Here is a 40,411-nt window from a genome sequence, read left to right on the forward strand (position 1 = left end):
TCGAGGACGGGCGCGAGATCTCGCTCGATGTGCAGACCGCCTACCCGGCGGCGGGCACCGTGCGCGTCGCCGTGAACGAGGATGCCGCGAGCCCGTGGACGCTGTCGCTGCGAATTCCCGAGTGGGCCGCCGGCGCGCGGCTGCGGGTGCTGGACGGCGCCGGCGCTCCGGTCTCCGACGAGGCTGCGGAGCCGGGCACCGCGTCCGTGCGTCGCGCGTTCCGCGCCGGAGACGTCGTGGAGCTCGACCTGCCGATCGCGCCGCGCGTCGTGGTTCCCGACGGGCGCATCGACGCGGTGCGCGGCTGCGTCGCGATCGAGCGCGGCCCCGAGGTGCTGGCGCTGGAGTCGGTCGACCTGCCCGGCGGCGCCGATGTGGGCCGTGCGGCGCTGACGGCCGACGCGACCGAGCTGACTCCGGAGGAGCACGACGGCCGGGTCTGGCTGCGGGTGGGTGTGCGCGGTGAGGATGCGCCGGGCTGGCCCTACGGCTCGACCGGCGCGGCTGCGGGTACGGCGGCGGGCGTCGAGGCGGAGGCGGGCGCCCTCGTGCCGCTCGTGGCCTACCACGACTGGGGCAACCGCGGTCCGTCGACCATGCGGGTCTGGCTGCCCCTGAGCTGACCCCCGGGGCTGGCCCCGCTGTGCCGGCCCCGCTGCGCCGGCCCCGCTGTGCTGGCCCCGCTGTGCTGGCTCACCTGCCGGCCCTGCCGCACGCCCCGCTGTGATGGCTCACCTGCCGGCCCTGCCGCACGCCCGATGGCGCCGCACCCTCACCCGGGTGCGGCGCCATCCGCGGTCTCATCCAGCTGTCCCCGCCCGCACGCAGCCGTGCCCGATCTCAGGAAAGGCCCCGGCCCATGGCGCCCGCCGCCCCCCGCGCTCGACCTTTCTCCTGAGAACCGCACCAGACCCCGCGCCGCACCTCGACGCCCCCAGCACCCGGCACCCGGCACCCGGCACCCGGCACCCGGCACCCGGCACCCGGCACCCGGCACCCGGCACCCGGCACCTGGCACCTGGCACCCGGCGACAGCACGCAGCCGTGCCCGATCTCAGGAAAGACCCCGACCCACGGCACCCGCCGCCGCACGCACACGCCCTTTCTCCTGAGAACCGGACCCCATCCCACGCCGCAGCTCCCCGGCCCCCGGCCCCTCTCCCCGGCGCCGCCCCTCCCCGGCCCCGCACCCGGCGACCGCACGCGGCCGTGCCGATCTCAGGAAAGACCCCGACCCACGGCACCACCGCCACGCGCATGCGCACTTCTTCCTGAGAACGGGACCACACCCCGCGCCGCGACTCCGAGGAGCTACCGCCTAGGCGGAGCCGTGCTCGCGCGCACGACGAGGGTCGCCGGCACGATGCTGGGCGCCGCAACGGGCTCAGCCGACTCAGCCGGCTCCGTCGCTCTCGTCGACCGGATGCCGCCCGCCGCCTCCCCCACCAGGCTCGCGACCACGCGCTCCCCCAGCTCGTCGAAGTGCTGGCGCACGGTGGTGAGCGGGGGCAGGTAGTTCGCGGCATCCGCGACATCGTCGAAGCCGACGACCGACACGTCCTCGGGCACGCCGAGTCCGCGCTCGGCGAGCGCCCGCAGCGCTCCGAGCGCCATCTGGTCGTTCGCGACGACGACCGCCGTCGCGCCCGACGCCGCCCCGTGCCCGATCTTCCCGCGCTCGATCAGCTCGCCGAGGGCGCGGCGCCCCGACTCGGACGACCATTCGCCGCGCACGACGGGCGGCGCGTCGAGACCCGCCGCGGCGAGGGCCGACCGCCAGCCGCGCTCGCGCTCGGCGGCCGCGTAGGACGCCGCTGGTCCGCCGATGTGCGCGATCGCCCGGTGCCCGAGCTCGATCAGGTGCCGGGTCGCCGCGGCGGCGCCGCCGGCGTGGTCGGTCTCGACGCGCAGGTAGCGGTCGTCGGCCGGCGAGTCGACGACGGCGAAGCGAAGGTCGCTCGGCAGATCGGCGGCGTGCGCGAGGGTCGACGCCTCGTTGACGACGACGACGCCGTCGACCCCCTGATCGCGGAGCCGCGCGAACGCCGCGGGCAGCGAGTCGCCGATCGTCACGAGTGCGACGTCGTAGCCGCGCTTCGCCGCAGCCTCGGTGACGGCTTCGAGCATGAGCGAGTTGCCGACCGTCGCGAGGGTCGACACGACCGCGCCGATCGTGCCGGTGCGGCCGGTGCGGAGAGCACGGGCCGCGCGGTGCACGCGGTATCCGCTGTCGCGCATCGCCTGCTCGACGCGGGCGCGGGTGGCGGGATCGACGCGAGGACTGCCGTTGACGACGCGCGACACGGTCTGCCCCGAGACGCCGGCGCGCGCGGCGACGTCGGCCATCGAGGGTCGCTTCCCGTCCATGCCGCCTCCCATGTTGACGATAACACGCACCATCGCCTACCGTGTTGACGTGACCACGCCCGATCTCCCCGCGCCCGACGACCAGCACGTCACCCAGCACGTCACCCAGCACGTCACCGAGCTGGGCTCCGGCATCGTGAAGCGCTCGACGCGTCTCGCCGACGGCCGCGAGCTCATCTACTACGACGACCCCGACACGACGCTGCCGCCCGAGCGGTCGATCGACGCGCGCGAGACCGCCGGCCGTCCCGCCACCGCGACCATGCGCCGCGACGTGCTCACCGGCGACTGGATCTCGGTCGCCGCCTCCCGGCAGAACCGCGCCTTCCTGCCCCCGGCCCACCTCGACCCGCTCGCACCGCAGACGCCCGAGAACCCGTCGGAGGTGCCGAGCCGCTACGACGTCGCCGTCTTCGAGAACAAGTCGCCCTCGTTCGGTCCCGCGCTTGCAGAGGCCACCGCCGACGCGCCCGCCGCCGACGACCCGCCCCGCGGACTCGACGATCTCGCCGCGCCCGGCCTCGGTCGCACGCGCAGCTCGGTCGGACGCTGCGAGGTCGTCTGCTTCTCCCCCGAGCACGAGGGCTCGTTCGGAACCCTCACCCGGGTCCGCGCCCGCACCGTCATCGAGGCGTGGGCCGACCGCACCGCCGCGCTGTCGGCGCTGCCGGGCATCGAGCAGGTGTTCCCGTTCGAGAACCGGGGCGAGGCGATCGGGGTGACGCTGCAGCATCCGCACGGGCAGATCTACTCGTACCCCTACATCACGCCGCGTACGCAGCAGCTGCTCGCCGCGGTCGAGCGCGAGGGCGCCGACCTGTTCGAGCGGATCGTCGAGTTCGAGTCGGCCGGTCCCCGCGTCGTGCTCTCGGCCGAGCACTGGATCGCGTACGTGCCGTTCGCCGCGCGCTGGCCCATCGAGGTGCACCTCGCGCCGCGACGCCACGTGCCCGATTTCGCCGAGACCACCACCGCCGAGCGCGACGAGCTCGCGGATGTGTACCTGCGGCTGCTGCGCGGCGTCGACGCGCTCTACGGCGATCAGACCCCGTACATCGCCGCGTGGCACCAGGCGCCGGTGAACGTCGGCCGCGACGCGCTGCGTCTGCACCTGCAGCTCACGTCGCCGCGGCGCGCCGCCGACAAGCTCAAGTTCCTCGCCGGATCCGAGGCGGCCATGGGCGCCTGGATCGGCGACGTTCCGCCCGAGACTTCTGCAGACCGACTCCGAGAGGCGATCGCCCGATGACCGACACGACCCACGATGCCACCGCCCGGGCCCACGCCCTGCTGAGCGAACTGACCGGCACCGCCCCGATCGGCACCTGGTCGGCTCCCGGCCGCGTGAACCTGATCGGCGAGCACACCGACTACAACGACGGCTTCGTGCTGCCGTTCGCGATCGACCGCCGTACGGTCGTGGCGGTCGCGCCGCGCACCGACGGCCGCATCCGGGTCGCGTCGACCTTCGCCGACGAGCCCGTCGAGGTCGAGCTGTCGGCCGTGCCGACGCTGTTCCCGAGCGACGAGATCCCGGAGTGGGCGGCGTACCCGCTCGGTGTCGCCTGGGCGGCGCTCGCGACGAGCGGGACGGATGCCGCGGGCCTCACCGGCCTCGATCTGGCGATCGCCTCGGATGTTCCCGTCGGCGCCGGCCTGTCGTCGTCGGCGGCGATCGAGGGCGCGACCGCCGCGGCGGTCAACGAGGTCTGGGACCTCGGACTGGATGCCGTCGCGCTCGCCCGCGTCGGACGCCGCGCCGAGAACGAGGCGGTCGGCGCCCCGACCGGCATCATGGACCAGATGGCCGCGATGCTCGGCCGAGACGACGCGGGGATCTTCCTCGACTGCCGTTCGCTCGAGGTCGAGGTCGTCGACCTGGGGCTCGCCGCGGCCGACCTCACGATCGTCGTGATCGACACGCGCGTCTCGCACGCGCACTCCACCGGTGGCTACGGCGAGCGCCGCGCTGCCTGCGAGCGGGGAGCTGCGGCGATGGGCGTTCCGGCGCTCCGCGATGTCGCGGTCGCCGACCTCGACCGGGCCGAGGGGCTCGTGCGCGACGGCGTCATCGACGAGGTGGCCTTCCGCCGCATGCGGCACGTCGTGACCGAGGACCAGCGCGTGCTCGACGCGGTCGCCGTGCTGCGCGAGCAGGGTCCGACCGCGATCGGCGACCTGCTGCTCGCTTCGCACGCGTCAATGCGCGACGACTTCGAGATCTCGACGCCCGAGCTCGACGCCGCGGTCGAGGCCGCGATGGGTGCGGGAGCGCTCGGCGCGCGCATGACCGGCGGCGGATTCGGCGGCGCGGCGATCGCGCTGACCCCGCGTGACCGGGTCGAGGCGGTGACGGATGCCGCGGCATCCGCCTTCGCCGCCGCCGGCTTCACGGCCCCGTCGGTCTTCACCGTCGCGCCCTCGCAGGGCGCCCGCCGCGACTCCTGAGCCCACCGCGACTCCTGAACCGCCCGCGGCTTCGAGTCGCGGGCGGTTCGGAGGTCAGAGCCGGTCGCGCACGACGGACCACATGTAGTACGCCGTCGTCGGCGAATCGTCGCTCGAGGTCCACTGCCTCGCCTCGTACTTCTCGACGATCGCCGCCATCTCGGCCTGCATCGCGACGAGATCGTCAACACCGAGGCGGACGCGTCCGGTCGCCAGCGGTGTGTCACTGGGTGTGCCGCCTTCGTCGACCTCCTCAGGCTCCGCGAGGGCGGCCGAGATCCGCGAACGCACCGGCGCGAGGTAGGCATCGACCATCGCCTGCCGCTGCGCCGGGTTCTCCAGCCGGCTGACGAGGATCTCGTACGCCGTCGCGGGAGCCCGCCAGCGGCGCTCGCGCCCGTCGGACGTCTCGTCCGCCGCCTGGATCAAGTGTTCGGCGTGAAGCATCCGCAGGTGGTAGCTCATCGAGCTCGGGCTGACGCCGGTCACCGCGGCGAGCTCCGTCGCGGTCAACGCACGCTGCGTCGCGAAGAGCTCCTCGAACGCGATGAACCGCGCCGGATGGGCGAGCGCTTTCAGCTGCGAGGGCTGCTGAATCACGAGTTTCGTCTCACCCACCGGCACGGTTCACCACAGTATCCGCTCGTCACACCCCCGGCGCGTCGCCCGTCGGCGCCGCCGCAGCTTCGGCGGCTGACCGCCGGCGCCGCATCACGAGCAGGGCGCCGCCCGCAGCCGCGAGCAGGATCGCCGCGACAGCCGCCGTCAGCGGCACCGCCCCGCCCGTACTCGCCAGCGGGCCGTGCGAGCCTCTGGAAGCGCCTGCGCCGGGCGTACCCGCACCGATGCCGGGAGCCGGCTGCTCGATACCCGGCGACGGGACGGGCGGCGTGGACGGCTCGCCTGCGCCCGGCGTGGCGGCCTCGGCAATCGCCGAGACCGACGCACGGTTGCCGTTCTGTCCGTGCAGGTGCAGCACCAGGATGCGCGCGGCCTCCTGGTCCACCGAGTCGCGGTGAGCGGCCAGCACTCCGGCGCGATCAGCGAAGATCGCGGTGCCGAAGCCGGTCTGCCCGGTCTCTCCGAACCAGACGGCAGGACGGAAGACGTCGAAGGTCGCACTCGCGGTGTCATCGACGAGGAAGCTCCGCGGCTCTTCGCTGTTGCCGAGCGAGTAGAACGACTCCGTGCGCACCCGGTAGGTGATCGTCGGGTCGGTCGTATCTGGCGTGTAGCCAAGCGCCTTCAGCGACACCGGCAGCACGAGCACGTTGTTGTCGAACTGGTTCGTGTCGACCGAGCCGTCGAATCCATTGAGCGGGCGGCGGTCGACGACACCCTGCGATGAGGCGTCGTAGGTCACCGCGAACGGTTGATCGACGGAACGGTCGACCGTGTAAGTCGTGCTGAAGTCGATCAGTTCGTCGGCGTTCACGTCGAAGTCGACCGTGACCGGGTTGAACGGTGCGAGCCGGTTCCAATCGCCGTCCATCTGGATGCCGAAGCTCAGCACACCCTGCGAGGGGTCGGTGAGCTGCGGCGCCGTCGATGACACACCGACCGCGCGGATGTCGACCGAGTTCAGCGTGGTCGCCGCCGACGTGTCGGGGAAGGTGTCGTCGGGGTCTTCGATGCCGAGCTGGAAGGGCGCCATCAGCGATGCGAACCGCTCGCCACCCGTGCCCTGCTCGACGCCGCGACCGCCGATCGTGATCGATCCGTCGAGTGCGTCGTGCGCGAAGGATGCCGCGGACACCGTCGTCGCCGAGGTCGGCTTCGGCGCGGCGAACACAGCCACGCGCAGGGGCGACTGGTCGGCGGCGCGCGGCGTCAGCTGCACGACGCCCGAGGCATCGGCGACGAACTGGCGCGGCACCTGCGACTGCGTGCGCGACATGGTCGGCTCGATCGAGCGCCGCAGCGCCGCAGGATCGGCGATCGAGAGGGTGACCGTGAACGCTGCGGAACCCCCGGCCGGCACGGTGATGCTGTCGCGGTCGAGCGTGTAGCTCGCGCCCGGCATCTCCGAGCGGGCGAGGTAGGCGAGATCGAACGTGCGGTCTTGCGTCCCGTTGTTGACGGCGGTGAACGGGCGCGTCTGCGTGATGGGCGCATCGCCCACCTCGATCACACCGAACGAGCCGGTGACCAGGCCCGCGTTCTCATCGCTCGACACCAGGACCTGGTTCTCCACGGCGTCGAGAGCGTCGACGCGACCGCCGCCGACTCTGGTCGGTCCGTAGGCGATGCCGTCGGGACCGCCCGTCGTGATGTCGTGGGCGGCCGTGTTCATGATGCCCGTCTTGATCTGAGCGGGGGTCCACTCGGGGTGCGCCTCCGCGACCAGGGCCGCGACTCCCGCGACGAGCGGAGATGCCATCGAGGTTCCGCTGAGGATCGCCGGTCCCGTTCCCTTGCCCTTGCCGGCCGAAACGATGCTCACGCCGGGCGCCGCGACGTCGGGCTTGACGACGTCGTTGTACGACCCGTGCAGACCGCGCGAGGTGAAGCTGGCGATCGTGTCGGCCAGTTCGGGCCGGTCGAGGGTGAACTCGCCCTCGCGGGCGGGATCGAGCGAGACGACGAGGGTTCCGCCCTCGAGAGCGGGACGCAGCGTCTGCGTCACTGTGCGCGTCATCTGGAGCCCCGGGGTGAAGTCGTTGCCGGCGATGCCGCCTTCGAAGACGTCGACAGTCGAGGTGAGCAGGACGCCGATCGCGCCGGCATCCGAGGCGTTGCCGAAGCGCGTCGCCGAGCCGCATGCGAGGTTGGCTTCATCCCATTCGAGCCAGGCGATCTTGCCGGCGAGGCGTTGCCGGTCGCTCTCGCTGAAGGCCGTGCAGCCGTCGGCCGCGCCGACGGCGAGTGGCGCGGCGACGCTTCCGGTCGCGGTTGCCGAGCGCACGCCTTCCGAGTACTGGCCCGGGTGCGCGCCCGCGAGGTTCGCCGGCGCATCGACCGAGAATCCGCTCTGAACGACGTTGCCGCTCGAGGTCGCCGCGACGGCGAGCGCACGCGCTGCGTTGCCCGGAGCGCCGGCGATGTCGGTCACGTCACCCGCGTTTCCGGCCGCGAGGACGGGCAGGACGCCGACATCGATGAGGGCGTTGACCTTCGCCGATTCGGGGTCGTCAGGCGCGCCGAAGTCGGAGCCGAGCGAGAGGTTGACGACGTCGATGTCGACACCGTTCGCGATCTGCTCGCCGACCCAATCGAGCGCCGCGCCCGTGAGCGCAGTGCTGCCTCCGTTGTCACCGAAGACCTTGAGGGCGAACAGGCCGGATGCCGGTGCCGCGCCCGGTCCTACCTCGAAGTTCTGCAGGGCCGTCTCGTCGAGCGAGGCGGCGTCGCCGGTGAAGGTCGCGCCTCCGTCGAGGACGCCGTAGCCCACAGCTGTGCCGGCGACGTGCGTGCCGTGTCCGCCGCCCGGACCGTCGATGGGATTGTCATCGGGAACCGGGAACGGGTCATAGGTCGGAACCGACGAGTCCGCGTTGTAGGTGGGCCCGGCGAAATCGAAACCGCCGAGGTACTTGGCGGGGTCGGCGAGGTCGGAGCCGGGCGCGTTGGTCGACGAGAGCGCCGCCGCATAGGCCTCGACCGTACCGGGGCCGCCGAAGTCAGCATGGGTGTAGTCGAGTCCGGTGTCGATGACGGCGACATTGACGCCCTCCCCCGAACGCCCGGTCTGCTGCCACACCTGCAGCGCCTGGACGAACGCGTCCGAGGCGGCGTTGGCGGGGTCGGTCGCCTGCGGTTCGTCGATGGTGCGCAACACGATCGGCGAGACCGACGTCACTCCGGGCAGGTCGGCGAGCGTCGCGAGCGCCTCGGCGTCCGCCTGCAGAGCGACGCCGGGAACGGTGTAGCGCGAGACGTAGAGCACCTCGGTCTCCGCGTCCTCGGCCTCGACGACCGCCGCGGCCTCATCGGCTCGCTCGTCGATCTCGTCGACCTGAGCCTCGACCCGGGGGTTGTCGGCGGTGGCCTTGCCGGTCGCGTCGAGGGCGACGTCGAGCGCGCTCTCCTCGTCGAAGGCGACGAACACGGCGGTCGTGCCCGAGAGCTTCGCGAGCGACGCGGCGATCGATCCCTCCGGCGACAGCGGCGCGTCGTACGCGAGGCCGTCGAGCGTCAGCGTCGTCTCGGCGGCCGCGCTCAGCGCGGTGGTCGAGATCGCCAGGCAGGGCAGCAGAGCGGCCGCCGCGCCGACGCGCAGCATCCGTGTGGTGCGGTGATTCATGAATCGTGACTTCCTGATCGGGCGGTGCAGGTCAGCGGGAGACGGGTGCCGGCGTGGTGCCGCCGAGCGCGGGGGCGCCGGGCGTGCTCGGCTTCGCCGTCGCGGCCGGGCTCGGCTTCGCGGTGGGAGTCGCGCTCGGCTTCGCCGTAACGGCCGGGCTCGGCTTCGTGGTCGGGCTCGGGCTCGTGGTCGGGCTCGCGGCCGGGCTCGGCTTCGTGGTCGGGCTCGGGCTCGTGGTCGGGCTCGGCTTCGTGGTCGGGCTCGGCGCGGTGGTCGCGGGGGCAGACGGCGCCGCCGGGGCGGACCGCGGCGACGATGCTGTGGCCGCGGTGAGGACGACCGGTGTGCGGAGGACGCCGTCGCCGACGTACACCTCGAGCCGGTAGGTGCCGGGGTTCCACACCCGGGCGCTCGTCAGCGTCAGCGTCAGCGTGCCCGAGGCGTCGGTCGTGCCACGCAGGTAGCGAGTGCCCGCGGGCGTCGAGCCGTCACGCAGAAGCACGACGTAGAGCTCGGGCGACACCAGGCTGACGACGACGTTGCTCGACGGCGGCGCGTTGCGCAACGTGACTGCCGTGCCGCCGTTGGGGTTCTCCAGCGCCGAGACGCTCAGGGTGGACGGCGCCACGCTGATCGAGGGGTTGAGCGGCACCTTCCCGTCCGCTCCCTGCACACCGAAGGTGGTCGACAGGATGCTGCCGGTGCTGCGGGACGTGGCGGTCAGCGTGTACGTGCCGGGCGCAGGCTCCGTGGTGGTGACGATCCGGTCCGAGAAGGCCCCGATGCCATTGGTGCGCGAGGTGCCGATCGCCCGGACGGCACCGCTGGGGGTCGTGAGCGCGAGGTCGAAGGAGTCGAACTTCTTGAAGTTGCGGATCGCGAAAGCCGCGCCGTCGATCATGAACGACGCCGTCGAGATGACGGGGCTCGGCACGGCCAGGGTGCCGGCGGACGTGGGGGCCGGGGAGGACGTGACAGTGAAGGTGCCGTTGCCGTAGATGCCGGTCGAGCTCTGGATGCCGACGGTCCACACTCCCGCCGGGACCGCCGCCGTGAGCGACCGCAGCTGGTAGGTGAAGACGCCGTTCGCGTCGGCGCGCAGCCCCTCGCGCACGCCGATGGCCTGCGCGCTGCTGTCGGGACCGAGCAGGTTGAAGAGAACCTTCTCGCGCGGCTTGAGCCCCGTCGCCCGGATGGTCACCGGCTGACGCAGGTACTGCTGCTGGCTGATCGAGGCAGGCGTGGTCGTCACCGTGAGCTTCTCGAGCGCGTTGTCGGTGACCGTCAGCACCGCTGCCGCGGAGTATCCCGATGTCGAACCGGTGACGCGGAGCTGGTGAGCGCCGACCTCCGGGGCGAGCACCTGCGCGTTGAAGGTGTGGGTGAGGGTGCCGTCAGCCCCGACGACGAGCCGCTCGAAAGTCAGCACGGCACCGGAGGGCGACGTGTCGGTCGCGGTGACCGACTCGCCGGGCGCGAAGCCCGACAGCGTCGCCTCGACGCCGGTGGCCCAGTACCAGTAGCGCTCCGCCGAGGCCTGCACGAGATCGATGCGGGCGGGGCTGGCGACCGGAGCAGCGAATCGCACCGTGGCCGGCTTTCCCGCAGCCGAGCCCACCGTGGCCGGCGAGGTGTCGAGCCCCTGCGTGATCGAGTAGGTCGTGTCGTCAGGGGCTGCCGCCGTGGCAGCGGGGGCCACACCCACGACGGATGCCAGCACCCCCACGATCGTTGCCACGGCCAGGCTGGTCGCCGTCACTCTCGAGCGCATCATCGTTCCTCTCGCCCTCTGCGGTCGAGAGGATCAGCAGAACGATATGCGGGCTACGCGAGATATCAAAATCAATTTCAGACTTCGTAACCAGCCCGCAACGTTTCGTGCTCGCGCGCCCGCGCTGACTGACGTGATCCTCCGTCGGCGTCAGAACGGTGGCGGGTCCGCATCGAGCGGGATGCTGAATGCCACCAGCGGGGGTGGAGCATCCTCCCGATAGGTGATCCCGGTCGGTGAGGTCCAGACGAGTCGGCCGCCGGCCAGTTGCACCACCGACCATCTGGTGTGGTGTTTCGCGCCGTGATGGCGTTTGCACAGGTCGGCGAGATTGCAGATGTGGGTCGGGCCGCCGTCGGATGCCGCGACCGTGTGATCGATCTCGCACCGGATGGCCGGCATCCGGCATCCCGGGAATCGGCAGCGCCGATCACGCGCCTTCAGCAGCCGCCGCTGCGCCGCCGTCGGGGTGTACGCATCGACCTCGAGCACGGTTCCGGTGACCGGGTCGGTCAGCAGCCGCGACCAGGTCGAGGTGTTCCCGGCCAGGAGCCGCGCCGTTTCGGCATCGATCGGCGACCGCCCGACGAGGTCGGCGGGGTCGGCGTCCTTGCCCATCAGCGTCAGTGCCGAGACGACGACCTGCACCTCCGCGCGGATCGTGCTCAGCCCGTCACCGGTCGGGTCGACGCTCGGCGTCCCGGCGAGCAGCAGGTCGGTGAACACGTCGGCGGCGACCTCATCGAGCGACCGGGTGTCGTCGACGAACGACGACTCGTCGGCGCCCGCGTCCGCAGCCGCGCCCGGCTCGACGAGCCCGAACGCCGCACCCGAGCCGGCGGCGGGATCCTCGCCGGCACCGGCGACGGCACCGGCACCGGCCGGCGCCGCCTTCGGCCGGGCCGCGATGACCGCTTTCGCCTGCCGTCGCACCTGGTCGCTGATCGCTTCGGCGAGCACGGTCGGGAGGTGCGCGATGAGGTCGCTCATCCCGTCCCGGCCCGGATCGATCCGGATGCACCGCGTCGTCGCGGCCTCCTTGTGGCGCTCCTCGAACGACCGCGGGTGCATCCGCTCCGAGATCATCCGCAGCGTATCCTCCACCCGATTCGGAGTGTCGGTCTCGCACTTCTCGATCGCGACGCGCTCGAACTCGGCCCGGGCGTCGGCCGGCAGCGGCATCCCGTACTGACGGATCAGGTCGACGTGCCGGCGAGCGATCCGCCCGTCCGCCCACGCCTCGACGGCCGCCGCGTAGTTCTCGACGAGATCCCCCGCCTCATCGATGCGCCGCTGCACCGTGCGGTCCGCCATGTGCGTGACACCGGCGAGTTCCGCGGAGATTCCCCGCAGGGCCATCTCCCGCTCCTTGACCGCCTCGGGAGCTCCCGCGACCTGGTCCGCGGCGAGCTGCCCCGCGTCGGCGAGCAGCCGGAGATGACTCACCTCGAGGGCGCGGCGACCGGCCTCGATCTCACGCGCCCGCGAGACGAGTTCAGCGAGCCGGGCGACGTCGCCGTCGCTCCCAAAACCGCTTCTCGTCTGCATAAAGACATTATCTCACCAACCTCCGACATTGCCCCCGGGATTCCGGCCACATCTGGCAGGCCCGGCCAGAAGTGGCCGAGAAATCTCGCGAGACAGCACCTTCTCGCCACGAACCCGGCGCCTCTTGCGCCCTCGAGCCCTGAATGACGACCGCAAGCGACGACTTCCCACAACCGCCCGGCCCCAGCCCGACGACCTCGCGCCGATAGCCTGGCGTGATGCCTTCATCGCGCGAAGACAGATCGACACCGCACATCCTCGCGATCGTCGGGGTCGGCGCGCTCATCACGGCAGGGCTGGTCTACGTCGCCTTCGACAGCGGGCACATGCCCGGCGTCTGGATCACGACCGGCATCTGGATCGTCGTCTGCATCGTCTCGGCGTGGTGGTACTCCCGTCGACGCGGTCGGCGGTGCCGCGCAGAGTAGAGACGCCGCGCGGCGGTCCAACGCAGACGTCACCCCTTACTTCGCGGCCGCAACCTCGACGAAGGGCCAAGCGACGGTGAGTCGCAGCCCCGCGGCATCCTGAGGCAGGGTGTGCCAGATCTCGCGCGGCGGTCCGATCGGGGCGCGGCCGCCGCTGGTGATCCACGCGTGCACCTCGTCGTAGATGGCGAGGATGCCGGGAAAGTCCGTCTCGGCCCCGTGAGCCGAGCGCGTGGCCACCTGCCCACCCGAGAGCCGGTAGCTTCGCACGTCGGCGTCGACCGCGCAGTCGACGAGTCCGTCGACGGGCAGCACGATCTCGAGGGGCCCGTCCGAGTCGTCGGTGACGGGCGAGTGGAAGATGCCGAACGGGTCGCCGGTCTCGCGAGCCCCGGCGTCGGTGGCGATCCGCCGCAGCCGGCCGACCTCGTCGTGGATGCGCTGGTCGAGCTCGTGCGGCGCGAGTCGGCACAGCACGCTCACGACCGCGCGGTCGGTCTCGACGCCGGTGGTGACGGTGGACATGGTGGTCTCCTGTCGCAGATGCAGCCGCGCTCGGGCGAGCACGGCGTGACGAGCCTCATTCCGTCGACCGATGGCGGCGACGGCTCGATCGAGCCGGGCGACGGCTGCCTCGCGGTCGTCGCCGACATGCTCGATGATCTCGGCGATCTCATGCAATGGCAGATCGGCCGAGCGGAGCAGCCCGATGAGCCAACCCGTCGCCACCTGGTCGGCGTCGTAATAGCGGTAGCCGCTGTCGGGATCGACGCGCCGTGGCGGCAGCAGCCCGCGATCGGCATAGATGCGCAGAGCCTTCGCCGACAGCAGCGTCATCGCGCCGAATCGGCCCGCGGTCATCAGATCACCCGAGGAGGAAGTCACGGTGTCAGCCTCGACCGTGCCCCTGGGGCGGAGTCAAGTCCGCGCACCCGCGAACACCCGCACCGCACTCCGCCACCACCGGCAGACCCGTTCCGCCCCTGCGGAACGAATCATCCTGCCCGGGGCGCCCTGCATCCCTTCCGTGTGGTCTGACCACAGGAATAGGCTGGACATATGAACGTGATCGAGAACTCCAAACTGACCGTCGTCGGAGCCGGGGCGGTGGGTGCGAGCGTCGCCTACGCGGCGCTCATCCGCGGGTCGGCGCGGCACGTCGCGCTCTACGACATCGCGGCCGAGCGCGTCGAGGCCGAGGCGCTCGACCTCGCGCACGGGTCGCAGTTCATCGGCGCGAGCGACGTCGTCGGCAGCTCCGACATCTCGGTCGCCGCCGGTTCGCACGTCGTCGTCATCACGGCCGGCGCGAAGCAGGAGCCGGGTCAGACCCGCACCGAGCTGGCGGGCGTCAACGCGCGGATCGTCCGCGGGATGTTGCCGCAGCTGCTCGAGGTCGCCCCCGACGCCGTGTACGTCATCGTCACCAACCCGTGCGACGTGCTCACCGTCGTCGCGGCCGAGGCGACCTCGCTCCCCCGCGAGCGCATCTTCTCGTCGGGGACGGTGCTCGACACCTCGCGCCTGCGGTGGAAGCTCGCGCAGCGCGCGGGCGTCTCGACGAGCAGTGTGCACGCCTATATCGTGGGCGAGCATGGCGACACCGAGTTCCCGCTGTGGTCGAGTGCGACGATCGGCACCGTCCCGATCCTCGAGTGGGAGCGCGAGGGTCACCCCCGCATGACGATCGACGAGCTCGACCGCATCGCCGCCGAGGTGAGGGATGCCGCGTACACGGTCATCCGGGGTAAGGGCGCCACCAACTACGCCATCGGCCTCTCGTCGGCCCGCATCGTCGAGGCGGTGCTGCAGGACCAGCACGCGGTCCTGCCCGTCAGCACGGTGCTCGACGACTTCGCCGGGATCGGCGGCGTCGCGCTGTCGGTGCCGTCGGTGGTCAGCGCCGCGGGCGCGACCCCGATCGCGAACACGCCCCTCTCTCCCGACGAGCTCGAGAAGTTCCGCCGGTCCGCGGACGCCCTGCGCCCGGTCATCGACGCCGTCGCCACCGCCGAACACAGCTGAGGATCACGCTCATGTGGACGCAAAGCCTCGACCCTCTCGGCACGCTCTGGCTGTCGGCTCTCGTCGCGGCGATACCGATCGTCGTGTTCCTCCTCTGCCTCGTCGTCCTGAAGCTCTCGGGCATCCTCGCGGCAGGCATCGCCCTCGTCGTCGAGGTGGTCGTGGCGCTCTTCGTCTACGGCATGCCCGGGACGGCGGTCGCCGGCGCCGGGCTGTTCGGGCTGCTGAGCTCGATCTGGCCGATCGCGTACATCATCGTCATGGCGGTGTGGCTCTACAAGGTGGCCGTCGCGAGCGGGCGGTTCGCGGTCATCCGCTCGTCGATCGCCCTCATCTCGCCCGACCAGCGCCTGCAGGTGCTGCTCATCAGCTTCGCGTTCGGCGCCTTCCTCGAGGGTGCGGCGGGCTTCGGCGTCCCCATCGCGATCTGCGCGGCGATGCTCGTGCAGCTGGGCTTCAAGCCCGTGAAGGCGGCCATGCTGAGCCTCGTCGCGAATCTCGCCGCGGGCGCGTACGGGGCCATCGGCATCCCGGTCATCGTCGGCGCTCAGGTGAGCGGGCTCGATGTGATGGACCTTTCGCGCGTCCTCGTGCTGATCCTGCAGCCGCTGACGCTGCTCGTTCCGTTCCTGCTCGTGCTCATCCTCGACGGGTGGCGGGGGCTGCGTGAGACATGGCCGGCGACCCTCGTGCTGACCCTGGTGTTCAGCGGCAGCCAGGCGGCGGTGCTGCTGCTGCTCGGCCCCGAGCTCGCGGCGATCGTCCCGGGCCTGCTGGGCATGCTCGCCCTCGCGGGGCTCCGGCTGGTGTGGCAGCCGAAGCACATCTACCGCGAAGACGGGGCGGCGGCGGCGTCCGACGAGCGCCACTCCGCGCGCGAGGTGATCGCCGCGTGGAGCCCGTTCTACATCCTCACCGCGCTCGTTTTCGTGTGGAGCATCCCCGCGTTCAAGAATCTGTTCGCCGCCGGTGGCGCGCTCAGCTGGGCGGTCGTGACCGTGCCGATTCCGGGGGTGTTCGGCCAGGTGACGTCGGCCTCGGGCGTCGTGGCGCAGACCTCCTGGAGCTGGACGCCCATCAACGCGACCGGAACCGCGATCCTGCTGGCGGTGCTCGTGACCTTCTTCACGACGCGGGCGATCACCGGACGAATGCTGCGCGAGCAGCTCGTGCAGACGTTCCGCGAGCTGTGGCGTGCCCTCGCCCTCATCTCGCTGATCCTCGTGCTCGCGAACATCGCGAACCTCTCGGGCGGTTCGGCGAGTATCGGCACCGCGCTCGCGGGCGCGGGACCGCTGTTCCCGCTCTTCGCGCCGATCATCGGGTGGATCGGGGTGTTCCTCACCGGCTCGGTCGTCAACAACAACACCCTGTTCGGGCAGCTGCAGGCGACGACGGCCGACCGTCTCGGTGTCGATCCGACGCTGTTCGTCGGCGCGAACACGGCGGGCGGTGCAGCGGCGAAGGTCATCTCGCCGCAGTCCATCGCGATCGCCGCGGGAGCCGTGGGTCTGTCGGGGCGCGAGAGCGAGATCCTGCGGGCATCCATCTTCTACAGCCTCGGCATGCTCGCGTTCATCAGCGTCTGGACGTTCCTGCTCTCGCAGTGGGGCACGATGTAGCACCGCGGCTCCGGTGGTGTCGATGTCCCACTTTCTGTCGTCCGAGGGCCGCTGAGACGACCGAAAGTGGGACACCGGCGTGCCGGCGCCGCGATCCCCCGTTGTTCGTCCGCGTCGTCGCGCGCTCGAGAGGTCAAGAGCCTGCGTTCGTGGCGGCGGACGAGACGGTTCCGTTTCCGGCATCGACACTGTCTGCCGAACAGTCGCTGAAGTAGCAGGTCGCCCCGGCCCGATCGTTCTTGATCGTTTTCCGCACCCTCCGGCACTCGTCGCCGAGCATGAGCGTGGCGCCCGACGGTGGACGCCACGTGATCGGATGCACGTCCCCCCGGCGTGCCCGTTTCGAGGAGGAGATGGATGATCACCCGCACAACGCACCCCGGCAACCCGCGACGGATCGCGCTCGCCGTGGCAGCGACGATGGTCGGATCGACGCTCGTCGCGGCGCCGGCCCACGCCCTGATCACGCCTTCGGCGTCCAGCGACACACCACCACCGGAGGCGCGGGTGATTGAGCGCCTCGACCGCGGCGTCGTGGCCGTCCGCGCCGGCGAGAGCGAGGTGCTCGTCAGTTGGCGACTGCTCGGCCTCGATCCCGCCGGGATCGGGTTCGTGGTCGAACGGTCGGCAGACGGCGAGGCGTTCGAGCCTCTGTCGGATGTGCTCCGTGGAGGGACGAACTTCACCGATACGACAGTCGACCTCTCCGTTGACAACGCCTATCGCGTCGTCCCCGTCGGCGCGTCCGACGCGGAGGCCGCGAGCCCGGCCTTCACTCTCTCGGCGGGCAACGCGGTCGAGCCGGTCGTGCGCGTGCCGCTGCGCGAGGGCGGGCCCATCAAGTTCGTGTGGGTCGGCGACCTCGACGGTGACGGCGCATACGACTACGTCATCGACCGTCAGACGTCGCCGCAGTCGATCGAGGCGTATCGCAGTGACGGAGAGTTGCTCTGGTCGATGGATCTCGGCCGCAACAGCCTCGACCAGAACAACATCGAGGGCGGTTCCTCGACGATCGACGTCGGGCACAACGACGGCGTCACGGTCTACGACCTCGACGGTGACGGAATGTCGGAGGTCGCCATCCGCATTGCGAACGGCGTGACCTTCGGCGACGGTGCGGTCTTCGAGGAGCATCCGGACGATCTCCATCAGTCCGTCGCGATCCTCGACGGTGAGACGGGTGCTCTGCGCGCGCACGCTCCGGTGCCGACCGACTACATCACCGACGGGCCGATGTACGCCCGTTTCGGCGTCGGGCACCTGGACGGCGTCGACCCCAGCCTCGTCGCTTACATGAAGAACCGCGTGGGCACCTCGGGCGGCAGCGGAGCCGGGTTCAACCTGATGTATCTCGCGTGGAGCTTCGACGGCGAGAAGCTGACGCAGGACTGGAAGTTCCTCCGGGGCGACCAGGATCTGCCCGACGGCCACAACACCCGCATCGTCGATGTGGACGGCGACGGCCGCGACGAGATCGCCGAGATCGGCTTCGTGCTGAACGGCGACGGCACCCTGAAGTACAGCCTCGCCCCGCAGGACATCATCCACGGCGATCGCTTCTACATCGCCGACATCGATCCGGCACGTCCTGGGCTGGAGGGATACGGCATCCAGCAGGATCACCCCGAGAAGCTGCTCGACTACTACTACGACGCAGCGACGGGCGAAGTGCTGTGGAAGCACTTCTCCGACAGCCCGACAGCCGACGCCGGACGCGGGTTCGTCGCCGACATCGACCCGCGCTTCGCGGGCATGGAGTCGTGGTCGAACGACGGCGAGGTGAACTACGACGAGAGCGCCGGCGCCGGCCTGTTCAACGCACCGTCGAACCAGCTGATCGAGGCCGACACGAACCTGCAGCCCTGGCCGCACATGGGCATCTGGTGGGACGGCGATCCGCTGCGCGAGCTCATGAGCAATGACCCGGTCCCCGCGGCCCGAGACGCGCGCATCGTGAAGTGGGACTGGGAGAATCCGACCGACCGGCAGTCGGTCCCGCGCGTGTTGACGTTCGGCGACTACGGCGCCGTGACGGCGGGCGGCACGTCGGTGTATCCGACTCTCATCGCCGACATCCTGGGTGACTGGCGCGAAGAGGTGGTGCTGCCGAACGCCGAGTTCGACGAACTGCTCGTGTTCACGACGGACCAGGCCACCGACATCCGGCTGTACACCCTGGCCCACAACCCCGCCTACCGGAACGGGATGACGCTCAAGGGGTACCTGCAATCGAGCAACGTCGACTACTTCCTCGGGCACGGGATGACCGAACCTCCCGCGCCCCGGATCCGTTACACCGGCACGCCGGCGGCTCCCGACACCGAACGGCCGACCGTCGCACTGTCGGCACCCGCGTCGGCAGGACCGTTCGCCCACCTCGATCTCGAGGTGACGGCATCCGACGCAGGCGGTCTCGCGAAGATCGTCGCCAACGTCTACCGCGATGGGCAGCTCGTACGCAGTACCCAGTCGGCTCTCGAGGGGGCGACCACGGGCACGCACGCGGCTCAGGTCGACGGGCTCGACGACGGGGTGTACACGATCCGCTTCAACGCGCACGATCTCGCCGGCAACGTGTCGAGAACCGGCTCGTTCGAGGTCGAGGTCGACGGCACCGCCCCGACGGCGACAGTGAAGCCGGGCGCCCCGTTCACCGTCGGGACCGCCGACGGCTACGACGTCGTCAGCTTCAAACTCCACGACCGGGGACAGGTCTCGCGTGTCGAGATCAACGGCGTCGAGAAGGATCTCACCGACAACGTGTGGTCGGACGTGAACTTCCTCCGACCAGGGACGTATGGAGCGGTACGCGGGACGAACACCCTGGTCGTGTACGACCGCGCCGGCAACGCGCAACCGTACACGTTCGTCCTCAGCTGACCGCCGGCGGACGCCGCGGTGTTCCCGGAGCTCGAGACGAGAGGCTCCGGGAACACCGCGTGGACGAGGTGGAGATGCCGCCCCACTATGCTGACGCTGACATTGAGCGGGCCACGGATGCTGCGACGCTCACGCGCTGGGGAGCGACGCGAAGGAGTCCACGTGGGGAGCACGAACCTGCCGTCGAGCGATCGATCCGATTCACTGGACTCGCTCGTCGCCGATCTGGTCACGCTGAAGGATGCCGGTGGCTCCGTCTCGTACGCCGAGCTCGTGCGCCGCATCGCCGACCTGCGCATTGCGCGCGGGATGTCTCCGGCGGCCGCGCAGCCGTCGCGCACCACGGTGTACGACGCGTTCCGCCCCGGCCGGGCGCGCATCAATCCCGACCTGCTCCGAGACATCGTGCTCGCGCTGGGTCGCACCGACGACGAGGCGACCGAGTGGGTGGCGCGCTACCGCGCGCTCCGCGCCTCGAGCGAGCCCGCACCGCGCCGCGCCGAACCGATCGCGACGCCGAAGCCCGCCGCCGCCGCTCCCCCGCCTCTCGCCGCACCGAAGTCGGCCGCCCTGATGATGACCGCGCTGCAGAAGGCACCGGCATCCCTGAGTCGTCGTTTCGTCGCGCTGCTGATGCTCGGCGGCGTGCTGGTGAACTTCGCCGGGATGGCGACCGTGCAGGCGCTGCACCTGCCGATCTACCTCGACATGGCGGGCACGGCGGCGACGGCGATCATCCTCGGACCGTGGCACGGCGTGGCCGTGGGCCTCACGACGAACGTGTTCGGCTTCGTGATCGGGTCGCCCGGCGCCGCGCCGTACGCGTTGGTGAACGTCGCCGGCGCGCTCGTGTGGGGCTACGGCGTGCGGCGGTTCGGGCTGGGCGCGAGCCTGCACAGCTACTTCACGCTGAACCTACTGGTGGCGGTCGCGTGTTCGCTGGTCGGTACTCCGCTGAACGTGCTGATGTTCGGCGGGTTCTCGGGCCACGGGTCGGACGGCGTGGTGTCGTCGATCGTGACGATGGGGCTGCCGGTCTTGGCCGCGGCGTTCTCGGCGAACATCCTGACGTCGGTGCTCGACAAGCTGCTGGCGGGCTTCATCGCGTTGACGGTCTTCGCGATGCTGCACAGCCGGTTCGGAGTACCTGCCGCGCACATGCCACTCGTCGAGCGTCTCAGCTCACCGATGGTGCCGGCTCCGACATCACGGCTGTCGTGACACTCGTCCGGCCCGCCATATGACCGGAGTGACCCGCCACCTGGCTGGAGTTCGCCCCCGTTCAGTCGCGCGCAGCATGCGCTCGGCCATAGGCTCGAGAAGGGGTCACGTGGTCACTGTCGCTGTCATCGACGACGAAGCTCTGGTGCGATCGGGCTTCCAGATGATTCTCGAGACGGCACCTGACATCGAGGTGGTCGTCAGCGCCGATAGTCACACGGCGGTGGACGATATCGCGCGCGCTCGACCCGAGGTGGTGCTGCTCGATCTGCGGATGCCCGGCAGGAGCGGCCTGCAGATTCTCGGCGAGTTGCGGGCGTGGCCCGAGCCGCCTGTCGTCGCGATCTTGACGACGTTCGATGCTGACGACCACGTGGCAGCAGCCTTGCGTGCGGGAGCCGCGGGCTTCCTCGTCAAGGACACAGACCCGCGAACCCTGCCCGCTCTCATCCGCTCCTTGGCGGCCGGGGGCATCGTGCTCTCGCCGCAAGTGTCGCGGACGATCGTCGATCGGTATCTCGACGTGGACGATGACGATGCTCAGTCGAAGTTGGCGCTCCTCAGCGAGCGGGAGCGCTCGGTGCTTGCTCACCTTGCCACGGGAGCATCGAATTCTGAGATCGGCGGCGCGCTTCACCTGAGCACGGGAACGGTCAAGGAGCACGTCAGCACACTGCTGGCCAAGCTGCAGGTGGCGACGCGTCTGCAGGCAGCGCTCATCGCCCAGCGGGCACGGCTGCGCCTGTGATCACGTCGTCGCCGAGGCGGATGCGATGGGTGTCGATGCTGCCCGCGGCCGCCGATGCGGCGATCGTGACCGTGTGCCTCCTGGAAGCATTGACGGTCCTGTATTGGGCGGACTCCTCCCAGACGGCCGTGACGTTCGCTGCTGTCGTGGGGATCGCCGTGCGTCGCCGCCTACCGTGGATCAGCGTGCTGCTTGCTCTGCCGAGCGTCGTGCTCGGGCTCATGACCATCACCCCTCTGGTCGCGCTGTACTCTCTTGCCGTACTCGAGCGGCGGAGATGGCTGCTCATCACGGCGGGTAGCGTCTGGCTCATCGCTCTCGTGCAGCCGTGGTGGGGCTTCGACGTCGAGCTGAGCTTCTCGGCGCTCCGCCTTGCCACGGGGGTCATGTTCACCGCCGCCCCCATCGCGCTCGGGCTCCTCGTTCGAACCCGCGCTGATCTGTCGATGAAGTTGCGTGACCTCGCCGCTGCGAGACAGAACGAACGCCAACTCATCTACACCGAGATGCTCATGGAAGAGCGAGCCCGGATCGCGCGCGAGATGCACGACGTCGTCTCCCACCAAGTCAGCCTCATCGCCGTGCAGGCCGGCGCCCTGCAGATGCGATCGAGAGACGACACAGCGACCAGAGCGGCCGACACGATCCGCAGTCTCGCCGTCCAGACCCTCGAAGAGCTTCGGCAAATGGTGACCGTTCTGAAGGGCAGCCTCCATCGCGTCGACGGAGTGACCACCGACGACGAGCAGCCCCTCGTCCCGCAGCCGAGCGTTGCCGACATCCGTGAGCTCGTCGAGACGAGCCATCCCGGAGCCACGGTCAACGTCGACGTGCCCTCACTGCCCGCGGTCTATGAGCGCACCCTCTTCCGGGCAGTGCAAGAAGGGCTGACCAACGCACGCAAGCATGCGCCCGGCGCCGATGTCTCCGTCGTGCTCACCACGCGGGCGGGACGCATCATCGTCATCGTGGAGAACGGGAGGGCCGTCGACGAGCCGATGGCGCTCCCCGGCTCCGGGCACGGGCTGATAGGCCTCCGCGAGCGGGCGAAGCTTCTGGGCGGCGAAGCCCATGTCGACAGCGGGCCCGCGGGTTTCCGTCTCACCATGGATCTTCCGGCCCCGCCGGCGGCTTCGAGAGAAGTCTGACCCGTCGGCCGGATTCTCCAGCCGGTCAGCGGTCATGACGTGCGACGCCGGCAGCGAAGCTATCGATGTGGGCCGTCAGCGAGCCCAACGACGCTGTCGCGCTTGGAGTCCATCAGGGGTTCGGCCGGCGGTTCGAGACCCGACTGATCACCCGCTCACGAAGAACACTCCACAGAATGAACGCTCTCAGCGCGGTACTGAGCAACGTCGTGGCCGGCGCCGGCCGGTTGCGGAGCAACAGCGCAGCCATCGAACCCGGCGATTGGTTCATCGCCACCGGAGCAGACGACAAGGTCGCGGCCCATGTCGCGGAATCGATACGGCGAGGTGCGCGCGGCGTCCTCGTCGACTGCCCGACTCTCCCGCCCCACGACCTCGTCCACCAATTGCCGGGGCTGCGTGAGTCGTTGGGCGCCGTGATGGCGCAGCTCACACACCACGCCTCGCGGGAGATGACGCTCGTGGGCGTCACCGGGACGAACGGAAAGACGTCGACAGTGCAGCTCCTCGCGCAGGCGTGGGAGAGGCTGGGCGTCGTCGGAGCCACGATCGGGACACTCGGCGCGGGACTGCACAATGATCTGGAGCCCACCGGCCTCACGACCCCACCCGTCGTCGAACTCCACGGATATCTCGCTGACTTCCACCACGACCGAGCTTCGTGTGTGGCCATCGAGGTCAGTTCCCATGCCCTCGAGCAGGGGCGCGTCGAGGGATGCGAGTTCCGTGTCGTCGCGATCAGCAACATCACCCGCGACCACCTGGACTACCACCACACGATGCACCGATACGCGGCCGCGAAGAACCGGATACTGCAGCTTCCCGGAGTCACCACCGCGGTCCTCAACCTCGATGATCCCCTCGTCGCCCAGATGCAGCCCCCGCCCGGCACCACCAGGATCGGGGTCTCGACACGTGACGCGACCGGCGCGCTGGTCACCGCTCACGACATCGCTGCCGATGACGCCGGAACGCGCTTCACGCTTCGTATCGGCGATGAGAGCGCCCCGGTAGCCACCGGCCTGTCCGGCCGGTTCCAAGTCGACAACCTGACCCTCGCCGCCGGCATCCTCCATGCTCAGGGCCACGCTGTCGACGAGATCGCCGCAGCACTCTCCGCCTCCGTACCCGTCGCGGGCCGGATGCAGGTCACCCCCGCCACACCATCCCGCCCTCGCGTCGTCATCGACTACGCCCACACCCCCGACGCGCTCAGCCAGGCCGTGGCAGCGTGCCGGCCTCACGGCGATGGACGTCTCATCGTGGTGTTCGGATGCACCGGCAACCGCGACCGCGGCAAACGCCCCCTCATGGCTGCAGCGACCGGCGGGGCGGACTTCATCATCCTCACCGATGACGACACCCACGACGAAGACGGCGATGCCATCATCGTCGAGACGATTCCCGGCTTCGCGAACCCCGAGACCGTCGTCATCATCCGCGATCGACGACGCGCGGTGCTCATCGCAATCCACATGGCGCACCCACAAGACGTCGTCCTCATCGCCGGGAAAGGCCACGAAACCACCCAGTCGTCGGCAGGTCACCTCATTCCGTCCGATGACACCCGCTATGCGGAGCGAGCTCTGAGTACTCGCCCCCTGCGCCCGCCTGGATGACTCAGCCAACCGGCTGGGCTGAACCGGCCGTCCGGCCGGATTCGCTCCCCGCAGCGTGAGCGAGTTCTCATAGTGCTTGCTGGACGCCGTGGCGGCACCGAAGGCTGGATACGACACGGCGCGAGAGGTCGACGCGCACCCAACGGACGAAAGGTCGAGATGATGACGAAGACTTCCCGCATCCGAAGCCTGGCCCTCGGCGCATGCCTCGCCGTACTCGCGGCGACCGCGACCGCGGGCCCGGCGGCTGCAGCGAGCGGCGCACCGACGGTCGCCGCAGCGTTCCAGGATCAGCGCACGTCACCCGCGCCGGAATCCCGCGCTTCGAGCGTGGATCTGCCCGCGGGGCAGACGCGCGGCGCGGTCGTGGACGTCGCGGACGGTGGGGTGGAGATCTTCGAGGTCGTCGACGCCACAGGAACCCGTGTCGGTTACACCCTGAGCGCCGAAGACCTCAGCGCCGCGCACGCTGCGGCGACTCAGGTCGACATCGCAACGAGCGAGGCGTTGACCGTTCGAACCCAGTCGGCCGCGGCATCCGAGGTCAACGTTCCGCTGTGCGTGGCCGCCGTGGCGTGGTTCGTCGCTCAGACCGTGTTCCCGGCAGCGCGAGTTGCGGCTCTCGCAGCACGCCTGGCCGGCCTCGTCTCGAAGTACGGTGTGCAGACAGTGGCCCGCATCTTCACCGGGGCTCGTGGCATCGCCGGGCGCACGGCCGAGCAGGAGATCAAAGAATTCGCGCTCGCAGCGACCGGCGTGGGCGGGTTGGCGGCCTGCGGGATCAAGTTCTGAGACGCGGAAGGATCACTGACATGACGTGGCGATTGAGCAGGCAGCGGCAGCTTCAGGCCCTAGCAGGGGTCGCGGCAGGCATCGCCGTAGCATTCCTCGGCGTTGCGCTGGCGATCACGCGCATCGACATCGGTGTGGTGGTGCTGGGACAGAGCGCTCTGTTCGGCGCGGTGTTCATCATCGCGGGGCTGTTGCTGGTGATCGGCAACGCCTGGGCGGCGTTCCGCCTCCGCCGCGAGAGCTAGCTTGATCTCAGACCCCGTTACCCGCGCGTTGAACCTGGATGTGCGTATAGGCCGCCTTCACGGCGGGTACATCAGGCGGATCTAGGATCACGACATGCGTATCGCGGTTGTCATCAGTGAATGGGAGCAAGCGTGCTGCGGCGATCCCTTCCACGTGGACGGGCCGGCGAGCTGGCAGCTCTTCGCCGCCGATCCAGCCGATGGCGCCGTCGCACCGGCCGCTGCGGAAGGGCTCGAACGGTTCACCGAGGAGCATCATGGGCAGACACCGGCCGATGTGCCCCATCAGCGTGTGACGGGAACGGTTCGCTCGATCTGGGGCGTGCGCTACCCCGAGGTGGCCGTCCCCGGTGAGTTGGCGTCGTTCGTCAACGACACCCGTGCACCGTCCTTCGTGCAGATAGACGACGTCGCCGGCGCCACGGACGGCGTCGCGGAGTACGTCGTCGTCCTCGAGGTCGCCTCCGACCTCGAGCTACCCGTATACAAACTGAGCGAAGAGACGATCGCGTGGGAATCTCGGAAGGCGCTCGACCGCGACCGGGATCGGGGCCGGATGGTCGACGAGATCGGAACCGTCATGGAGCACGCCATCCAGGTCGTCACTGCCCGTTACCACGACGTCGCCACGATCACGCGTTCGACCCAGCGCACCGCGGTCACCCTCATCCCGCTCAGAACGGGGGCTGCGGCCGTGCGTTGGGCTCGCTCAGATCAGGAGACCGACCAGATCGGTCTGCACATCGGGGCCGGTTCGTGGTGGCTGGACGCGACGGTCGACAGCGCGAACCTCCTGGAGGGGATCGTCGACGCCGTCGCCGCCGGGAACGCGGTCGAGGAGGTCATCACCGACCCCGACGGCGGTCGCCGACTCGAAACCCACGTGACCGCCGCAGGCCGCGAATGGGTGACCGCGACGGGCCATGTCCCACCGCCCGACGAGAGCGGAGTCATGTTCATCGTCGGTGACGTGTGGGAACGAGCGCAGCAGGGCACCACCCGCTACACCCCGTGGCATTACTGAGGGATTGACGATCACAGCCGGAAGACCGACCTTTCGATCGCACCGCTGAGTCACGTGCCATGGCCTACAGCCATCCACGTCAAGAGCGCTCTCAGGGCGGTGGAGGCTGAGGTTCTTCAGGATGCGTGAAGGGCGCGGGTTCGGAACCAGATGGTGAGTTCGCGGGCAGCGCGGAGGATGGTTTCCTCGTCGTCGGAGTTCTCGATGCGTTGCATCGTGTCGCGTAGTGCGGCTTCGGGTCCTTCGAGGAACTGGATGAAACGGCCTGCTCGGTACAGCAGCATCCCGGTGATCTGACGTGTCTCGTAGCAGCGCGGCTGTGCGCGAGGAGATCACCTACGTGTCAGGTGACGAGTCGGCATTCATCGGGATGGTCCTCGCATTAACGGTCGGCGCCGTGGGCGTCGGCTCACACGCCAGCGCGCGGCAGGCTCGTCTGCGATCCGGGCCTGATCGCCGTCATCTCATGTCCCTTGTCTCACGAGACGCCGGCGGCCGGCTACCATCCGAGTAGCCAGGTAATGCCGAATCGGTCCCGCACCTGACCATCGGACGCTCCCCAGTCGCGCTCCGAGAGCGGGTCGATGACGACGCCCCCGTCGGCGAGGCCGTCGAACCAACGTCGTAGTGTGTCGGGATCGGCGTAGCCGAGCAGTGAGAACAGCAGCCCTGAGGGGTCGGGGTGGGCTGCGGCGTTCGCCTCGTCGGCGGCGAACAAGTCGATCGGGCCAGCGAGGATGCCGTGTGCGATCCAGTCGGGGTGGTCACCCTGAAGGCCGATCTCGCCGTGAGTATGCACCTCGAGCTCACCCCCGAACACGCTGCGGTAGAAGGTCAGCGCGGTCAGAGCATCACCGGAGAAATGCAGGTACGGGGCGGGGCGGTCATCGACCCAGTGTGCGCCTCAGCCCCTGCCAGGGGAAGCGAACATCATCGTGCCGCAGGGCTTCGCGCTGCGCGCCTTTTCGAACCCCCGGCCGGCGAGCAACTAGCGCTCGTCGCGTCCGGAAGAACCTGTGGGAGGCGCCGTGCCGCCGTCCGCCGCAGGGGTTCCGCGCTTGGCGCGCATCTCCCGTCGGAGCTGCACGAAGCCCGCAGCCATCACCGCGAGCCCGAGCACGAGCAGCGCGAGGCGCGCCCACCACGCGAGGTCGCCGAACATCAGATTCGGCATCGCGAAGATGAAAGTGGCTCCGATGAAGTACCAGAGGGAGGATGACGCCTGCCCCTGATTGCGGTCGTTGCTCATCTCGTCTTCCTTTCTTCCGGCGGTCGTGCCAGCGTACGTGGCGGCCGCGGCGGCGCGCCTCCCCCGCGCGACGGATCCCGCTCCGTCATTCATCAGCAAGCGCCGCGACCCCGAGACGACACCTTCGGATGATGCGGCGACGCCCGCCGGCTTCCTACGCTCATTGACATGACCGTCGCCGCATCCCTCCCTCCCGTTTCGCTGCGCTCGCGCATCTGGGGTGAGACCTGGCGCGTGGCCGTAGCGGCTCTGATCGGAATGCTGGCCTTCATCGTCAATTTCGGCTTGAGCGTGGATGCCGGCGCCGACGACATGTCGCTCCGCTTCGGCGGCCGGGTGCTTCTCGACGTCGCGGTGGGGCTCTGCGCCGTCCCCCTGCTTCTGCTCCGCCGCCACGCGCCGGTCACCGCGGCGATCGTCCTCGCCGCGTGCGGGACTGTGTCGGCGTTCGCGGTCCCCGCGGCGCTCCTGGCGCTCGCATCCCTCTCGACGCGTCGACGGCCACGAGAGATAGGAACCGTCGCCGGGGTCTGGATGCTCGGCGTGCTCGTGATCGCGTTGACGGGCTTCGACCTGGTCGGCATTCCGGTCACGGGCGGCGACCTCGTGGTGACGGTCGGCATCGTCGCGCTCGTCCTCGCCGGCGTGGTGGCCGTGGGTGTTTCGATCGGGGCCCGACGAGCGCTGATGGCGTCACTGCGCGAACGAGCCCAGCTCGTCGCCGAGGACCAACGGCTGCGCGAGGCCGCTGCTCGTGACCACGAGCGCGCTCGGATCGCCCACGAGATGCACGATGTGCTGGCGCACCGCCTGTCGCTGACCGCGATGCACGCGAGCGCGCTGCGGCATCGGGCCGACCTCGACCCGGCCGAACGCCGGGCCGCCGTCGAGACGGTCGACGACAACGCTCGCGGCGCCCTGCGCGACCTGCGCGAGATTCTGACCGTGGTGCGTGACCCCGATTCGTCGACGCCCGACCGCCCACAGCCGACCCTCGCAGACCTCGACGCGCTCGTCCGCGACGAGAACGTCCGCCTGGAACGGGCCGTCGACACGTCTGGCCTGGCGCTCGTCGTGAGCCGTCACGCCTATCGCATCGTGCAGGAGTGCCTCACGAACGCGCGACGGCATGCGCCGGGCATGCCCGTTGTGGTGCGCATCGATGGCACGCCGGGCGACGAGCTCCGCATCGCGGTGAGCAACGATCTGCAAGCGCCTCCCCCACCTGCTGCAGAGCACGGTTTCGGGTTGGTGGGCGTTAATGAGCGCGCCCGATCCATCGGCGGGTCGGTCACCATCGATCCCGGTCCGGACGAGTTCCGGGTCTCGGCCACACTGCCGTGGATGAGCGCATGACGGCCCCGGCGCGGGTCGATGTCGTCATCGTCGACGACGACCCGCGGGTGCGTTCGGGCTTGCGTCTCCTGCTGGGCACCGACCCGACGATTCGTGTCGTCGGCGAAGCTGGCGACGGCCTCGAAGCAGCGGAGGTGATCGCGCGGCATCGGCCCGACGTCGTTCTGATGGACATCCGGATGCCGCGATGCGACGGCATCACCGCGACAGCTCGCGAGCTCCGCGCAAACCCCGCGCAGGCGATCATCGTGCTGACGACGTTCGACGCGGACGAGAACGTCGTGCGCGCTCTCCAGGCCGGCGCCCGGGGGTTCCTGCTGAAGGACGCTCCCCCGGCGGAGCTCGTCGCCGCCGTGCATGAGGCGGCGTCTGGGCGACCGGCCCTCGCCGCTCAGGTGCTCGAGCAGGTGATCCGCATCACGGCGCACCACGCGCAGCTGCCCAACAAGGCGGAGCGTCTCGCCGTCGCGTCGCTCACGCCGCGCGAACGGGAGGTCGCCGAAGCGCTGGCGCGCGGGGCGTCGAACGCCGCAATCGCAGCGCAGCTCTTCCTCTCCATCCCCACCGTGAAGACGCATGTGGGCAGGATCCTGGCGAAGCTCGGCGTCGACAGCCGCGCCCAAGCGGCGACCGTTCTCGCGCGCGGGATGAGCCTGCCAGGCGAACAGGCCCCCTAGTACTCATTACGAGTGCGATTACGACGCTCGGCGGACCGGCCAATCTCGGCTGACCGGCCATTTCCGGCGCTTGTCCCCCGGACGGCCGACATGGGAAAACGCCGTGAGACCGCTATCATCTTCGCGGGGGAAGGACAGTGTGACATTCGGTTTCTCGGATGTCACACGGTTGACACATGCTCCGGATAACGTCCCTCCCGCAACAACATGACTGCGAGAAGGGGGCGCTATGCCGTACGACTTCTCCGTCACACCTGGACCGTCGCCGCTGACGCAGGCGGTGACGGTTTCGTCGACCGCGCCGCGCGGTCCGCGGGACTGGCGCCGTCGCTACACGCGCGTGCTGTGGATCACCGACCTGCTCGTGCTCATCTGGGTCGTCTACGGCACCCAGATCGCCTGGTTCGGTCTCGGCAACGCGCAGCTTGCGATCAGCAACGACAACCGCATCACCGAGATCTCGTATTGGGTGACCTCGGCCGTGCTGATCGTCGCGTGGATGTGGACGCTGAGCCTCGCCGACACCCGCGACCACCGCATCATCGGCGTCGGTTCAGACGAGTATGCCCGCATCGCGCGCTCGAGCCTCTTCCTCTTCGGCGTCATCGCGATCATCGCCTTCCTGACGCAGATCGAGATCGCACGCGGCTTCCTGATCATCAGCCTCCCGATGGGAATCGCACTCCTCCTTTTCTCTCGCTGGCTCTGGCGCCAGTGGCTCGTCGCGCTTCGCAAGGGCGGGCAGTACTCCGCCCGTGTCTTGCTCGTCGGTTCGGAGGCGTCGGTTACCCATCTGGCACGTGAGCTGCAGCGCATGCCCGGCTCGGGCTACAGAGTGGTCGGAGCGTGCGTTCCTTCCGGCCGCGTCGCCGGCACCATCTACGGCACGAACATCCCAATCATGGGCAATGTGGATGCTGTGACGCAGGCGCTTCGGGCGACCGAAGCCGACACGGTCGCCGTCACCAGCACCGACGAACTGCCGCCCGACAAGGTGAAGCAGATCTCGTGGGATCTCGAGGCGGGCCGTCAGCACCTCGTTCTGGCGCCGAGCATCGTCGATGTCGCGGGCCCGCGCATTCAAATGCGCCCGGTAGCCGGGGTGCCGCTAATGCATGTCGAGACGCCGAAGTTCAGCAAGGGGCAGCTTTTCCTCAAGCGGGCGGTCGACATCGTGGCGAGCGCCCTCGGTGTCCTCGTGCTGAGCCCGCTTCTGCTGTTCTTGGCGATGAGCGTGCGTTTGTCGAGCCAGGGCCCGGTGTTCTTCCGGCAGAAGCGGATCGGCCTGAAGGGCCGCGAGTTCACGATGCTGAAGTTCCGGTCGATGGTCGTCAACGCCGAAGACCTGCTGGAGCCGCTGGCAAAGCAAGAGCGCGACTCGGGCAACGAGGTTCTCTTCAAGATGAAGAACGACCCCCGCGTCACACCGGTCGGGCGCGTAATGCGTCGATTCAGCCTCGACGAGCTCCCTCAGCTCTTCAACGTGCTTGGCGGCACGATGTCGCTTGTCGGGCCGCGGCCTCCGCTTCCTCGTGAGGTTGCTCATTACGCCAGCCACGTGCACCGTCGTTTCCTCGTTAAGCCGGGCATCACGGGCCTATGGCAAGTGAGCGGGCGATCCGCGCTCTCGTGGGAGGAGACAGTACGTCTCGATCTGTCCTACGTGGAGAACTGGTCGCTGCTCGGCGACCTCGTCATCGTCGCCCGAACCGCTCGCGCTGCCCTAGCCCCGGGGGACACGGCACATTGACTACCCGCACTGCGTCGACGCGACGCCCCCCGCGAGATCGAACTCCCTCCCAAAGACGCCTACGCGTGCTCCAGTCGGTTGTCGGACCAGGCGCGTCGATCAAATACATCGATCAAGTAGTTCGCTACGCACCTCCGAACGTCGAGTTCATCTACTTCAGCTGGAGAGCAGCGCTGACGCAGCGCTTTGACGTCTTTCACGTGCATTGGCCCGAGGTTCTCATCCGCCCCCGGGCGGGAGGATCGATGTGGCTGCGGTCGGCCCTAGCTCATCTACTCCTCTGGCGCCTTCGACTGTCACGTATCGCGGTGGTCCGGACCCTCCACAACGTCCGGCCGCATAACGCAGTGACGCGACGCCAGGAGAGGTTCCTCCTGAAGCTCGATGCCGTCACGGACACGTTCGTGCACCTGAACGGCTGCTCGCCGACATCGCCGGGCGCTATCCATGCTCGCATTCCTCACGGCGACTACCGCGAGCAGTTCGGATCCACGGAGCCGGCGGATTATCGGCCCGGGCGATTCCTCGTTATCGGGCGCATCGAACCCTATAAGGGTGTCGACCGATTCCTCGCAACTTTTGCGCGTTCGGGCATAGCCGGCGAGGAGTGTCGCGTGGTGGGGTCAGCGCCCGAGGGCCTCCGCACGACCCTGGAAAGCCAGATCTCCTCATGGTCGCGCGCGGACGTGAATGTGAGCGCTCGCTTCGAGTTCGTATCCGACGCCGAGATGGCAGACGAGATCACATCGGCGCAAGTGATCGTTCTGCCGTACGAAGAAATGCTCAACAGCGGGATCGCCCTCGTTGCGCTGTCGTTGGGTCGGCCGATTCTCGTTCCGCGGAACTGCGCTAACACCGAGCTCGCACACGAGGCGGGTCCCGAGTGGGTCATCCAGTACGACGGAGCCTTCGGAGAGGACGCCCTCAAAGCGGCGAGGAGTGCCAGCCCGCAATCGCCTGATTCGCGACCCAATCTCGATGGTCGAGACTGGAGGTCCGTGGCGGAACGGTACGCGGAGGTCTTCCGGTCAGCGCGGCACGTTCGAAAGTCGAGCAACGTATGATCCCGACCCCACAGCGCACCACTTCATTCCCGCCCGACATCGCGGTGTCGAGCGCGGGTTCCCGGTCCGTCGAAGGACCACGCCACGGAGGGGCGCAATGAGCTTGGCCTCGAGAACCGCCGCCCGCACGCCCGCGTCAGAACCACCGGCATCGCCCGATTCGCAGCCACGCTCCCTCGCGGCCAAGCTATTCCTGGGGCTCCTCTTCCTGCGTCTCGTCGCGGATGCCGCCTTTCTTCCCGGCGGGGTTCAGACGCTCACGAATCAAGCCGTCATCTTCGGCGCTATCGCTGCTGGGGTCGTCCTCTTCCTTCGTAAGCTCAATCGCGCGACGCTCTCGGCCTCGGGGCTCATCTTCCTCGTCGTCTTCGCATGGTTCCTTGTCGCTGTCGGCGACGCCGGCTTCAGTCAGCCGTTACTGAGTGCCGCGCTCCGCTTTTCAGCGCTTATCGGAATGGCCGCGCTCGCATTCACTTCGGTGAGGGCGCTAGGGGGGCCTCGATTTGCGACAAACCTGCTCTGGGTCTCATTCCCCTTCGTACTCGCCTTGGCACTCGGGACCGTATCCCGTTCTCCTCTCTTGTTCTCCCCGGGTACCGGTCGAGCATTTGGCACGTTCAATCACACGAACTCGGCCGCCAGTTTCGTCGCCGTCTTTGTACTCCTGTGCCTCTACCTCCTCTTCCGCCAGCGGAGACTGAGGTATGCATTCGCGCTCGTAGTCGGGCTGTTCGCCGTGGTAGGAACCCTCAGCCTCGGCGGCCTGTCCGCCCTTGCCGCCGGGCTCGTCGTCATGCTCGTAGCTTCGAACCTGTCCATCGGCGCCAAACTCGGCTCTCTGATCGCTGCGCTGATGGTCGGTGGGATCGTCATCGCAGGTGGCGCACTCGACTCGCGGCTGGAACAACTCGAGACCACCGTCTCGTTCGATGACGCGAGTTCCGCGACGTCCACGAACAGTCTCGACTGGCGCTTCTACAACTGGAGGCGCTTCCTCGCGCTCTGGGAGGAGCGCCCGCTTTTTGGCTGGGGTCTCGGACGGGGGGACTACGACCTGCAACCGATCGGTAAGCAGCCGCACAACGAGTACGTGCGAGCCCTCTTGGAGACAGGCATCGTCGGGACGACGATCATAGCTCTCGCGCTAGCGATGGTTCTCGTCTCATTGCTGGCCAAGAAGGACGTCGATCACTGGGGGCGTGCTCTGGCGATTGCAGCGTTGACGACGCTTCTCGTCAACGCTGTTGCTTCGAACACCACCTCCTACGCGCCCACGATGATGCTCGCGATCGCGGTCTGGGCGGCCGGATCCGATCGTCTGCAGATCAGTTCGTCGGACTCCATCGCATCGGGCTCCGTCAACCCCTCAAGCAAACGAAGGGCTCGTTGAGCATGAATGAGGATTTGACTGAACCGATCTTCCCTCCCGAGGCGCGGCTAGTGCTCGTCGCGTCGACCGGCGGACATTTGGAGCAGTTGCATCGCTGGGCGACCCGCTGGGGCATCGCGTCCAACCAGCTGCATTGGGTGACGTTTTCAAACGAACAGAGTCGTTCCCTCCTCGCCGGGAGCAACGTGACGTTCGTGGACTACGTTCGCCCCCGAGATGTTGTCGGAACGCTCCGGACAGTGCGGCCGATACGAGACGCGGCGATGGAGCTACGAGCGACTGCGGTTGTAAGTACCGGAGCTGCGGTCGCGGTCTCAGCCGCCATCGCCTCCCGCGTCGCCGGCGTTCCGTTCACCTATATCGAATCGTTGGCCCGGGTAGATCGACTATCGATGACGGCTCGCATCCTGATGCGATTCCCTCGAATCAGACGGTTCGTGCAGTCTGAACGGCTGAGCTCGAGATCTTTCAAGCACGCGGGCTCCATCCTCGACGACTTCCGCACTGAGACCGTCACCCCGCGCGCTCACCACGAAAGGCTCCGCGTGTTCGTGACCGTGGGCACGATCCGGCCCTATGGGTTCGATCGTCTGCTTGAGGCCGTCGACCGTGCGACCGTGAACGACGAGGTCTATTGGCAGACCGGTGAGTCGCAGTACCAGCCCACCCATGGAACTGTCATCCGCGCCATGCCCCGCGCCGAACTGATCGAGCATCTGGAGGCGAGCGACGTCGTCGTCGCCCATGCCGGCGTCGGGTCGATTCTCTCCTCGCTCGCGGCAGGCCGTGTCCCCCTGGTCGCTGCTCGGTCGAAGAAGTACGGCGAACACATTGATGACCACCAGCTCGACATCGCCAACCTGCTTGCCCACCGCGGCTTAGTGAAACTCACCGACATTCATTCCCTCACGCGGGACGACCTCGTCTCGGCAACGGGCCTAACTAGTAAGGCGGACGTCAGCAACTGATGTTCAACACGACACTCGACCTCGGCGCCCGATCCCGTCTCCTTATCCACAAGTTCGACCCCGAGACGCCTGCACCCGGAGGCATCGACACATGCATTCGCGGAATCATCAAGTACAGCGATCCTGACGAGTCCCTCGCAATCGTCGGAGTCGAAGGCGGGCCCAGCGGGCGCAGGGCCCTTGGCACGTGGCGTCCGGTCGAGCTGTACGGCCGACGGTTTCAGTTCATGGCGGTGGCGCCCCTTGACCCGGGCAATCAGGTTCGCCGCCTGCCACACTCTCTTCGTATCGGCGCGGGCCTTGTTCGATACAAAGGCCAGTTGCCCAAAGCTGCATACGTGCAGACACATCGCGCAGATCTCGGACTGCTCGCCTCCACAATCCTGAGCGGTCGCCACGACTACTTCATCCACACCCAGGAGTCCGGCATCCTCGGTTCCGAATCGGACTCGTTCTGGAAGCGTGCTGCTCCGGTGCATCGTTCCGTTGAAAAGACGGTGGTAAAACGCGCTCATCGAGTGCGTGTGTTCAACCCCACGTACGCCGAGCGGGTCAAGGAGTGGAACAGCGCGACGATGGCTTCGCCCACATGGTGGGATCCCGAGCTGATACCTGAGCGCAGAACCGACTCTCCCAGGGGCCGCAATCTCCTCTGGGTGGGGCGGTTGGAGCAGCCGAAGGTACCTTCGCTTGCGCTCGCTGCGCTGAGTCGCCTCACCGAGGCTGAACCCACGGCGGGGTGGAAGCTCAGGATGGTAGGGGCTGGGAACCTCGAGACCGAGCTCCGACGGATCGCGAAGCAGATGGGCGTTTCCGAGCACGTGGAATTCGTGGGTCGACTGAATCCGCACGAGGTCATGGACGAAATGGCACGTGCATCGATTCTTCTTATGACCTCCGTCGCGGGGTACGAGGGTTTCCCGCGTGTTCTTGTCGAAGGACTCGCGAACGGCTTGTCGGCCGTCGTGACCGAGGGGGCCGATACCGGCTCCCTGGTCGCAGACGGCGTGAATGGCTACCGCGTGACGCCCGATGCTTCCGAGTTCGCATCCCGCATCTCGCAGGCCCTGGCGCTGAGTGCGACTGATTCACGCCGGTCTGTCGAGCACCTGTCTGCGCCGCGGGTCGTGCGCGCCCTGTACGAACGATGACACCAGTAGAAGAGAAGACGATGAAAGTACTAATCACCGGCGCCGCCGGTTTTGTCGGGAGCCGCATCGCCCGCCGCGCATTGGCAGAGGGTCATCAGGTGGTGGGAGTCGACGCACTCACCGACTATTACGACCCGGAGATCAAGCGTCGCAACGTGAAGCTCCTCACGGGATCGAACTTCGAGTTCGTCGCGGGCGACTTGCTCGACCAAGACCTGAAGTCGCTGCTCGATGGCGTCAACGTGATTTTTCATCAAGCTGGTCAGCCGGGTGTACGCAGCTCGTGGGGTCGCGATTTCGAGATCTACCTGCGCGCCAACATCGCCGCCACTCAGCAGCTCCTTGAGGCCGCCGTCGGTAGCCAATCCCTCCGTGCCATGGTGTACGCGTCGTCTTCGTCCGTCTACGGCGACGCAGAGAACTACCCAACGCTGGAGTCGGACCGGCCGATGCCGGTGAGCCCATACGGCGTCAGCAAACTTGCGGCTGAGCACCTCTGCACGCTTTACGCGCGAAACTTCGGGGTTCCGACCGTCTCGCTCCGCTACTTCACGGTCTACGGGCCCGGCCAGCGCCCCGACATGGCGTTCACTCGTTTCTGCAAAGCGGCCGTGACTGGCTCGCCGATCACCCTCTACGGCGACGGTGAACAGATCCGAGATTTCACTTTCGTCGACGACATCGTCGAGGCGAACTTCGCGGCTGGCTTCGGCCAGGTGGAACCCGGATCCGTTTTCAATGTCGCGGGCGGGAGCAATGTCTCGGTCAACGAGGTCATCAGGACCCTTGAGGAGTTGTCCGATGAATCTATTCAGATCGATCGGCGCGACGCCGTCAGCGGTGATGTCCGGCGGACGAGCGGAAGCACGGCTGCCATCCAATCCGCGCTCGGTTGGTCACCGAAAGTGAGCCTCAAGGAGGGCCTCGCCGCTCAGTTCGAGTGGGCGCGCGAAAGCTTCGGGACGGCGACATGAGAACTGTGGCCTGCATCATTCCAACGCACGGCCGCCCGGATTTCCTCCGCGAGTCACTCCACTCGGTTCTCAGTCAGCGCGGGGTATCCGTAGCTGAAATAGTGGTTGTCGACGATGTCGGCACGCCCGAGACTGCCGCAATTGTGAACTCGCTTGCGCAAGAGATCCCTGATAAAACGATCACATACGCGCATCGGGCGGATGGACTACCGGGGGCCTCCGCGTCGCGAAACTACGGTTTTGCCGAGACATCGTCAGACATCATCGCCTTCTTGGACGACGATGATCTCTGGACCGAGGATCACCTCCGGCTCGCGGTGGCTGCCCTCGAGGAAGGCGGCAGGCCGCTCAGCCTGTCGTGGATGAGTGTGCAGGAGGATGATGGCGCCCCCCGTCCGCACTTCAGCCCAACGCGGGGTCTTACGTTCAAGCAGGTACTGTCGGTCAATCCCGGCGTGACGGGCAGCAACATGGTGATGACCCGGGACGCCTTCGTCGCCGCGGGCCGGTTCGACGAGAAGCTGCCCGTGTCGAACGACAAGGACTTCTTCGCCGCGTATCTGCGATCCGGCCAGGACTATACGGTCGTCGAATCCCGCACGGTGATCCACAGGCGCCATTCGTCAGGCCAGCTGACGGCGTGGAACGACTCCCGAGCGAACGGTCTCGAGGCATACCTGCTCAAGTACTCAGACGTGGTGTCAGCAGCCGACCGCAGATATCTTCAACGTCAGATTCACAGCATTCGCAGTCGCACCTATCGTGGCTTCCCGCGGCTCCGCGAGGCGGTCCTTCTCATCCTTCGCTCATCACCCTCGACTTTGCGCGAACGCGTCGCACGCCGGCTGCGGCGAGCCGCGGGACCGCAGGCACACGTGCTTCGGACGTCCCCGGGGCACCGACAGTGACTGGTCGGCGTGTATTCGTCTCGGCTATTGGCCAACCCGACAACATCGGCGATTCGGTCTTACGCCGCGCGTACCTCGACGCGCTCCGAGGGGCCGGGGAGCTTCACGTCCTCGTTGCGGGAAGCCCCGACGACTATCGTTCCGGGCTCGGACTCAGACCGGATGACACGCTCTACGACGAACGAGCGGCGTGGTGGAGCTCGGCGGACGAGGCTGTGGCCGATGGCCCCGTCGTCGTAGCGTTCAACGCAGGCGAGATGCAACTCAATCGCATGTTCGCCAAGTCTTACGCGCGCCACGCGCTCCTCATCGCACGGGCCCGGCGATCGGGCGGTTACGGGGTTCATGCCGGCATGGGTATTCGGCAGCGCACCGTCCTCGGGCGCCCGATCGGCGCGATGCTCCGGCTGTGCGACGTGGTTTCTTGGCGAGACCGCTGCAGCCGAACGTGGGCGGGTGTCGGCGATGTCACGGCAGATTGGGCGTTCGCCATCGGCGATGGTCCGAGCGATCTTCTGTCGCGATCGCAGCGTGATCTGCTCGCGGTCAGCCTGAGAGGCGATCGAGTCAGACCCTCACGTGGGTGGCTCGACACGGTCGAGTCTGTCGCGACGAGCAACTCCCTCACGCCGACGGTGATCGTTCAGGTCGAGCGCGACAACGAGCTAGCTACATCGATATGCGCTGATCGAGGCTGGGACATCTCGCCATGGACCGGAGGAGCGCACGCAACACAGGAGCAGGCGGTGCGGCACCTCTACCGAAGGTCGCACGCGGTCATCAGCGACCGCCTGCACGCCCTCGTGATTGGTGCGACGGAGGGCGCAGTTCCCGTCGCGTTCGCCCCCTCCTCTGTTGCGAAGGCACGGCGCACCCTCGATGCCGTCGGGCTCGCGAAGTTCGCCCCCGCGCTCTCTCCGGGCACGTCCACTGATGCCGCAGCCTCTGCTATCGGAGCGCTCCTATCCGAACGACAGTCGGTCGTCACGTCGGTCGAGCGCGCGCGCAATGATCTCCGCGGGCTCGCCGAGCGACTCCGAACCCCGAAGCGATAACTGGGCGGCCAGACAAGGGCGTCCCTTTGCGCCCCGAGCGCGGCCCCTTTGGCCTGTGGGACTCGTCACGAGTCGCTTATGTCGATGCCGATCAACTCCGCACTGATCGCGCGGGGAATCGAAACTGAACCGTATGTATTGTCGCGGAGCGTGACATTCCTCGGCGAGCCTCCGGAACGCAGAACCTTGACGGCAACGCTTCCCGACTCGAAATCGTTCCCGACAACCTCACACCCCTCTGACTCTCCCGTTATGGCGAGCAGTGCGTCAGTCTCCTGCTCGTCATCACGGAGCGCGTTGCTTCGAATTTTGACTTTGCGCGCGTTATCGAGCCGAACGAGCTGATCGCTATTCTTCTGCACAGCCACGAACGTGCCACCCTCGATGCGCGAATCGGCAAGCGTCGTCAGGTAGATCGCCCGACCGGCACTCTGAACGAACGCGCAATCAACGACATCGATGTTCGAGACTTCGCGCCCAGACGAATCGTCTCCGATTCCCGTCCCCTCGCCCGAGAACCGACAGTCGCGAATCGATGTACCGGTCGTATGTCGCAAAGTCACGCCCTTATTCGTGCAGTTGGCAAACGCGACGCGCTCGATTGTTATGTCGGGACTGAGGAGGACGATCCCTTCCTCGAACGCGCCGATAGCACCGTCGACGATTGTTATCATCCTCGAACCGGCGAGAACGTAGAACCCGTTATCCAGGCCACGAAGCAGGCTGAAGTCTCGAATTGCCACACCGTCGCACTTCTGTATCTCCACACCGACGCACGCATCCGTGATGCGAAGTTCCTCGATCGACACAGCGCAACATTCGAAGAGGCCGACTGAGTAAACCTGCGCATTTGCTCGTCCACCGTCGGTTCGCGTCTCCCAAACGTCCTGGCGGTCTCCGTACGCCGTCACGACCACTCGACGCAGCCGCGCGCCGCTCACCCGACGAAGTTCCAGAGCCGCCGCGCCCGGTTCGATCTTCTTCGAGTTGTTCGTGATGACGACGTCATCGATGACCACATCGGCGACGACGGAGTCGGCTTCTGCAACCACGCGAAGCCCGCTGCTGCTGGTCTTGGCGAGGTCGATAGTCAGCCCCCGACCGCGTAGGCGAAACCGAGAGCCGTTTCGAACCTGGAGCACGGGGTCCACGGATCCAGCAATTAGCGTCACGCCTGGCGCTGCCGAGACGAGCACATCGGAGTGGCCGATTTTGAGGCCCTCGCTGAGAAAATAGGACCCCGGCGGGATCATCAACCGCGCCAGCGTCGCCAGCGCCTCACGAAACGCAGGCGCATCGTCTGTCACTCCATCGCCAAGCGCACCGAACGAGGTGACCGCGTCTCGGTCTGAGCGACGCGGGATTCGGTGTGCCCACTCGTCTCCGAGCGCCACGACGACACTTGCCGGGCCGAGGATTGCGATCGCCCCCGCTCCGACCAAGAGAGCCCGCCGCGTCAACGTCCGATCATGAACGCTCTCAGACCCGATCTGGTCACTACTTCGGTCTTTGCTCTCCATGCCTCATTCTCTTCCACGAATCGTGGCGGCTCCGCAGCCGACGGCAATGCTCTCATCGCGAGGAGAAACTGCTCTCGCCACGACCGGCTTGTTTACACCCGCGTCACGGGAAGTTGGTATGAAGGGGTGTCGGTCCCGTCGGGTCCGCGGGAAGAGAGCACCATGCGTTTGTCGGTCATCGGTTGCGGTTACCTCGGAGCGGTTCACGCCGCGGCGA

At 68.3% G+C, this 40,411-nt stretch carries 34 protein-coding genes (1 of these 34 only partly in view); 24 read left to right on the forward strand and 10 right to left on the reverse strand.

All coding sequences use genetic code 11. From position 1 onward, the window contains the following. Nucleotides 1-623, forward strand: partial view of a glycoside hydrolase family 127 protein gene (locus tag F6B42_RS14190; protein WP_150420372.1) — the final stretch only. It extends 1,363 nt beyond the left edge of the window; the window shows 623 of its 1,986 coding nt (coding positions 1,364-1,986); its start codon lies beyond the left edge, outside the window; its stop codon occupies nucleotides 621-623. Between the two features lie 688 nt (nucleotides 624-1,311). On the opposite strand, the gene F6B42_RS14200 is transcribed toward F6B42_RS14190, so the two are convergent. After that, the gene (locus tag F6B42_RS14200; protein ID WP_150420433.1) at nucleotides 1,312-2,367 is read right to left on the reverse strand and encodes a LacI family DNA-binding transcriptional regulator; all 1,056 of its coding nucleotides are present in this window, start codon (nucleotides 2,365-2,367) and stop codon (nucleotides 1,312-1,314) included. A gap of 121 nt (nucleotides 2,368-2,488) precedes the next feature. Between F6B42_RS14200 and galT the strand changes: the two genes are divergently transcribed. Together galT and galK are read left to right on the forward strand one after the other, a co-directional pair. Next, entirely contained in the window at nucleotides 2,489-3,616 is a 1,128-nt protein-coding gene (galT, locus tag F6B42_RS14205; protein WP_223878539.1) for a galactose-1-phosphate uridylyltransferase, read from the forward strand. Beyond that, the gene (galK, locus tag F6B42_RS14210; protein WP_150420375.1) at nucleotides 3,613-4,815 is read left to right on the forward strand and encodes a galactokinase; all 1,203 of its coding nucleotides are present in this window, start codon (nucleotides 3,613-3,615) and stop codon (nucleotides 4,813-4,815) included. Before galT ends, galK begins: the two co-directional genes overlap by 4 nt. Nucleotides 4,816-4,869: 54 nt before the next feature. On the opposite strand, the gene F6B42_RS14215 is transcribed toward galK, so the two are convergent. The 4 genes from F6B42_RS14215 to F6B42_RS14230 all read right to left on the reverse strand — a co-directional run bounded on the left by F6B42_RS14215 (nucleotide 4,870) and on the right by F6B42_RS14230 (nucleotide 12,377). Further along, the gene (locus F6B42_RS14215; RefSeq protein WP_191089392.1) at nucleotides 4,870-5,415 is read right to left on the reverse strand and encodes an ArsR/SmtB family transcription factor; all 546 of its coding nucleotides are present in this window, start codon (nucleotides 5,413-5,415) and stop codon (nucleotides 4,870-4,872) included. A gap of 46 nt (nucleotides 5,416-5,461) precedes the next feature. After that, nucleotides 5,462-9,058 (reverse strand): S8 family peptidase, encoded by a 3,597-nt coding sequence (locus tag F6B42_RS15085; protein WP_150420377.1) that lies wholly within the window; start codon nucleotides 9,056-9,058, stop codon nucleotides 5,462-5,464. A 31-nt stretch (nucleotides 9,059-9,089) separates the two neighbouring features. Continuing rightward, nucleotides 9,090-10,832, reverse strand: coding sequence for a hypothetical protein (locus F6B42_RS14865; protein WP_191089393.1), 1,743 nt, complete (start codon nucleotides 10,830-10,832; stop codon nucleotides 9,090-9,092). 147 nt (nucleotides 10,833-10,979) lie between these two features. Then, the gene (locus tag F6B42_RS14230) at nucleotides 10,980-12,377 is read right to left on the reverse strand and encodes an HNH endonuclease signature motif containing protein (protein ID WP_150420378.1); all 1,398 of its coding nucleotides are present in this window, start codon (nucleotides 12,375-12,377) and stop codon (nucleotides 10,980-10,982) included. 218 nt (nucleotides 12,378-12,595) lie between these two features. Between F6B42_RS14230 and F6B42_RS14235 the strand changes: the two genes are divergently transcribed. Then, a complete protein-coding gene (locus tag F6B42_RS14235) occupies nucleotides 12,596-12,805 on the forward strand; it encodes a hypothetical protein (RefSeq protein WP_150420379.1) in 210 nt (69 codons plus the stop codon). A 36-nt stretch (nucleotides 12,806-12,841) separates the two neighbouring features. Here the strand turns inward: F6B42_RS14235 and F6B42_RS14240 are convergent, their stop codons facing one another. Beyond that, the gene (locus F6B42_RS14240; protein ID WP_223878533.1) at nucleotides 12,842-13,690 is read right to left on the reverse strand and encodes a MerR family transcriptional regulator; all 849 of its coding nucleotides are present in this window, start codon (nucleotides 13,688-13,690) and stop codon (nucleotides 12,842-12,844) included. Between the two features lie 174 nt (nucleotides 13,691-13,864). Here F6B42_RS14240 and F6B42_RS14245 point away from each other — a divergent pair, with 174 nt between their 5' ends. The 10 genes from F6B42_RS14245 to F6B42_RS14290 all read left to right on the forward strand — a co-directional run bounded on the left by F6B42_RS14245 (nucleotide 13,865) and on the right by F6B42_RS14290 (nucleotide 26,132). Beyond that, entirely contained in the window at nucleotides 13,865-14,830 is a 966-nt protein-coding gene (locus F6B42_RS14245) for an L-lactate dehydrogenase (protein WP_150420380.1), read from the forward strand. A gap of 11 nt (nucleotides 14,831-14,841) precedes the next feature. After that, nucleotides 14,842-16,452: an L-lactate permease gene (locus F6B42_RS14250; protein ID WP_150420381.1), complete on the forward strand. Its 1,611-nt coding sequence runs from the start codon at nucleotides 14,842-14,844 to the stop codon at nucleotides 16,450-16,452. 357 nt (nucleotides 16,453-16,809) lie between these two features. After that, entirely contained in the window at nucleotides 16,810-19,335 is a 2,526-nt protein-coding gene (locus F6B42_RS14255) for a rhamnogalacturonan lyase family protein (RefSeq protein WP_150420382.1), read from the forward strand. A 162-nt stretch (nucleotides 19,336-19,497) separates the two neighbouring features. Next, nucleotides 19,498-20,556 carry an ECF transporter S component gene (locus F6B42_RS14260; protein WP_150420383.1) on the forward strand — a complete coding sequence of 353 codons (1,059 nt, stop codon included), beginning with the start codon at nucleotides 19,498-19,500 and terminating at the stop codon, nucleotides 20,554-20,556. 109 nt (nucleotides 20,557-20,665) lie between these two features. Beyond that, complete coding sequence (locus F6B42_RS14265) at nucleotides 20,666-21,304, forward strand: response regulator transcription factor (RefSeq protein ID WP_150420384.1); 639 nt, start codon at nucleotides 20,666-20,668, stop codon at nucleotides 21,302-21,304. A gap of 35 nt (nucleotides 21,305-21,339) precedes the next feature. Then, entirely contained in the window at nucleotides 21,340-22,452 is a 1,113-nt protein-coding gene (locus tag F6B42_RS14270; protein WP_223878540.1) for a sensor histidine kinase, read from the forward strand. Between the two features lie 176 nt (nucleotides 22,453-22,628). Further along, the gene (locus tag F6B42_RS14275) at nucleotides 22,629-24,071 is read left to right on the forward strand and encodes a Mur ligase family protein (protein ID WP_191089395.1); all 1,443 of its coding nucleotides are present in this window, start codon (nucleotides 22,629-22,631) and stop codon (nucleotides 24,069-24,071) included. Between the two features lie 162 nt (nucleotides 24,072-24,233). Beyond that, the gene (locus tag F6B42_RS14280; protein ID WP_150420387.1) at nucleotides 24,234-24,863 is read left to right on the forward strand and encodes a hypothetical protein; all 630 of its coding nucleotides are present in this window, start codon (nucleotides 24,234-24,236) and stop codon (nucleotides 24,861-24,863) included. Between the two features lie 20 nt (nucleotides 24,864-24,883). Beyond that, nucleotides 24,884-25,108, forward strand: a complete 225-nt coding sequence (locus tag F6B42_RS14285) for a hypothetical protein (protein ID WP_150420388.1) — start codon at nucleotides 24,884-24,886, stop codon at nucleotides 25,106-25,108. Between the two features lie 94 nt (nucleotides 25,109-25,202). Further along, complete coding sequence (locus F6B42_RS14290) at nucleotides 25,203-26,132, forward strand: DUF6578 domain-containing protein (RefSeq protein ID WP_150420389.1); 930 nt, start codon at nucleotides 25,203-25,205, stop codon at nucleotides 26,130-26,132. Between the two features lie 116 nt (nucleotides 26,133-26,248). On the opposite strand, the gene F6B42_RS14295 is transcribed toward F6B42_RS14290, so the two are convergent. The 3 genes from F6B42_RS14295 to F6B42_RS14305 all read right to left on the reverse strand — a co-directional run bounded on the left by F6B42_RS14295 (nucleotide 26,249) and on the right by F6B42_RS14305 (nucleotide 27,381). Next, entirely contained in the window at nucleotides 26,249-26,416 is a 168-nt protein-coding gene (locus F6B42_RS14295) for a BLUF domain-containing protein (protein ID WP_150420390.1), read from the reverse strand. A gap of 215 nt (nucleotides 26,417-26,631) precedes the next feature. Then, nucleotides 26,632-27,000 carry a VOC family protein gene (locus F6B42_RS14300; protein WP_150420392.1) on the reverse strand — a complete coding sequence of 123 codons (369 nt, stop codon included), beginning with the start codon at nucleotides 26,998-27,000 and terminating at the stop codon, nucleotides 26,632-26,634. 120 nt (nucleotides 27,001-27,120) lie between these two features. After that, nucleotides 27,121-27,381, reverse strand: a complete 261-nt coding sequence (locus tag F6B42_RS14305) for a hypothetical protein (protein WP_150420394.1) — start codon at nucleotides 27,379-27,381, stop codon at nucleotides 27,121-27,123. 168 nt (nucleotides 27,382-27,549) lie between these two features. On the opposite strand from F6B42_RS14305, the gene F6B42_RS14310 reads away from it, so the two are divergent. The 10 genes from F6B42_RS14310 to F6B42_RS14355 all read left to right on the forward strand — a co-directional run bounded on the left by F6B42_RS14310 (nucleotide 27,550) and on the right by F6B42_RS14355 (nucleotide 38,674). Continuing rightward, nucleotides 27,550-28,737 carry a sensor histidine kinase gene (locus tag F6B42_RS14310; protein WP_223878534.1) on the forward strand — a complete coding sequence of 396 codons (1,188 nt, stop codon included), beginning with the start codon at nucleotides 27,550-27,552 and terminating at the stop codon, nucleotides 28,735-28,737. Then, nucleotides 28,734-29,414, forward strand: coding sequence for a response regulator (locus tag F6B42_RS14315; RefSeq protein WP_150420396.1), 681 nt, complete (start codon nucleotides 28,734-28,736; stop codon nucleotides 29,412-29,414). Before F6B42_RS14310 ends, F6B42_RS14315 begins: the two co-directional genes overlap by 4 nt. A gap of 229 nt (nucleotides 29,415-29,643) precedes the next feature. Then, on the forward strand, nucleotides 29,644-31,164 hold the full coding sequence (locus tag F6B42_RS14320) for a sugar transferase (protein WP_150420398.1): 1,521 nt from the start codon (nucleotides 29,644-29,646) through the stop codon (nucleotides 31,162-31,164). Between the two features lie 308 nt (nucleotides 31,165-31,472). Beyond that, nucleotides 31,473-32,228, forward strand: coding sequence for a glycosyltransferase (locus F6B42_RS14325; RefSeq protein ID WP_150420400.1), 756 nt, complete (start codon nucleotides 31,473-31,475; stop codon nucleotides 32,226-32,228). Between the two features lie 97 nt (nucleotides 32,229-32,325). After that, nucleotides 32,326-33,618 (forward strand): O-antigen ligase family protein, encoded by a 1,293-nt coding sequence (locus F6B42_RS14330; RefSeq protein ID WP_191089396.1) that lies wholly within the window; start codon nucleotides 32,326-32,328, stop codon nucleotides 33,616-33,618. Between the two features lie 2 nt (nucleotides 33,619-33,620). Further along, nucleotides 33,621-34,586, forward strand: coding sequence for a glycosyltransferase (locus F6B42_RS14335; protein WP_150420405.1), 966 nt, complete (start codon nucleotides 33,621-33,623; stop codon nucleotides 34,584-34,586). Further along, a complete protein-coding gene (locus F6B42_RS14340; RefSeq protein ID WP_150420407.1) occupies nucleotides 34,586-35,737 on the forward strand; it encodes a glycosyltransferase in 1,152 nt (383 codons plus the stop codon). The genes F6B42_RS14335 and F6B42_RS14340 overlap by 1 nt, the downstream gene beginning before the upstream one ends. Continuing rightward, nucleotides 35,734-36,711, forward strand: a complete 978-nt coding sequence (locus F6B42_RS14345; RefSeq protein ID WP_223878535.1) for an NAD-dependent epimerase/dehydratase family protein — start codon at nucleotides 35,734-35,736, stop codon at nucleotides 36,709-36,711. Before F6B42_RS14340 ends, F6B42_RS14345 begins: the two co-directional genes overlap by 4 nt. Beyond that, a complete protein-coding gene (locus tag F6B42_RS14350) occupies nucleotides 36,708-37,619 on the forward strand; it encodes a glycosyltransferase family 2 protein (RefSeq protein WP_150420409.1) in 912 nt (303 codons plus the stop codon). Before F6B42_RS14345 ends, F6B42_RS14350 begins: the two co-directional genes overlap by 4 nt. A 215-nt stretch (nucleotides 37,620-37,834) precedes the next feature. Beyond that, entirely contained in the window at nucleotides 37,835-38,674 is an 840-nt protein-coding gene (locus tag F6B42_RS14355) for a polysaccharide pyruvyl transferase family protein (protein WP_150420411.1), read from the forward strand. Between the two features lie 65 nt (nucleotides 38,675-38,739). On the opposite strand, the gene F6B42_RS14360 is transcribed toward F6B42_RS14355, so the two are convergent. Continuing rightward, complete coding sequence (locus tag F6B42_RS14360) at nucleotides 38,740-40,194, reverse strand: right-handed parallel beta-helix repeat-containing protein (protein ID WP_150420412.1); 1,455 nt, start codon at nucleotides 40,192-40,194, stop codon at nucleotides 38,740-38,742. Nucleotides 40,195-40,411 lie beyond the last annotated feature (217 nt).

It is taken from the genome of Microbacterium radiodurans, from assembly GCF_008710705.1.
Classification (GTDB): Bacteria; Actinomycetota; Actinomycetes; order Actinomycetales; family Microbacteriaceae; genus Microbacterium; species Microbacterium radiodurans.

Bases quoted from the DNA above. Each gene is read 5' to 3' on its own strand.
- F6B42_RS14200 (WP_150420433.1), bottom strand. From the start codon at position 2,367: ATGGACGGGAAGCGACCCTCGATGGCCGACGTCGCCGCGCGCGCCGGC.
- galK (WP_150420375.1), top strand. From the start codon at position 3,613: ATGACCGACACGACCCACGATGCCACCGCCCGGGCCCACGCCCTGCTG.
- F6B42_RS15085 (WP_150420377.1), bottom strand. From the start codon at position 9,058: ATGAATCACCGCACCACACGGATGCTGCGCGTCGGCGCGGCGGCCGCT.
- F6B42_RS14865 (WP_191089393.1), bottom strand. From the start codon at position 10,832: ATGATGCGCTCGAGAGTGACGGCGACCAGCCTGGCCGTGGCAACGATC.
- F6B42_RS14230 (WP_150420378.1), bottom strand. From the start codon at position 12,377: ATGCAGACGAGAAGCGGTTTTGGGAGCGACGGCGACGTCGCCCGGCTC.
- F6B42_RS14235 (WP_150420379.1), top strand. From the start codon at position 12,596: ATGCCTTCATCGCGCGAAGACAGATCGACACCGCACATCCTCGCGATC.
- F6B42_RS14245 (WP_150420380.1), top strand. From the start codon at position 13,865: ATGAACGTGATCGAGAACTCCAAACTGACCGTCGTCGGAGCCGGGGCG.
- F6B42_RS14250 (WP_150420381.1), top strand. From the start codon at position 14,842: ATGTGGACGCAAAGCCTCGACCCTCTCGGCACGCTCTGGCTGTCGGCT.
- F6B42_RS14255 (WP_150420382.1), top strand. From the start codon at position 16,810: ATGATCACCCGCACAACGCACCCCGGCAACCCGCGACGGATCGCGCTC.
- F6B42_RS14270 (WP_223878540.1), top strand. From the start codon at position 21,340: ATGCTGCCCGCGGCCGCCGATGCGGCGATCGTGACCGTGTGCCTCCTG.
- F6B42_RS14275 (WP_191089395.1), top strand. From the start codon at position 22,629: ATGAACGCTCTCAGCGCGGTACTGAGCAACGTCGTGGCCGGCGCCGGC.
- F6B42_RS14280 (WP_150420387.1), top strand. From the start codon at position 24,234: ATGACGAAGACTTCCCGCATCCGAAGCCTGGCCCTCGGCGCATGCCTC.
- F6B42_RS14285 (WP_150420388.1), top strand. From the start codon at position 24,884: ATGACGTGGCGATTGAGCAGGCAGCGGCAGCTTCAGGCCCTAGCAGGG.
- F6B42_RS14290 (WP_150420389.1), top strand. From the start codon at position 25,203: ATGCGTATCGCGGTTGTCATCAGTGAATGGGAGCAAGCGTGCTGCGGC.
- F6B42_RS14295 (WP_150420390.1), bottom strand. From the start codon at position 26,416: ATGCTGCTGTACCGAGCAGGCCGTTTCATCCAGTTCCTCGAAGGACCC.
- F6B42_RS14305 (WP_150420394.1), bottom strand. From the start codon at position 27,381: ATGAGCAACGACCGCAATCAGGGGCAGGCGTCATCCTCCCTCTGGTAC.
- F6B42_RS14310 (WP_223878534.1), top strand. From the start codon at position 27,550: ATGACCGTCGCCGCATCCCTCCCTCCCGTTTCGCTGCGCTCGCGCATC.
- F6B42_RS14315 (WP_150420396.1), top strand. From the start codon at position 28,734: ATGACGGCCCCGGCGCGGGTCGATGTCGTCATCGTCGACGACGACCCG.
- F6B42_RS14320 (WP_150420398.1), top strand. From the start codon at position 29,644: ATGCCGTACGACTTCTCCGTCACACCTGGACCGTCGCCGCTGACGCAG.
- F6B42_RS14330 (WP_191089396.1), top strand. From the start codon at position 32,326: ATGAGCTTGGCCTCGAGAACCGCCGCCCGCACGCCCGCGTCAGAACCA.
- F6B42_RS14335 (WP_150420405.1), top strand. From the start codon at position 33,621: ATGAATGAGGATTTGACTGAACCGATCTTCCCTCCCGAGGCGCGGCTA.
- F6B42_RS14340 (WP_150420407.1), top strand. From the start codon at position 34,586: ATGTTCAACACGACACTCGACCTCGGCGCCCGATCCCGTCTCCTTATC.
- F6B42_RS14345 (WP_223878535.1), top strand. From the start codon at position 35,734: ATGACACCAGTAGAAGAGAAGACGATGAAAGTACTAATCACCGGCGCC.
- F6B42_RS14350 (WP_150420409.1), top strand. From the start codon at position 36,708: ATGAGAACTGTGGCCTGCATCATTCCAACGCACGGCCGCCCGGATTTC.
- F6B42_RS14360 (WP_150420412.1), bottom strand. From the start codon at position 40,194: ATGGAGAGCAAAGACCGAAGTAGTGACCAGATCGGGTCTGAGAGCGTT.